We start from the raw sequence: 47619 nt of genomic DNA, 5'->3' as shown, positions 1-47619 counted from the left end.
AGCCGGGCCTCCCCCGCACTCCCGGGCGGGGGCAAGTGCGTACGACGGACCGTAGGACCGTCGTACGCGATAGCTTGCTCGGCCGCATGCCAGGCAGTGATCCGGCCCCAGGCCGCAGGAGGTATCGGAGGGCTCGAAGCGTGTCATCGGGGCGTCTGGGCCTTCGTACGGCGCACCTCGTGGAGGACTTCGGCGACGAAGTCGAGGGCCAGGACCGGGTGGTGGAGGGTGCGGGGCGTGTCGGCGGGGGTGCGCTGCACAGTCCGGGTGTCGTCGGGGCCGGGTTCAGCGCGGTGTAGGTGTCCGTACCGCAGGAGCACGGTGATCCAGGCCTCGGCTTCGGCGGGGGTGGATGGTGCGGTGCGCATCGTGAGTCTCCGGTTCATGGACGTGAGTCGGTGGGGTGCAGGTGGGCGGCCCGGCTGTCACCGTCGTCCGCCCACCCGTCCGAGTTCTTCGGTCAGGCGGTCTCGGTGGCCGAGTGCTGGCCGGTCTCTGCGCGGAGTTGTTGCATCAGGGCGGTCAACCGGTCGTTGGCCAGCGTCTTGCCCTGTCCGCGGATGGCGTCCGCGACGACCTCGCGGGTGACCTTGCCCGTGTCGGCGACCGCCTGGCGGGCGATCGACAGGAGGGTGTCCGTCTGCGGGACGGTGTCCGGGGCGCCGTTGTCCGAGGTCTCCGAGAAGCTGTCCGGGCCGGTGACCGAGCGGGCGGCCAGCCGTGGGCGGGTTACCGGGGCAGGTCTACTGACCGGCTGTCCGCCCAGGTCAGCAGTGTCACCACGGTGGGCGGGCCTCGGCTCCATGCCGCTCCCCAGGTCTCCGGACGGTTCCGCTCGGTCAGTCGATGTCGGTCGCGAGGGGCCGGAGGTGACCGCCGGTGGGCTGCTCTCCGACGGTGAGAGCGCGGCCGAGTGCTCGGAGGTGACAGGGGCTGGCCGCTGTCCGTCCGCCGCTCGCGGGGACATCAGCCGGTCAGCGGCGATCCGGTCGGTCCGGCCCTCGAGAGTGTCCGGGTGTCCGCGGTGAACGGCTTCGGTGACCCTCCGGGCTATGAGGATGTAGAGGTGGACGGCTCCGGCCAGGGCGAGCGGCGCGATGGTCGACAGGGCGCCGACGGTGACATCGCCGAGCCGTAGTCCGCCGCCTTCTGGACGCTGCTGGTTGAGACGTACGGCGTGTAGGGCGTTGGCCCAGATGCTGGCGGCCGTCGCCGTGCCGAACAGTGTCCACACGTACAGGCGGGCGGCGAAGGAGGCGGCGCGCAGGACCAGGAGCGCGCGTACGCCGTAGGCGATGAAGCCGTCGATCACCAGGGGGAAGACGAAGGTGAGGGGTGCTCGGACGTGGATGGCAGTGGCCATCTGTTGCAGGGCGTCGTACGAGAGCGCGCATCCGGCGCCGCCGAGGGCGACGATTGCGGCTCGGTCCCAGCCAGTGATCCGCGCCGGAGCCGACACGCTGGGGTTCACGCGGCCGTCCCGAGGTCGTCGCGTGCGGGTGTCTCGGCTGCGGGTGCCTTGAACACCTTCGTAGGGCTCTTGGGCCTCTTCCCCTTGCTGGCCCTCTTCTGGTCGACGGCCCGGTTGCGGATCTCCCGGCGGGTGCGGCGGTAGAGCTTCTCGGCGTGCTCCTCGGTGACCTTGAGCAGCCAGGCGAGCCGCTCGGCCGGAACCCCGGCCTGGTAGGCGGCGCGGACGACGGCATCGCGTTCGGTCTGCGTGAGGTGGATGTCGCGGCCGGCCAGCACGGCGTTCACGCGGGCGTAGTCGAAACGGCTTTGGAGGTTGCGGTGCAGGGGGTCACGTTCCTCTTCGGTCATGCCTCCCCGGATGCCGTCGCGGTCTCCGTTTTCGAGGGCGGCGTCCAGGCAGGTGGACCGGACGGGGCACTGCGCGCACAGGGCCTTGGCAGCTCGGATGAGGTCCATCTCGTCCGGCTCGGGGAAGAAGATGTCGGGATCGACCTGGTGATGGGGCGTCGAGCGGCAGGCGGCGCTGTCGTGCCAAGTGAGGTCGCCGAGGGCGCGCGGCATGTGGTTCTCGGTGCTGTGCATGGTGGGGGTCTCCGGTGGCCTTGGGCGCGTTTGGGCGTGCGCGTCCCAGGGTTGGTGCGTGAACGAGGGGGAACCGGTGGCAGTCGGTCGCGGCAGAGGTCAGGCGGCAACGATGCGGCGACGCTCGGCTGCCAGGGCTCGTCTGCGGTCAGGGCCGTCGAGGATGACCTTGTCGCTCATCTCGGTCAGCCGGGAGGCAATGCGGTCGCCGACGTGCTGGCGCAGGTCCACCATGCCGAGATTGGTGGTGATCAGCGTCGGGAGCATCTCGTTGTAGCGGCGGTTGATGAGCCGCATCGTGATCTCCTCGGTCCACTCGCTGTTCTTCGCAGCGCCGAGGTCGTCGATGATGAGCAGCGGGCAGCGTGCCAAGTCCATCAGTTCCCTCTCGCCGTCGTGGCCAGGGCGGGGCCGCAGCTCGGCGTACAGGTCGGCGGCCGTGGTCGCCTTCCAGCGCAGCCGGACTCCGGCGAGGAGCAGGGACCGGATCGCGCCGTAAGCCTGGTGGGTCTTGCCCGTGCCGGTGGTGCCCACGATCAGCAGCGAGCGGCCCTGCGCGATGCCTGGGGCACCCTCGGGCCCGGGACGGCCGGCCTCGGCGATCTCCCTGGCCCAGGCAGCGACCGCTGGATGGTCGGCGACCGCGGCCCGGTATCGAGCCGGGATGCGGTCCTGCGCTGCTTGGAGGGCGGGGTTGGGCTCGGCCACGTCGGTGAGCGAAGCGGCCGGATCGATGCCCCGGGCGGTCAGGATGTTGGCCAAGCGGCGGGCGATGCCGCCGACGGGCTGGACGTCATGGTCGCGCATCACAGCTCCTCGGCGTAGGCGGCGGCAGGGTCGGCGGGATTGGCCCAGGCCCGGTGACCGGGCACGTTAGGCCGCGATTCCGTCCGCGCCAAACCGGCGGAGGTGGCGTTCATGGCCTCGTGGACCAGACTCGGCAAGGTGCTCGGGTGCAGTCCCTTCGCCCGGTGGCGAGCCAGCCCGGCCCGGATGTGGTCCGGATCGATGCCCTCGGCGAGGAGCTTGGCTGTCTCTCGGCCAAGGTGACCGAGCACGCCGCTGGGCGGCCGGTGGGCGCAGGAGGCGGCGTACTCGGCCATGAGCTGCTGGGTCGAGACAGCCTCCGGTGCGGGGCCGCTGGCGGCCTCCGAAGGAGAAGTAGTTCCTAGATCCAGGTTCCTAGGTCCTAGATCCGGACCATGAGGGCTCACCGAGGGCTCACTGAGTCCTCCACGAGCACTCTGCGAGGGCTCACGGAGAACGCTCTGAGCTGCGGCTTCGTGATGGATGGGAGGCTCGTGCGCGATGCGTGAACCCTCACGGAGTCCTCCGCGCGGCTCCACGGAGGACTCCGTGACGTCTCCGTGAGTTCGTGGCGTGGCCGAGGTGGAATGTTCGACGTCGTGGTGCGGGCAGGCCGGGAATCGAACACCGCTCGGCCGGTTGATCTTCTGGTGCTGGCGCCAGGTGACGATGTGCAGGTACCGCTTTCCGTCACCCCCTTCGTAGCGGCAGATCAGACGGGCGTTAGCGAGTTGGGTCAGGTCGTCCTCGACGTCCACGGGACCGTGTCCCGGGCGCAGCGACCACAGCAGGCCAGTGATCACGGCGGGCTGGTCACGAAAGCGACCGTGGTCGTCGGCCTGGGTGAGGAGGCCGAAGAACGTCCGCTCGGCGGCGAGGGAGACGGCGGCGAGCGACTCGGATGAGAAGGCCTCGGGCTTGATCGTTCGTATCCGGGCCACGGGTCAACGGCCCCCGTCCGATGACGCGAAGCCACACGCGGTGGGATGCATCGACCCGGTGGCCAAGTCGAGGTCATGCACCTCATCCCAGTTCACCTCGGGAAAGGCTCGGATCACCCAGCGGCCGGCGACAACTCGCCGAGTCCGGTTGAGAAGTACGGGCTGCCCTTGCTCGTCATACGCGTGGGTGTAGGGACTCGGCCAGGTCTGGCTGGGCTGGTGCTGCGAGACGCGGATGATGCGGGCACCGGGCACCATCTCCGCCAGGAGGAGAGCCAGGCGTGGTTGGCGGAAGCCGTCAGCGGGATCAACGGCCGTGGCGGGCCGGGCTGCGATCGCCCTTCCGCCTTGGGACGCGGGCATGCGAGAATTCCTCACTCGTAGGTGGGGTGGGACGGCCGTTCTCGTCGAAAAGGCCAGCCGACTCGCCCCGGTTATGAATCCGCACCCTCAGGGGTGGCGGGCTCGGCGCTCAGGAGCCGCTAACTCCTGGGCGCCGTTCTCATTTCCTGCTGGAAATGGCAGAGTTGACGCTGGGCTTGGTTCCGTTTCCCTCCGTTGGCGGAGCGCCGCTAGGCGATGCCGGCGTTGGACCAGCAACATATGCAGTAGCTGGTGAACACTCCAGCGGACAGCGGACATCGACGGACGCTGACGCCAACTCGACATATACCGCTGAGTTGGAGCAGCTCACGACGGAAGGCCGCGCCGAGCACAGCCCTCCGGATCGAATCCTCCGGATGCGGATTCTGCCGTCCGTTCAACGCAGCCAAGACATGCCACGCTCCTCACATAACGGCCACTCACAAATCTTCGTTCTGGGCAGGGCATGGCAGAGGTACGCCTTTCGCGCCGTCCAAGTTCGAAGCCGCACACGCTCCAGCGCACGAGGGTCGGGGTCCCCCGACGCCGCTCCCATTCCGGGCGCCCTCCGCGCGCGGGATACCGCGCTTGCGTTCCGGCGACCCCGTCTCGGCCGGGAGCCTTGACGGGATCGAAGACGAGGACCGAGACGGCGTGCAGCGCCACTCGCCCTTCGCTAAGCTGAAGCTATTCCCGGCTAGAGAAAAAGTCAACATGCTGGATCGACTCCAGCTTGCATAAAAAGCGAGGTCAGATGCCCGCCCGCCACTTCGACCGGAGCCGTCTGCGTACGGTCCGGCGAGCCGCCGAGATCTACCAGGCCGCCGTGGGCGAGGCTCTGGGTGTCTCCGACTCCGCGGTCGCGAGCTGGGAGAGCGGTGCGCAGACTCCTGATCCGGAGAAACTGCCCGCCTTGGCCCGCGCTCTCGGCCGGGACCTGAACGACCTGTTCCCGCGGTCCGGGCCCCCCGATCTGACCGATCTGCGCTGCGATGTCGGCTATTACCAGTACGAGACAGCCGCGCTGATCGGAACCCGAAGCGCCGGCCCAGTGGCGGCGGCCGAACGTGGCGAGCGACGCCTGAAGGACAGGTATGTACCCGCGTTGGCGTCGGCGTACGGGGTCAGCGAGGAGGAGCTGCGGCAAGCTGAGGCCAGATCGATCGCCAAGGCGCAGGGCCTGCGTGTCGACGAACCAGAACTGTCGGGAGAGACGGCGGGCACGGTTCTTGACGGCCCTCCTGAATCGCTGGCCGAGAAGGTCACTCTGCTCCTGGACAACTCGTACCCCAGCCCTCCTGGGCCTCCCTCTGACGCGGAAATGACCGATGCGGTGAACGCCCATGCCGGAGCCCAGATCATCACCGAGCAGGAGTTCCGGGACCTCCGTACCGGCGTCGCCGAATCCGCATCGCCCGCCGTGTTGGACGCGCTGGCGGCTGTCGTCGGTGTCTCACGGATGTATTTCGAACCGGATGACACCGTGGCGGCCCAGGTCTACGAGGGTCTTCAGCTCCTGGCGGCCGCCAAGAAGGGAGCCGTGGGCCGAGTGAGAGCTCGTGGCCTCGGCGCACAGGGGCTGTCGCCGAAAGCCATGGCGCTGGTCAACGAGTTGGTTGCAGAGCTGGAGGAGAAGGAGACGGGCACAGGCAAGTGACGCCTGTCCGGAAGCCAGCGCGCACTGCGGACGGGCTGTGTCGCTGGTGGGGACCTCGATGACGGTCCGGCTCGGCTACCTATCAGCCTGATCCAAGGCCGGACAGCGCCGGTACCGTCGCCGGGTGCCGCTCGTGGGCGCTGCGATGTGCTTGGAACCCGTTGGACGGAATCAGGTCTGGGGTCGGTCGATTTTGATGAACCGGACGACGACATCCGTGATGGGCCGGCCATTGCTGCCGGTAGGGATCTTCGCGATGGCGTGCACGACCTCTTGTCCCTTGATCACTTCCCCGATGATCGTGTGCTGGCCGTTGAGATGCGGTGCCGGCCTGAGGGTGATGAAGAACTGTGAGCCGACCGTGTCCGGAGCCGTGGTGGTCATGGCCACCATGTACGGCCGGTCGAAATTCACTGCCGGATCGATTTCGTCCGGGAACTCCCAGCCAGGTCCTCCGGTGCCGTCGGCCTGAGGATCGCCTCCCTGGATCATGAGGCCGGCGACCACCCGGTGGAAGATCGTTCCGCTGTAGAGCGGCCCGAAGCCCAGTTCACCCGTCCGCGGGTCTCGCCACGTCCAGGTCCCGCGGGCCAGGCCGCTGAAGCTCGCGACCGTCTCCGGCGCTGACTCCGGAAGCAACCTCACGACGATCTGCCCCAGCGTTGTATGCAACGTGGCGGTCAGCTCTTCCACCATGGACTTCCGTCCCGTCATCCGTGTCCCCGCACATGGAACTGCACAACTTCGCAGGTCAGCGTGAAGACACACCAGCCGTACGCTCAAACGGCAGACACCATCGAATGCGTCCGGCGTGGCTGGTGGTCCGTCGGAGTCGGCGGATGACGGCCCGCGCACCGTCATCGTCGTTCCGCTGGTGAAGTCTGACGGTCTACGACTCGTCAGCGAAGGTCACGATGCAGCCGTCGCACGGTGGAATGAGACGACGATGAAGGCGGCTTCGCCTGGTCTGGACGACCCTCCGTGAGCCGCTGGCCGCCGCAGGGGCTACGGCTGATCAGGCCCAGATCCTGGTTCCTGTACCCGCCCGGCGGCGATCACTGCACGGATCTCCTGGAGGGCATTGAGGCCGGTCAGCGGATCTCCGTCGACGACCAGCAGGTCGGCGCGGAAGCCGGAAGCAATACGGCCGGTCGAGCTGCTGAGTCCCAGCGCGTCGGCAGCGTGGACGGTTGCCATATCGATGATACTTTCGTTCGGCATACCCAGGTGCGCGTAGAACGCGAGGGCGGGTACGAGCGACCCGTCGAACCCGGTCCGCTGAACTCCTGCGTCGGTACCGGCGATGAGTTTGACTCCGGCTTCGGCCATCTCCCGGACCTGCCCGAAAAGGACCTTCGCCCGCTCCTCGCCGAAGACACGCGGCACCATCTGCCAGTGGGGGCTGACAGCCGGGCAGACGGCGATGTCCTGATCGATGATCTTTTTGAGCACGTTGCGACGCAGGCCGAAGCCGTCCTCCGTCATCCAGGAGCAGTGCTCGATGGTGTCCACGCCGGCGTCCACGACGGCCGTGATGCCGTCCACCCCGTGGGCGTGCGCGGCCACGGGCACGCCGGCCTGATGCGCCTCGTCCACGAGCGCGCGAAGCTCGTCCTCCGAGAACTGGCTCTGCCAGCTCTTCGGCCCGTCCTTGGTCAGGCCGCCGCCGGTCGCCATGACTTTGATCACGCCGGCACCCGCCGCCAGGTTGCTTCGCACCAGGTCGCGGACTGCTGCCTCGCCGGATACCTCGCCGCCGAGGAAGTAGCAGTGGCCTCCAGGCCTGGTCAACGGGGTGCCCGCGGACACGATCTGAGGACCGGGCGTGCCGCCGATGCCGATCTCCTCGTTCAGACGGAGCGCCAGGTGGTTACGGTCGCCCAGGTCCCGGACGGTCGTCACGCCGCTGCGGACGAGTTGCCCGGCTCGACGGCGCATCTCCGACAGGAGGTGCTCGTCATCCGAAGCGCGGAGAGCGGCCACCGGATCGCTGCTGCCGTCGAACACCAGATGAACGTGCGCGTCGATGAGCCCGGGGACGACCGTCGCGTCGGGAAACGCGAGGTGCGTCTCGTCCACGCCGGCGTGGACGTCGAACTGCGTACGGGGTCCGACCGCTGTGATCGTGGCGCCCTCAACGCGGATGGCGCCGTCCTGCAGGTACGTCCCGGAACCGGTCAAGATCCGTCCGGCCGTGATCAGCATGTCGTCTCGTCTCCTCGTTCTCCCATTGGTTACGCGGTCAGCCGAAGCACTTCCGCCACCGCGATCAACTGGCGGACGTCCTCATCCCGGTCGTCCCCCTTCGGTACCGCCAGGGCGACCGCCGGCCCCGGTGCCGGCACATCGTTCTTGATCATGTCGGCCGCGACGCGTAGGCACTCGGCCAGCTGAGTGGGTTCAAGGTCCAGCAGGTTCATGCCTTCTCCCCTGCCCACCACGTACGGGCTGATGTCGACCAGTCCGTCCCGGCATTCCACTATCCGGCGGTGGTACCGGCGGTGGACACCACGTGCCCGCCAGCGATCCCACAGTCCCAACGAAGCTGGGCGCAGGTGGTTCTGGGGATAGACCTCGATCAGCAGCTGCCACAAGGGGGCCAGCCGACGGTGATCGCGTCGCCGACGCAGCCAGAGCCGGGTAGCGGTGATCCTGGCGCGGGCCACCGAGTACGTGACGCCTGCGGCGAAGAGGAGGCTGGCTACGACCAGCAAGAGCGACGCATATGTGTTGACCCGATACGGCACAGAGCCACCGTTCCACCGGACCGTGACGAAGACCGCGCGGATCGCGCAGGCCGCAGCCATCCCACCCAAGCCGATCGCGGCCATCCACAAGCCCGTGGCGTGGGGACGGCGCGACATGCGGGCGTAGGCAGCGGACCACCATGCGGCGGCGCCAATCGCGTACATCAGGTACAGGCCGGCGACGGTGTAGAAGAGGAAGATCTGGGGGACCGTCATGTCCACCGTGACGTACGGCTTGCCGAGTTCGTCCCGCGGCACGGTCACAGCCGCCGCCGTAATCGCCACCGCAACCAGGACCATGACGACGGCTTCCCACCGAGCTCGACGACGCGCTGTCGATCCGTCCGCAGAGTAGAGGTAGAAGCACATCAGGAAGTACACCGCCAGCAACAGCAACAGGTTCTGGGCGAGCCTGGCCATCCCGTGCCCGGCAAGGGTGTCGATCCCGCTGGCGCCTCCCGGCATCGCCACTGGGTACGACAGCCCCATGCAGAGGAAGGCGCACGCCACCGACCGTGTGGGAGCGTCGTGCGGAGCACGGAACCACAGATAGAGCCGCCACGCGACCGCGACCGCGATGATCAACAGAAGGTACGCCACGACCTACAACCACCCTCGCCGGTCACTCAGAGCAGACTGAACCCGACGCACTCTCGGGTCCTCCGACAGCGGCGGAAGGGCATCCACCACCGAGGACCACTCCAGGATGATCGTGGCCGCCAGCTCGACCGAACACTCCTCCGCGTCCTCGTACGAGCAACGGGTAGCGACCCGCCGGATCAGCTTCGGGTCCAGCACAGGCATGAGGGCTGACCACTCCTCTACGAACTCGTCCGGAGCCCCCTCGACGGCCTCACGGCCTTCCTCCCACTCATCGACGAGGATGTGGAGGAGCTCGTGGAGGATGATCTGCCGCTGATGCAACGAGGTCGTTTCCTTCTGGTAGAAGATCACGTCCTGTTTCGGCATCTCGACCCACAGTCCCGAAGGTCCGGGCTTTTCCAGCGCGAAGGGGCGCAGGATCATCGGACGTCCACGCCGGTCGCCGAGCGCCCTGGCCAACTCATCCACGTCCAGCGGCGGGACGATACCGAGACTGCGCAACTCGTGCCGCAGTCGACGGTGGAGGCCACGCTCCACGGTGCGCTTCTCGGCCGTACGCCACCGACCCAGCCGCCGACGCCCCAACCGCCACCTAACGGGAACCGTTGATTCCGGTTCGTCAGGGGGGCATTTTCCCGGAGACATGTGCGCAATCCCTTCGTACCGGCTGAACGTCGCCCGCACTTGGAGCCGAGCGTCAGCCACCACGGGTCAAAGATGTTTCCGTCCCCGGTGCAACCGCATGAAGGTGACCGCATCAAGACCGGCACCGTCCAAGAGGAGCGGCCGCCCGACGCGATCGGATTGCGAGGAGATCCGAGACTCCCTCGGACCTCCTTGATCGCAAGCGCGAACAGAGATCAACCGATCGAAGCCCTTCGGGGAGCCCCCGGGAACCTCTTGGACCTTACGCGAGGCCCGTAAAGGATCAAGCGCCGGATGCCACCCTGCGTGACACAAAAGAGGGCTGGAACCACTCACACAAACACCAACAAATGACGCATTCCTTATGTCGATCAAGACTCTGAGCTGCCACTTGTCCTTGTGTTCATATTGGTCACCCCGTCCACCGAACGCACATTTCCGTTATCATTTCGAAACTATGAGCGTTAGGGCATTTCAGTCATATAGGCACTTAGTCGACGATAGAACACTCACCCAATCGAGGCAGTATTGAGCGTGCGGGTGATCACAGGTGCGCCACTTCCCCAAACTGCCGCGTCACCCTGCCCGACCGTGTGGGCAGACGGATCCAGCCAGGCACTCTGATACTCAGAGTTACATTGAGAGCACCATTCGAACACCTGCCATCAATCCGCCCCTGAGGGAAGCTCACATCTCGTTATCCGTTGGCGCTGCGATCGATGCCTATGCAGACATCGCTTGCGTTATCACATGCAAATGCAGTTGCCAAGCGCCAGTAATCGTGGACGGGGCGTCGGCGAGCAGCATCACCCCCCTCCTGGTCGAAGTAGTGGGACGCCGCCCGCTCGTGGGCGGGTGCCGGGCTCGGGTTCGTCCGCGATAGCGACGGCGTTGTCTGCCTCAACCTCGATCACCGGGTCGACGCTGAGGGGGAGGTCGCCGGTTGGGCTCGCACTGTCCTCGACCCGGTCGTCACCGAGAACGGCGCCACGGACAACAAACGGAGCTCCCGTGCTCCCCACGAGGTGCCCATGCGCCCTGCTAGGGCTGAGAGGAGCGATCAGTTCTCCAGGATCCCGTCCTCAACCTCCCGGCGGCGACGGCAGCCCGAAGCGCTCCACTCGCCGACGGGACAGCCGCATCGGCCAAGGCTGCTTCCCTCGACCTCCGGCTGCACGGCAGGATCAACCCATGAGACTTCTGGTCATGGGCGGGACTTGGTTCCTGGGCAAGCACGTCGTGGAGGGCGCACTGGCGCGAGGGTGGGAGGTCACCACCTTCAATCGCGGGCGCTCTGGCCGCGATGTGGACGGCGTGGAGGCAATTCACGGAGACCGTACGAGCCGGGTCGACCTGACGCGCCTTGCAGCGCAGGGGGCTTGGGATGCCGTCATCGACACGTCGAGTTCGGAACTGCCTCCGCGCGACGTCCTGGCGGCCGCGACCACGCTGCGGCCGGTCGCCCGCCGGTGGGTGCACATCTCGACCGTGTCCGTGTACGAGGGATGGCCCCACCAGCCGCTCACCGACGCCTCATTGCTGCTCGACTGCCCGTCGGACGCCGACGAGTCCTACGGTTACACCGGCCCGGACGGCTCGCCCACCCAGTACGGATTCCAAAAGGCCGGCGGGGAGCGCGCCGTGACCGAAGTGTTCGGCACCGCTGCGGTGTTGCTGCGCCCTGGGGTGATCCTGGGCCCGGGCGAGTATGTTGGCCGACTGCCCTGGTGGCTGGAGCGAGCCGAGCGCGGCGGCCGCATCCTCGCACCCGCCCCGGCCGAGCAGCGCATCCAACCGGTAGACGTTCGAGATGTAGCGAGGTTCGCCCTCGACCAGGCGGCGAGCTCCTCGGGAGGCGGCTTCAACGTCGCCCACCCCGAAGGCATCACCTTCCGCGGCTTCCTCGAAGCCTGCCTTACCGAGACGGGCGGTGCCGGGGCACCGGTATGGGTCGACCCGGCGGTGCTGATCGAGCAGGGTGTGAAGCAGTGGACGGAGCTCCCCCTGTGGCGTACTCACGCGGGCGTGTGGGCCGTTGACTCCAGCCGCGCAGTGGCTGCGGGGCTTCGGTGCCGGCCGCTTGCCGACACCATCCGGGAGACGTGGCGGTGGTGGGCCGGGGACGGGCGTCCCGTGGACCACCCGCGGTGGGCCGAACACGGGATCGCCCCGGAGAAGGAGGCGAAGATCCTGGCCTCGCTGTAGGTCAGCTCTCGATCGCGAGCAACCCGATGTGCGGGCCGATGCGGTGCGGCGGGGAGACGCGGTTGAAGTCCTCGATCCGCTCCCGCAGCTCCTTGGGGACCGGAGAGCCGTGGTACTCGGGCCGATTCAAGTGCCGTCCGATGCGGGCTGTCCGGACGACGATGCCCGTCTGCCGCTTCTCCACGGGGACCTCCCACACCAGCTGCAGTGCCTCTGCCGCGCCATCCACGTCACCCGTGATCAGGCGGGCGTGGGCGAGGTCGGCGGCCGCACCTGCCCGCACATGAGCCGACTGCTCCTCACTGGGCCGCTGCGCGATGAGCTCCAGGGCGCGCCGCGCGTCGGCTTCGGCCTGCGCGGCGTCGCCGATGACCAGGGCCGTTGTGCTGGTGGACATGGCCAAGCGTTCCAGCGAGAAGGCGAACTCACCGCCCACCCCGTCGTGCAAATCGTCCCGGATGCCCGGGCCTTCCTGCGAGGACAGCAAGATCGCTTGTCGGGCTGCGGCGACATCGCCGAGATGCGCATGGGCCCGGGCCTTGATCGCGTGGTGCCGTCGGTGCGCCATGTCCCCGAGACCTCCGTAGGACAGAGCGCGGGCGGACTTCGCCACCGCCTCGGTGGCGTCGCCCGTGTGGTACGCGATGTAAGCGAGAGTGCCGTCAGCGAAGGCTTGCAGCGGTGTGAAGCGGGTTGCCTCGCCGAACACGGCGGCCGTACGCGCCAGGCTCCGGGCACTCGGAAAGTACCCGAGGTCGAACGCGGCGACCGCGAGAAGAGCGGCGGCCTGCCCGTTCAGGATCATGAGCTGTTGCTGCTGGACGGGAACCTGTGTCCGGTCCCGTTGCCGCTCGATCGCCAGGCGCAGCCTGTCGACGCTCTCGTAGGCCTCGGCGGGCGGTATCAGGTGATACCTGCGGGCTACGGCCCCCACCTGGTCGCGTAGTTCGTCGATGGTGTTGTCGGAGATGGACGCCGAAGCTGTCGCGTCGGCGCCGCCAAGGGCTTCTTCTGCGGTCATTCGAACTCGTTCTTCCAGGTCTTTCGCGGGTGCCTGGGGATCTGTCTTCGGCGGCGGCCCAAAGAGCTGCTCAGCCGTGTAGCCGGGCCACATTGCCTCAAGAATCTGGCAGGCCTCGGGGACCGGCAGACCTTGTAACTGACCGCCCGTCCACCGTCGGAACTGCGTCTCGCCACATGTCGGACTGGCGCTGCCGTTCCCGAAGATCCGCGCACCGTGCTTGGCGAAGTCCTGTGCGAACCGGCGGTAGGTGACCTTGTCCCGGCCGCACAGCCATGCGAGCAGCGTCCTCGGCTCAGTCCTCATTCCGCCCCCAGTCTGCGAGACGCAAACGATCGGCCTACGAATCGATCCCTTCTCTGGAAAGGGATACCGCCATTGCTCCCGGGGACAACATCCCCCGCAAAGAAGCCACTTCAAAGCTACCCCGAGGCCACTTCAGTCGCCCGGGAGCGCCGAAGAAGCCATGTCGCAAGTCATGGCGGAGCGACCCGGGATGGGTGAACTCTGATCGCCTACTTCGCTGAGAGTGCTCGACCGAGCACAGAGGCCAGGGAGTCACCCGAATGCCCCCAAAACCTTCCGGGTTGGTCAGACCGCTTGAGGTACCACCGCCTCTGGTGCCCGTCCGATACCCCATGACGGCCGGCTTCGACATTGCGCTGCCTGCGGTCCCGGTGAGCGTCGAGCGGGCCCGACAGGTCGCACGTGCTTGGTGCCGCCAATGCCGCGTGCCGAACGAACTGGTCGACACCCTGCTGCTCCTCGTATCGGAGTTGTGCACGAACGCCGTTCTGCACGGCACATCCGAAACCGTCGGCGTGCGCGTCTGGATGCCGTCGGGCTTCGTGCTACGCATCGAGGTCGCTGACCACACCCCTTCCCCGGCACCTTCGGTGCAGCAACCGGACGCCGGCGCGGAGAACGGCCGCGGCCTGTTCTTGGTCGACGCCTTGGTGGCTGACGCAGGTGGCAGGTGGGGGTTCACCGCAGACGGCACCCGAGCGTGGTGCACGCTCGGCCTGCCCACGGAGGTCCCGTGCCCGGAGCCTGCCGCATTGGAACCTGATCGAGCCCCCTCGCTCCGAGACCCAGTGAAGCCCTACACCCATTTCTGATCCTCAAGGCCTCCCCCATGCCTGATTCCTTAGCGACTGGTGCCGTGTTCACACACTTCAACGCTCGCGGCGCCCCCGATGACATGCGTCTGATCGTCAGTCCCGTTGGTACGGATGCTGACCTTCGTCACGCCTTACAGGACCTGCAGCTGGGGCGTTACCACGCCGCCCGGGACCTCCTCAGAATGACGGGCCACAATTGGGGGCTCAGGACAAGCCGCAGCCAGTTGCTGGCCGCCGGCGCCAGCGAGCCGGGCGTGTTCAAACTCTGGCTGGACGAGGACCCGGCCAACCCGGACGCGACCATGATGTGGGCGCGGGTGCTCACCCGGGCGGCGCTCGACGCATACCGCCGGGGCAAGAGCGAGGACGTGGTGAGGCGCGCGGCTCAGTGGGCCGCGCAGGCATGCCAGAGAGCTGCCGATCTGCTGCCCGCGTGTCCGGTGCCCTGGATCGACAAGATCCTGCTCGCGCAACTTCCCTTCCCGTCCCACCTGCTCGATCCGTACGCGCGGACCCGCCCAGAGCCGTGGGACAAGTTGCCCCCGGCGGCCGGTGGCCTTGATCACGGAATGCATCACCGCGGTCCCTGGCCCCTGCTGTGGGAGGTCAACGCCCGCCATCCGGGCAATCGCGAGGGCTACCACCGTATGCGCCAGTACTTCCAGACCGTCTGTAGTCCTGGGGCCGCGATGGAGTTCTCGTGCTGGATGCTCCTGTCAAAGCCGCCCAGCGCGGACCTGTGGCTGCTTCCCGTGTACGCCCTCGTGGACAAGTACCGCGTGGAGCACGGGGAGGACGGCGTGACGGGCAGGGAGACTTTCTGGCAGACCGCGAACGCCGGAGGCCACGCCGTCAGGGCCTACGGCAGGTGGTTCGCCGAGATCCCGCCCGACGAGTACCCGTGGGTGTCGATGTCGGACCTCAGCCACCTCGCCCACGCCCTGGTCGCGAACGGCGCAACCGACATGGCCGCCGAGGTGCTGCGAGCGATGGGCCCCTACGTCACTGCCCAGCCCTGGCAGGACGTCAACACGGTCCTGGGCCGCTACACGAACTGGCAGGACTGGTTCCTGACCGCCCGCGCGTCCACCCTGCGCCGCTCGCCCGCCAAACGAGCAGCCCCATAAGCCACCCGCCTTGGCGTTCAACGCCTCCCGTCTGTCCCGTCCCCCTTCCCTGATTCGAAAGTGGATCTCTGGTGTCTCACAGCCGCAGCAGACCGACCTCCGACGACGCCTTCCTGGCCGAACTCGGGATCATGCCTGAGTTGTCCCGCCGTACGAGCCCGTTCCAGAACTTCGCGATCAGCTTCTCGGTGATCTGCATCCTCGCCGGCGGCATGAGCCTGTTCGGGCTCGGCATGGGCACCGGCGGGCCCGTGGTCATGCTCGGGACCTGGGTCACCGTCGGCTTCTTCACCCTCCTCGTCGGCATGTGCCTGGCCGACGTGGTCTCCGCCTACCCGACCAGCGGCGGGCCGTACTTCATGGCCAGCAAGCTCGGCGGCGCCCGCTGGGGCTGGGTGACCGGCTGCCTCAACCTCCTCGGCCTGCTCGGCGCCATCGCCGGAATCGACTACGGCGCAGCGACCTTCACCGGCGCCTTCCTCCAGATGAAGTGGAACCTCACTCCCACCACCGGCACCACCATGCTGATCTTCGCGGCCATCCTGCTCGTGCACGGGCTGCTGAACTCCGCCGGTGTCCGCGTGCTCAACGCGCTGAACTCGATATCAGTGTGGTGGCAGCTCGGCGGCGTCGCCGCCATCGTCGGCGCGCTCATGCTCGCCCCGGCCCAGCACCGTTCTCCGTCCTTCCTGCTCACCTTCCACAACGAGACCGGCTTCACCAGCCCGGCCTACGTAGTGCTGATCGGTTCCCTCGTGGCCGGCTACACGTTCTGCGGATACGACGCCTCCGCCCACATCGCCGAGGAGACCACCAACGCCCAGGTCTCCGCACCCCGCGGCATCGTCCGCTCCATCGGGGTGTCCTGGGTGGCCGGGTTCATCCTCCTCGCCGGCATGCTGCTCGCCGTCCAGGACTACGAGGGCACGCTGAACACCCAGACCGGGGCCGCACCCGCGCAGATCTTCCTCGATGTCCTCGGCCGGACGGGTGCCGAGATTCTGCTGGTGGTCGTGATCATCGCGATGCTGCTGTGCGGCAACGCCGAGGTCGGGGCATCGGCCCGCATGGTCTACGCGTTCTCGCGGAGCCGGGCGCTGCCGGGGTGGCAGAGCTGGCGGCGGGTCAACGAGCGGACGAAGACGCCGGTGCGCGCCGTGTGGTTCTCGGTGATCGTGCCGTTCGTCCTCGCCCTGCCCGCCCTGTGGTCGGTCGCCGCCTACGGGGCCATCACCGCGATCAACGCCGTCGGGATGATTCCCGCCTACGGCATCCCCGTCTACCTCGCCCTGCGCAAGGGCACCGCCTACCAGCCGGGGGCGTGGACCCTCGGCGCCTGGCGCAAGCCGATCTCGGTCATCGCCTGTGTCTACGTCGTGGTCATCACCGTGGTGTTCTGCCTGCCCCAGACCGCCAAGTCCTTCAACTACGCCGGCGTCACCCTCGCGATCGCGCTCCTGTTCGCCTGGGTCACCTGGCTGACCCGCGGCAGGACGGCCTACCAGCTCACCGCCGACCGCGCCGCCCAGCCCAGCGAATCCCTGCTGAACGAAAGCCTCTGACCTGTGATGACTACCGAGAGCATCCCTGCCGAAAGCGGCAAGCGCCTCACTCTGGACGACTTGGGGCCCCTCATACGACTCGGCACCGTCAGCACGGTGATGGTGGTCATCCCGGACATGCTGGGGCGCCTCAAGGGCAAGCGGGTGAGCGGCCTCGCTCTGCTCGAACGGCTCAGCGACGGCGACGGCACGCATGTGGCAGATGCCTGCTCCTACCTCCTGGCCACCAACGCCGACATGGACCCCCTGAGCGGCTTCGACCTGACCAGCTGGGACGACGGCTACCACGACATGCGCGTGGTGGCCGACTGGAGCACGTTGCGCGTGCTGCCCTACATGCCCGGCCTCGCCCTGGTGCACTGCGACGCCATGGACGACGACGGGGCGTTCATCGAAGTCGCCCCCCGCCAGATGCTGCGCCGGCAGCTGGAACGCCTCGCGGAACTCGGGGTCGAGGCGCGGCTCGGTCTGGAGAGCGAGTTCGTGCTCCACGGCGAGGACGGCCAGCCGGTCATGGACCGCAACATGGACTACGACCTCGACCACCCGCCCCGCGTGGCGGACTTCTTCGGCTACCTGGAACACGCGCTGCGGGATGCCGGAGTGCCGCCCGAAACCCTCAAGACCGAGGGCGGCAAGGGCCAGACCGAGATCACGTTCCGCTACGGCGACGTGATGAGGGCCTGCGACGACTACACGGTCTACAAGCACTGCGTGAAGCACCTCGCGCGGCGGTACGGGATGACGGCGTCGTTCATGGACTCGCCGGTCACCGGCGTGACCAGCGGCCTGCATCAGCACCTGTCGCTCTGGCGCGACGGTCAGCCGCTCTTCGCCTCCCGCTCACGCCGTGACCTGCCCACCGAGGCCCTGAGCCAGAGCATCGCCGGGCTGATCACCGCCATGCCGCACCTGGCGCCGCTGATCGCGCAGAGCACCAACTCCTACAAGCGGTTCGTGACGCCGCACTCGTTCGCTCCCCAGTTCATGAACTGGGGCACGGACAACCGCGGCTGCGCCATCCGGGTCACCGGCCACGGAGACGGCACCCATCTGGAGAACCGACTGCCCGGCGGCAGCGCCAACCCCTACCTGGCGGCCGCCGCCTCGCTCGCCGCCATCGCCCACGGCCTCGACGAGAAACTAACCCCGCCGCCCCCGTGCCTGGGCAACGCCTACACCGACGGCGAGTCCGCGCCCCTCCACGGCGACCTGTCCGACGCCCTCAGGGACTTCCAAAGCAACCGGCTCGCACACGAACTGCTCGGTACCGAGGTCGTCGTTCACTACAGCCGGGCGGCCCAGGCCGAGGTCGACAGGCAACGCAGCAAGGTCACCGACGTCGAACGCGAGCTCCTCAGCCTTGCGTGAGACCCCTGGTCCCCTACTCCCTGCCGCCGGGCACACCTCCTCGCCTGGCGGCAGGGAGGCACTCCACTCCACCCACAAGAAGACCTGCCCAGGAAGCCGATGACGAACGTTGCCGTACCGGCGGCCCCCCGCAGTGCGAGTCCGGATGCCGAGAACACTGACGTATCGCCGCCCCGCGGACTGTCGAGCCGCCAGTTACAGATCCTCAACTTCCTCCGCAAGGTCAGCGCTGAGCAGGGCTTTCCTCCCACGATTCGGGAGATCGCCAAGGCGGTCGGACTCCGTTCAGGATCATCCGTCTCCTACCAACTCGACCGGCTAGAGGCGCGGGGGCTGATCGACCGCGCCAACGGACGCTTCCGCGGACGAGTCCTCGCCGGCACTGCATCGCCCCAGGAACGAGCCACGGTGCAGGTCGTGGGCTGCCCCCTCCTGGACGACAGCAGCGACGAACACAGCGACGGGACAGACCTCGTTGTCGTCCTCAAGGTGCCGCTCGACCGCCACGCCAGGCGCGCCCTGCGCTCCGGCGCCCACCTGACCGTCCAGCAGCTCCCCGCAGCCGACAGCGATTCCACCTCTGTGGACGCGTCCCTCATAGGCCAGGTCATCGGCGTCACCCACCCCGTGAGCGGCACCTACCTGATCCCGACGGGAGGGTAGGCACCGATGGACTCGGCCCGGACAACGAGGGGCACCAGCCTCGGCGACGGGGTGGTCGCGGAAAGGCTGTACTGGCGTGGCAGGCCCGTGCCGTACATCACCCGGTGGACGGCGGAGTCCGTTCCCCAGCCGCGCGTTGTCCGCCACGTCACGCGAGCCGGCGAGGGGATCGGTTTCGAAGACGAAGACCCCCAAACCGATCGCCGCCACGGAATCCTGTCCATCCGGTCAGCTCTCGCCCCGGGCCGCGGGGAGCCAGATTTCCGCCTGGTCCATCCCCACCGGCAGCGGCGGGCGATGGCGCACAGCCTGTGCCAGGTGTGCAGCGGCCCGGCCAGCACCCGGGCGGACGGCCGCACCCTGTACCTGCTGGGCGGTGCGAGACCGATCGCCGAGGGCGAGACGACGGCCGCGCCCCCGGTGCATCCACCCTGCGCCATCGAAGCGACCGAGAGCTGCCCGCCGCTGGGACAGGGGTATGCCATCGCGCTGGTGGAGCGCGCCACGCTGTACGGCGTCGCCGGCGTCATCCACGACCCCGAGACGCTGGCGCCGCTTCCTCACGTCGGGGCGCGGCCCGGCGAGCTCACCCACGTCGACATCGCCGCACCCGCCAGCCGCTGGACGCTCGCCAGCTTCACCGTGGTCAGCCTCCACGGCGTAGCGACGGTCAGCCCCGAGGAGCTGATGGCCTCCGTCAGGCCGACATAGGCCTCCGCCCCACCTACATAGCCAGCTCCATCACCGCGAGTACGGAGCTGGCTCCCGATTTACGACGTCGTCCCGCCGAGACTCTCCTCAGGAGACACGCATGTCAGCCACTCCCGAATTCCGTACCCCACACAGCCTGTGCCGCTACACCCATCCCGCCATGAACGTGCTCGGCCTCACCCTGGTCGGCACTCTGATCTGGAACCGCCCAGCCCTCTTCGCGATCTTCGCCGTCGTCAGCGCCGCCGGGCTCATAACCGCCCTCGTCGTCGCCCGTGTCAGCCCCAGAACCTCCCGCGAGCCCAACTCCCCCGCCTGGACCTGGACCGCGATCACGATCGACTTCCTCGGCGTCGCAGGCGCCCTCGTCGCGCTCTACCCGCTCATCAGCGCGCCCGCTGTCGCCAGCCAACACGTGGTCTCCGGCCCGCACATGGCGACCGTCGCCTGCCTGGTCGGCGCGCTCCTCATCGCCAGCCTCTGGGTCTACGCACACATCCGCAGCGACTGCCCTGTGGCGGCACCTGCCGCCCCCCCAGTAACGCGAGCCCGGTACCGGTGTGCCCCCCACCGCCGACCGGCCCAATCCGCAACCGAACTCCTGTCCCCGAGCGGCTACTCAACTCCCGCTCGGCGACCGGGACAAGACTCCTCGGCCCCGGCCGTTGGCGACCACCACGGCCAACACGAGGGGGCTCAATCCGGCCAGCCACCTGCATGAAGGAGAGCTCATGTCCCACGGGCAAGACGTCAGTGACTGGTTCACGGACCCGCCGCCTCGCCGGGTGGGGGTTCATGCCCTGATCACCCGAGGCCCGAAGCTGCTCGGGGTCACCCGCCCGTACAGGCAGTCCATCTCCCAGTGGGGGCTGCCGGGCGGCTCGGTGGCCGCCAACGAACTCCGCCGTGCCGGACTGAGCCGGCACCTCGCCACGCGCCTGGGCCTCCAGGCGACAGCCGGCCGTCTGCTCGTGATCGACGACGTACCGGAGAAACCGGGGCAGCACCGGGAAGGCACCAACTACGTCTACCAGGTGGAGATCCCCGATGACGTCGAGCCGACCGTGACCGAGGTCGGCGGCTTCGGTGAAGCGAAGTGGATCGACCGCGACCAGCTGGGCCACTTCGCCGTCGCTCACTCCCTGCGGCGCATCCAGCAAAGCCTCCTGGCCGCTAAGACGGGACTGGTCGCCGAACTGTTCCTCGGCGACCCGCAATACGGCAGCCAAGCCGTCAGCGGTCCAGCCGCCTAGAGCTGGAATCGACGGGCGCCAGTGCCTCGCCAACTTCCGGCGATCGTGCTCGGCGCCACAAGCCGCCCGCGCACCGCGGCGGTTTCGCCACCAACTCCCGGCGCGGGCCTTCCATCACCGTGCTCCCCCACGGCACAGCGAATACCCGCACCGGGTCTCACCCCCTTCACCCCTCCGCCTCCCCGATCGGGAGGCGGAGGGTCCGACCTCACGGATGGCTTGGAGGCCAGCATGCAAGAGCTGACCAGGCCGGTAGAAGCCGACGCCGTCGACTCCACGGCCCTGCAAAACTTCGTTGCTCTGCGCGGACAACTCCGCGTCTCCTTCACGCCGCGGTGCAACATCGCGTGCTGGTTCTGCCACAACGAGGGGGACGTCCCGCCCCCGTTGACGAAGGCGGACCGCTCCCTGCAACCGCGCCCCCGAGCACTGGATCCGGACGGCTACCTGACCTTGATCCGCGCCCTGATGGCCGCAGGACTCAAGCGCGTGTACTTCACCGGTGGAGAGCCACTGACGTCCTCCATGGCCCGGCCGGTTCTGGAAGGCCTGCCGGAGCAGGCCCCGGATGCCTCGTACACCCTGATCACCAACGGGACCCGCATCCGCACCCACCAGGCGTGGCTCGCGCGAACCCGCCTGGACAAGGTGAAGGTGTCGCTGCACTACTTCTCCGACGAGAGCCTGCGCGCCATCGCCGGCACCCGCATCACCATCGACACCGTCCTCGACGGCATCGAGGCGGCCCGGGAGACCTTCCCTCAGGTCGAGCTGAACACGCTCCTCCAACAGGAGAATGCGCACGAGGTGGCGCACATCCTCGACTTCGCTCTGGAACGGCGCCTGCCCGTGCAGTTCATCGAGCTAGTGGGCACCGACTTCAACGAGGCCCGAGCCTCCTCAGCTGTCTCGGCCGACGCCATCCTGGCCTACCTGCGCACGCTGACCTCGGACGAGCACGTCGAAATCGCCGGGGTCGGCCAGGGCCGGCGCGTCTTCCGCATCGACGGCGTCGAGATCGACGTCATCCATCGCGACCTCGGCCGCCACCACGTCGGCCAGTGCGGCACCTGCCCGCTGCGCAGCCAGTGCGTTGAGGGTTTCTGGGCCCTGCGCGTGGACCACAACGGCGGCGTACAGCCCTGCCTGCTGCGCGACGACCTGCGCCTGAACGTGGCCGATCTCCTCTCCGACCCGGACCGGCTGGCCGCGGCCGTCACCGGGCACGTCGCGTCATTCACCGAGGGGACGCTATGACCCGCACGCCGCCTCCGTACCAGCCCTTCTACTACGAGACCGAGCCGTACCCGGTCGTCGTCCTGGAAGGCATCTCCGGCATCGGCAAGTCGACCCTGGCCGGCCTTCTCGCCAAGCGGCTGAATGCCTCTCGCATCCACACGCTGACCGAGCCGCACACCCGATGGTCCTCCACCGTCAACGCCGACCTGCGCTCGCTCCCCCAGTTCGCGTTCTACCTGTCCGGCGCTCTGCACACCTCCGACCGGATACGCCAGGCCTGCGCTCACGGCCCGGTCGTGGCAGACCGCTACCTGTCGTCCGTCATCGCCTGCCACGCCGCCGTCCACCGCGTGCCCGTCGACGCCGTCACCGCTCTCCTGGAGCCTTTCCGCTACTACCTGACAGCGCCCACCCGCACCTACTACCTGCGCTGCTCGGAGGACGAACTGCGCGAGCGGCTGGCCGTCAAGGCGGACGTGAAAAGCGACGACACCGACCTGCTCAACGTGCCCGATCGGCTCCCGCGGCTGCTCGCCAACTTCGCCCGGGTGGCTGAGGGAGACGACACCGCGGTCTGGCTCGACACCGACGACAAGTCGCCGGCGGAGCTGGCCGACTGGGTCATCGCCGACTTGGAGCGCAGCCTTGCTTAACCCGATCGACCCGGCCGCCGTCATCCGTGACGGCGGCGCCGTCGGGCAATACCCCGGCCAGATCCACGAGGGCGTCGGGTGGTGGCTGGGCGCCTGCCTCGTGGTCACCGCCAAGGCCTCTCGCCTCGCTGTGGCCCACGACGGACACCCGGTCAGCACCGAATTCGCTGACCGCCTGTGCCAAGGCGCGATCAACGCCCAGCACTACGCCTGCACCGTCCGCTACCTCGGATGGCAGCCCGAGGAGAAGCTCCTGGCCGAACTGAGGACCATTGAGGCCCCGGGTGCATGGCTGTCCTCGGAGACCGCCGGTGACGTCACCGCCGTACGGATCCGCCTGTACACCGCGCAGGGCGCACTCCTGGACAACACCAACGGGCTCGCGGCCATCCGCAGCCTCATCGACCAGGACCGTGTACCCCGTCCCGTGAACTCCGGGGCCAAAGGCGCGATCGAGCCGTGGCCCCCCGGTCCGGCCACCGGAGGCCGCTCGTGATCGACGCAGCGCAGATCATCGACTCGGGCACCAACATCCTGTTCGTGACGTTCGACTCACTGCGTCACGACGTCGCCCACACCACGGTGGAGAACGGCCGTACTCCCCGCCTCGCCAGGCTGCTGCCCGGCGGGCAGTGGGAACGACGCCAGACACCCGGGACGTTCACCCTGCCCGCGCACATGGCGTTCTTCTCCGGCTTCCTGCCCAAGCTGCCACGGCCGGAGCAGCCGAGCCGCCTGTGGGAATGCCGTCCGCCGACCTTCAAGGAGGTTCCCCCCGAGACGTTCATATTCGACGCCCCGAACCTGCTCGATGGCCTCGCCGTGCATGGGTACCGCACGGTGTGCGTGGGCGGAGTCACCTACTTCTCCGCGGGGACGCCGCTCGGCTCGGTGCTGCCGACCATGTTCCATGAGGCGCACTGGCGGCCCGAGTTCGGCTCTCCCGAGCCCGACTCCACCCGCCACCAGGCGGACCAAGCCCTCGGCATCGCCGACCGGTACGACGGCCGGCAGCCGCTGTTCCTGTTCGTCAACGTCTCCGCCACACACGTCCCCCACGGTCACTATCTGGACAGCAGCACCGACAGCACCGCCTCGCAGGCCGCAGCGCTCGCCTACGCCGACGCTCACGTGGGCCGACTGCTCGACGGTCTGTCCGCCTACGGGCAGTGGCTGGTCATCATGTGCGCCGACCACGGGGACGCCTACGGCGACGACGGATACCACGGCCGTGGTATCGCCCACCCAGTGGTGTTCAATGTGCCTTTCGCCGCCTGGGTACATGCCGGCCGTTAGGCTCATCCGGCATGAGCACCGAAGTGATGCGAGACGCCTCCGTAGTTGTGGCTCGCGACGCACAGGGTCTGGTAGCCCTGCTGAGCGCCGACTTCCCCAACCACGGGGGCGAGTTCCTCTTTCTCCCCGGTGGCCGCCGTGAGCCCGGCGAAGACCCGCTTGAGTGCGCCCGCCGCGAACTCCGCGAGGAGGCAGGAGTCACCGCAGAAAGGTGGCGCCCACTCGGCGCGTACGCGATCACTCTCGGCTCTACGGCGCGGGTCCATCTGTTCGAGGCCCGTGAACTCACGCTCGGCGCGCAAGAGCTCACCGAGACGGAGCAGGACTTCAAGCTCATGTGGTGGCCGATGGACGACGCGGTGCAGGCCGCTCACGAGGGGCGTTTCCTCCTGCCCGCCGGACCACTGGCTCTCTTTCTGGCCAACCACGCGACCTAATTCCTTTCCAACAGCCCCCGGGCGTCAGGTCGAGTCACCAGGGTGTTCGAGCAGTGAGGGCTGTCACCGCCTACTTCGAGCTGGGCCCGTGATGCCTCTGGCTAGGGCATGTGGGCCGTCCTCCTGCTTGTGGTGGTGGCGGTCGTGTGGGCGTCGAGCGGACGTCTTCACGCGACCTGGTCAACAAGACCTACTCAGAGAACGGCGGCGCTCGGCGTCTTCGCGGCCGCCACCACCACAGCAGAATCCCGCAGCACCTCGGCGCTGCCCCACCCACACGCCCCCACACCAGTACAGGCCGCCACCCCCGAAAAGGGATTCCTTCCGGGGCGCCGGTACGCAGTTCTTGCCACGGTCCCGCATATGACGCTGGCTGCACATCACGCTGTGGATCTACGCCGGGAATCGCTGGACCGAGTGCTGGAGTGTGCGGAGCGGTCGCTCCAGGTGCGTCTCGCACCGGAAACCGTGGTCCGCAAGCGCTGGACCGTCGGGCTATGCCGGCTGCCAAGTTGGCGGTCACGACGGGAATGTGGCTACGGGAGTTCACCTGTCTGCTGGATATGGCGTTGCCCGGTCGGTTGCGGGACGGTACGGCGGTGCCGGTGACGTTGCAGGCGATCGCGAAGTTCGGTTTCCCGCGGATCGGATGGTGCAGCAGATGGCGTTGCGCTCACTGGCGCTGTACCGCCGTACGTAGCGCTCGGCGGCGGTTGCCCGCAGCGGGCCGGTGCTGCGGCGGCGGGCGGACCTGTTCGTGGTGGACGACGCCGATGTGCAGGGGATGCGGCTACCGGGGCAGGTGCGCTGGCAGCGGCGATGCCGGCGGGTCTCAGGAACACGATCAGCGAGGATCACATCCGGCCCTCTCAAGAGAGTTCCCAGGGCGCCGGGCCCGCGCCGCAGGCTCCCCAGCGGAGTCCCGCCGGATAGCCAGATGGCACACGCCCAGCCCTGTCGCCGACTGGACTGAGGCGTCGGCGGAGTCGCACTCAAACTCCTTGCTCACCTCGGGACGAGCTGCGCAACCAGAGCTGCCCTCAGCGACCACGACGCAACTCCTTGGCCACCCATGACGAGAACGCTATTCTCACAGACTGCAATCGCTGCTGCCAAATCGGCTCAATCGGGCTCCGCCGTATGGATGGCGTGGAGGAGAAACGACGTGAGACACACGAGCACAGCCAGAAGCGGGATTGGCCACCTCAAGACGGTGCTGCTGTCCGCCACCGCACTTGTTCTTCTGTCCGCGCAGGCAGCGCCGGCGGCCACGTCCGCCCCGTCGGCCGTAACCAAGGGCAGCGTACGACTGCCCGCGGCCGCTGACATCAGCGAGCTCCCCGTCCCGCCGACAGCTCCCTCTGCGGCCCCCGGTTCGTGCACGACCACGGTGAACCCGCACCGGACCGGGTGCGTCTCAGCCGCCTGGGGTGCGTTGGGGTCGCCGGGCTTCTTCTCGGACCCCCGCTACGTGCTGCTCGGAGTGAACTTCGCCGGCGCCCCTCCCGCGCCGGATCCGGCGAATGTCTACAGCGGGCCCCAGGTGTTACTGGTCAGAACCGATGGCACCACCTTTTCCAACGGGGACGGCTGGAAGTGCCTGACCTGCGGTGTGCCGGCCGCCAACCGGCAGGACATCGACACCGCCAGCTACACCTATCCGCCGCCGTACGCGTTTCCCGGCGACCGCCGGGTGCTGGTCGGCAACGGGGTCCTGGACTGCGGCAGGTACCAGGTGACCGACCCTCGTTGCACGCCGGACCGCATGCACATCTCCCCGATCGAGCTGGGCGGCCGGCCGCTCGGCGGAACCATCGGCGGTGGCCAGACCCGTGAGTGGCGGCTCAATCCGGACGGGGTACACCTGGGCTGGAACACCGCCGTCGTGGACAACGGCGCCTACGACGAGTTCGGCTCCGTAGGTCGACTGGAGTTCGACAGGGCCGCCGGACGCTACAACCTCACGCACGTCACCTTGCTGTACAATGACGCCCCGCAGTACCAGCCCTACGTCGTGGAGCGCGGAAACCGGCTGAGGTTCAACCCGGCGGGGATGATCGGGGAGTTCCGGGGCTGGACCAGTGACGGGAAGGCGGCTCTGGGCGTGCAGTCGTACGAGTCGGACAGCGTAGACGCGTGGGCAACCTCGCTGGCCACGGGCCGGTCACGCCCGCTGACCCGGCACGCCGAGTACACGGATCCCATGTTCATGTCCCCCGACGGCCGGTGGCTGATCGCCGAAGAGGTGGTGGGATCCGGCCGCCTCGACTTCATCTCCGGGATGGAGGGCATCCCGCCGATCACGGACCAGCTGCCCACCACCGGCCATATCTCGGGCATCCGCAACAACGGAGAGCGCCGGTTCTTCCTCCCCTACCTCGTCCACGCGGCCGACGGCCGCGGCGTCCCGATCACCCCGGGGGCTGATCCCGCCTGGAACGCCGGTGCCGACCCGGTGTGGCTGGCGGACAGCACCGCGGTGGTGTGGCCGGAGAACCTGGTGACCTCGCCCGCGTGCGGCGGCGCCAACCCCCTGCCCTGCCCGGTGTCCACCGAGCCCGGCGGCCGCCACAGCCGGGTCATGATCGCCCGGTTCCCCGAACTCCACCCGAGTCGGGCCACCCCGCCGGCCCCGATCTCCGACTCCGTCCCCTGGGGCACCCCGTACACGGCGGGCCAGGCGTTCCCGACCCGCGCACACCTGCCCGCAGGCAGCTACACGTTGCCGGGCAAGTCCCACGGAACAGCCGACGTGGTGATCACCGCAGACGCCTCGAACGCGCTGATCACGAAGATCCAGGTCAGTTACCGCGACTTCAGCGACAACGGCACGGACGTCGTCAACGGCACGGAAAGCGCCGAGCGGGGCAGCGACACCACGATCAGCTCCGTGACCTGGCACGAGAACCTGGGACTGTCCGGACGGCACACCGGCACCAAGGTGACCGGACCCGACGGGTTCGCTCTGTCACCACGTGCACTGGGTAACTACTTCGACGCCACCGGCACCATGACGACCACAATGGACGAACAGACGTGGACCCAGCCGGGCAACGGCGACTGACACCACGGTTCTGTCGGTGGAGTGCGGGTGGCCGATCCGGTCGACCGGCTGCCCGCGCACCGCGGCCCGACTCGCCGAATGACACCTTTTGCCGGGCTTGCTCCTGCTCCATGGCAGCCTCTTCCAAGGGCGTCCACGACCTCGTCGCCGATGCGCATCCCGGCTGCGTCATGGCGGGCAAGGGCAGTCGTGGAGCCCACGCCGGCCAGGGACAAGTCCGCCTGTCCCCGGCGGGCGACGTCGGCGATCAGGCCTTCGAGCCATGCGATGAAGACGTCAGCGTTCCTCCACACCCAGAAGCGGCCACAGACAGTAGGCCACGGGTCGCACTCGCCGGGTGTCTCCCGCCACCGGCTGCTGGTGCGGAGCCGCCAGATCGCCCCCTCGAACTGATCCCGCAGCCACTCGGGGTACGGCCCGTACTCACCTCTCGGCACAGGTGACACCCCGGCAGCTGTCGGCGCTACCGCTACCGCCATACGGCCGCCGGCCGGCCGGCGAGCGACAGGATCGGGTCCCGTCCAGGTGCCGCTTCACGGCCACCGGAGTGGTACGCGCGAAAGGCCCAGCGCGCACTCGACCGCGTCTACCGCCTCATCAACCCTCCGAGCCGACCCCTTCGCCCCCTGCCTGCTCCGCGCCACCGTACGAGGTGCCTCCGAGGGCCCACGGCCCCTTACCCCCGTCCGCCCCTCTCGCCCAGCACCCCGCGTCCCACACCCGGCGCCGCCGAACAGCCGCGCCGCCGCAGGAGAGAGACGCCATGAACGTTGCTGTGACCGGACTCGACGCCCCCTGGACGGAGATGGGGCGTCCACCTGGTCGGCGTAATTCATTGATTCCGCGGCGTCGGCGGCAGGTGTCGGGCTGGGCGACCTCACACCCGTCACGCGTTGCGCTGGCTCGTTGTCTGATCGTTCGTGGCGTGCCGCGGGCCGTAGTCGGCCGCAAGGACTCACTTGCGCCCGCCACCTCCCGCACATAACATTACGATCGTAATTTAACTGTTGGCCCCGGGGTGGCGCCCTTGCGCTTGGGGAGGCGGATTCCGAGGTGATCGGAATGAGTCCGAAGACATGGGCGTCACCTGTCGCGGCGGCTGATCCGCCTCGGGTGAACTCGCGCACCAGGTGACGTCTACGTCAACGACGTGGTCGGTAGCGCCAGCTCAGTACATCGGGCGCGGGTGAACAGAACTCCGCCTCGCAGTCCCGGCACGTCGGTGTGTTGTGCCAGCAGACCCGCTAGATATCACGCACCCCATCAGCAGGAGAAGCACACCATGACCACGTATCTGGCAGACAAAGCCGAGGACCTCACCGTCGAGGGCCCCTCCGCGCGCTTCACCTATCGGCGGATGGGTCCGCAGGGCGGCGTCCCGCTGATCCTGCTGAACCGGCTCCGGGGGACTATCGACTGGTGGGACCCGGAGTTCCTGGACTACCTGGCCGCCGACCACGACGTGATCCTGTTCGACAACGTCGGCGTCGGCTACACCGACGGTGAACCGCGCGACTCCCTCGAAGGGTTCGCCGAGGGGGCCGTCGAGTTCATCGAGGCGCTCGGCCTTGCGCACGTGGACCTGCTGGGCTGGTCCCTGGGCGGCATCGTGGCCCAACGTGTGGCGGTGCGGCGCCCCGAACTGGTCCGCAAGCTCATCGTGGCCGGCAGCGGCCCGGCCGGCTGGGTGCCCGGCGCACCGCCCATGAGTGAGAAGGTCCTGGGCATCATGTCCAAGCCCGACTGCGGCGACCAGGACGACATGATGCACCTGTTCTATCCGGACACCGACGCGGCCCGCGCTGCAGGGCGGGACCACTTCAGCCACGTCTCCACCCGGCTCGCAGCCAGGGGCCCCGGCATCTCCGAGCCGGCGGCGAACGGCCAGCTCGCCGCGGTGGGCATGCTTCTTGCCGTCCCCTTCGACGAGATGCGGGCGGGGCTGGAGGCCATCAAGCAACCTGTTCTGTACGCCAACGGCCTGCACGACGTATTGATCCCCGCCCATAACTCCTACATCGCGGTCCAGCACCTCGACAACGCCACCCTCGTGCTCTACACCGGCGCCGGCCACGCCTTCCTCTTCCAGTACGCCAAGGCCTTCACCAAGCAGGTCGCCGACTTCCTCTCCGCCTGACCCCCTCGACCCCACGGCCGCCCCCGCATGATGGGGGGACGACCGTGGGGTCGCACCATTGTGCGAGCGCCGCCTCACACAACTGTGAGGCGGCGCTCGCACAATGGCTGAACGTCAACACCACGAGACCTGGAAGGCAGTCGGGTCCCGATCGAGAACTTCGCAGAGATGGCCGGTGCGCTCACCACGGGTCGCCCCAGTCTCGTCCTACGACTTCCCATACGGCGGGTGTCCCGGGCCCTGCTCCCGGGGTGCGGCAACCCCTGCAGTTCATCAATGCAGGTACATGTGCGACAGCTCCCGTGCCGCGCAGTCACTGGAGAGCCACCAGTCCCTCCGCTGCGGGCTGCCCGTAGAGGGCAGTAACGGAGGACTGGAGGGCGACGCTGTCCTGCTTTCCGCGACTGCGTCCATCGCTTGCACGTTACTGCCTTCGGACAGCCTGGTGCTGAGCCACTAGGGTCAGATCTCGCTACTGAGCAGGCTCAGTCATGAGAGGCGGGCGGTGTCGGCAGTTCGGTGTGGCGCTCCGGTCGCCAGCTCGTGGTGGTACCCGTCGCAAGGGTGGTCACGCCGCCATCGGGCCACTCGATCTGTGCTGTAGTCCCGGTGGGCACCGTCGTGTGCACCTCCATGCCCAAGGCGTGCAGTTCCCAGCGGATCGCCACGCGGCCGTACGGTGACTCGTGGGCGGCGCCGGCCCAGGTGATGCCGCCGCCCGGTCGTGGGCGGAAGAGGATGTCGCGGTAGCCGGGTGAGGCGGCGGTCAGCCCGGCGACCGTGGTGTGCAGCCACTGGGCGACCGCGCCGAGGGCGTAGTGGTTGAAGGAGGTCATGTCGCCCGGGTTGACGGTGCCGTCGGGCAGCATGCTGTCCCAGCGTTCCCAGATGGTGGTGGCGTCGTGCTTCAGCGCGTACAGCCAGGAGGGGCACTCTTGCTGGAGGAGCAGGGTGTAGGCGGTGTCGACGTGCTGGGTGGCGCTGAGTGCGGGTGTCACCAGCGGTGTGCCGATGAAACCCGTCTGGATGGTGTGCCTGCCTTCGGCGACCAGTTCGGCCAGGCGGTCTCCCGCGATCGTTCTGGCGGCCGGATCCGGGAGCAGGTCGAACTGGAGGGCGACGGCGTAGGCGGTCTGGGTGTCGCTGGTCATCCGACCGGACGGCAGTACATAGGTATCGAGGAAGGCCTGGCGTACCCGGTACGCGAGCTTCTCGTAATGGTGGCGGTCCTCGTCGAGGCCGAGGACGCCCGCGATCCACGCCGTGTGCCGCGCGGACCAGGCGTAGTAGGCGGTGGCGATGAGATGGCGGTCGGTGCGGCCGGCCCCGGGGTCTTCGGGGGGCGCGGCGGGGTCGAGCCAGTCGCCGAGCTGGTAGCCGTCGTTCCACAGGCCGGATGGGCCCGCGAGTTCGGTGATGAGGTCGACCCAGCGGCGTGCGCTGTCGTACTGGGCGGCCAGCAGGCCGGTGTCTCCGGAGTCCTGATAGAGCGCCCACGGGGTCAGCGTCACGACGTCGCCCCAGCCGGCGCCGGGTCTGGCCGGAGTCCACTGGGGGCCACCGGGGATGGCCGGTACGTACCAGGGCACGGTCCCGTCGTCGTGCTGCTCGACGGCGACGTCGCGCAGCCAGGATGCGAGCATGCCGTGGCAGTCGTACAGGAAGGCGGCGGTGGGCGCGAAGACCTGGATGTCGCCGGTCCAGCCAAGCCGTTCGTCGCGTTGCGGGCAGTCGGTGGGCAGGTCGACGAAGTTGCCGCGCAGGCTCCACACCACGTTCTCGTGCAGCCGGTTCACCTGGTCATCGGAGCACTCGAACCAGCCGGTCCGGGCCATGTCGGTGTGGTGGACGCGGGCGGTGATGTCGTGGTGAGGATCGGCGCCGCGCCAGCCGGTGATCTCCGCGTAGCGGAAGCCGTGGACGGTGAACCGCGGTTCCCAGGTCTCGCGGCCCTCGCCGCGCAGGACGTACCGGTCGGTGGAGAGGGCGTCGCGCAGGGGACGCACGCACAGCTCGCCGTCCTGGAGCACCTCGGCGTGCCGGATGACGACCGTGTGTCCGGCCGGACCGGTCACGGTGATACGGACCCTGCCGACGAGGTTCTGTCCGAAGTCCACCAGGAGACGGTCGGCGTCGAGGGCGGTCACCCGGGCCGGGGCCATCTCCTCGGTACAGCACACCGGCGGCCCGGTGGGGGCGACCAGTGTCGCCGGATCGCGGGGAACGATGTCGACCGGTGACCAGCCGCTGTCGTCGAATCCGGGGCTGGACCATCCGGGCTGTTCCTCGCGGCCGTCGTAGGTTTCGCCGTCGAGCAGGCCGCTGGAAACGATCGGTCCGTGGGCAGCTCGCCAGGAGGTGTCGGTGCCGATGGTGGTGCGGGTTCCGTCGCGGTGGACGATCTCGAGCTGGGCGATGAGGGCGAGCCGGTCGCCGTAGAGGTGGGAGTGGCCGCCGTGGAAGCCCAGCCGTCCGCGGTACCAGCCGTCGGCCAGCCACGCGCCGATTGTGTTGTCGCCGTCGCGCAGGTGTTCCGTGACGTCGTGGGTCTGGTAGCGCAGTCGGTGGTCGTAGCTGGTCCAGCCGGGCGCGAGGGTGTGGTCGCCGACACGCCGGCCGTTGATCTCGATCTCGTACAGCCCGTGGGCGGTGACGTAGAGCCGCGCGCGCTCCACTTGCGCCCCGACGGGGAACTCCTTGCGCAGCATCGGCGGGCGCCGGTCGTTGTCCGGCCACTGCGGCGAGATCGCGTGCGCGGTCCAGTCAGCAGGTTCCAGCAGACCCGTCTCCAGGTGCAGGGCCGGGCTCCAGTCGCTGGTCGTGCCGTCGGCGCCGCGGACCCGGACGCGTACCGCGGAGCGTTCCCGTGACGCCAGTGGCCGGTACGGCCAGTCGACGAGCACGGAGTCCTCGCCGGCCGCCCAGTCGGTACGGTGCGCGCCATCGGCGCCGGTGACCTCCAGCTGGTATGCCTGCTGCGTCCAGCCTGGCGGTGCTGTCGTCTTCCAGGAGATCCGGGGCGCCGGCTCACCGATACCGAGCGGCTCCCGGTGGTGTTCCGCGGTGGGCTCGGCCACGACGGGTGTCGGCTCGTGGCTCATCCCTTCACCGCCCCGGCGGTCAGGCCCTTGATGATGCGCTGGTTGATCAGCAGGTACAGGACCAGGGCGCCGACCACGTTGATGCTGATCGCGGCGAACAGGGGGCCGTAGGCCGTCTCGCCGTACTGCCCGGTGAAGTTGAGCAGCCCGACCTGGATGGTGCGCAGGTCGTCGTTGGTGGTGAACGTCAGTGAGATGAGCAGGTCGTTCCAGACGAAGAAGAACTGCACCAGCCCCACCGTGAAGACGGCGTTGCGGACCATGGGGAAGGCGATGCGCCAGAAGGCTGTGAGGATGCTCGCCCCGTCGAGCGTGGCGGCTTCGAACACCTCGCGTGGGATCGAGCGGAAGTAGGTGGCCATCATGAAGACGGTCAGCGGGAGGCCGGCAGCGGTGTAGGTGAGGATCAGCGGCCACAGTGTCCCGGACAGTCCGGCCTGGAAGTACACCCGGAACAGGGGAAGCAGGATCATCTGGCTGGGCACCATGATGCCGACGAGGAAGGCGAGCAGGACCTGGTGGCGCCCGCGCCAGACCATCACCTCCAGGGCGAAGCCCGCGGCGACGCCGAGCAGGACGATGAGGGCGAGCGAGGGCACGGTGGCCAGGAGGCTGTTGCGGATGTACAGGGCGACATGCCCGGTTGTCCATGCCTCGGTGTAGTTGTGGAAGCCCCAGTTCTTCGGAAGCGACCATGCGGGGTCGTTGACGAACTCGGACTGGGTCTTGAAGGAGCTCAGCAGCAACCACAGCAGGGGCGCCACCTCGATCACCAGCAGGAGGGCGACGAGGGCGTTCCGTACCAGACGCCGGGCGGGCCGGCCCTTTCGCCGGGGTGCCGTCGGGGGGTGGGTGAGGAGTTTCCGCGGCGGTGCCGTCAGGGTGTCGGTCATGGGGAGCTCAGCCCTTGGTCAGGTCGCGTCGCGAGAAGCGGAAGATGATGAGGGAGACGCCCAGGCAGACGACGGTGAGCAGCGACGCGATGGTGCTGCCGTAGCCGTAGTCGCCGTAGGAGAACGCGGTGCGGAACATGTACAGCGTCAGGGGTGTGGTGTCGCTGCCGGGTCCGCCGTTGGTCAGGGCGAGGACCGAGTCGAACACCTTGAGGGTGCCGTTGATGCTGAACACGGCCGACGACAGCACCACCGGCCAGGACAGCGGCAGGACGATGTGCCGGATCAGCCGCCATCCCGTGGCGCCGTCCATCCGTGCGGACTCGATCGTCTCCTCGGGTATGTCGAGCAGTCCCGCGTAGATGAGAACGCCGTAGAAGCCCATGGAGCGCCACACGTCCATCACGACCAGGACGAGGAAGGATCCGCCGCTGCCGGCGAACCAGTCGCCGTGGTGGATGCCCAGCGCTTCGATGGCGGTGTTGGCCAGGCCGTTCTGCGGCGCGACGGCGAAGAGCTTCTGGAACATCAGGGCCACGGCGACCGTCGGAAGGATCACCGGGAAGAACACCAGCGTGCGGATGAGCGCGGACGACTTGCGCAGCACGAACACGTAGAGCAGGGCGAGCAGGTACCCGCAGAGCACCTGCCCGACGCTGACGACGATCCCGTACTTGAAGGTGAACCACAGTGCCGAATGCGCCTGCGGGTCGTGCCACAGCTTCTCGAAGTTGCCGAACCCGTCGAAGGTGAACCCCTCGATGACGTTCCCCTTGAAGAAGGTGTAGCCCAGGGACCAGCCCATCGGCACCAGCATCACCAGTGTGTACACGAGCAGTGCCGGGCCCAGCAGGATGGCAAGGGCGCGGCGGTCTCCCAGAACTGAACGCATGACGGCTCTTTCACGAAAGGTTCGGAACGGTTCGCGGGTGATGGCGGCCGGTCAGCCGTTGTCCAGGTCCGCCTGGACCTTCTTCATGAAGTCCTGCGCGGAGAGGGATCCGGTGACCAGCGGTGCGGCGTTCGTCTGGCTGGTCTCGGTCGCCTTCGTGTTGAACAGCGCCTCGAACCACAGGGTGCTGGTCGTGGTCTTCGAGATGGTGTCCTGCACCTGCTGGGTGAGCGGCGGCAGCGTGCCGGTGTCGCCCGTGGGCTTGAACCCGGAGATCGTCCCTTGGTCCTTCAGCGAGGCGGCGCCGTAGTTCTTGGCGGTGCAGGAGAGCCAGTCGCCGACCTTGGAGTCGTACGACTTCGCCGAGACGGCGACCGGGAGACCGACGTTGGCAGGGATCTGGTCCGCGGACCCCTTGCCGCCGGCGACGGTCGGGAACGGCATGAAGCCGATGTTGTCCGCGCCGACCTGGTTCTTGGTCTTGTCGTTGAAGTCGCCCAGCTCCCAGCTGCCCATGTAGAACATCGCGGCCTTGCCAGTGAGGAACTGCTGCACCCCGGTGTCGTAGTCGATCGATCCGACACCCTTGCCGAAGTAGCCGGCCTTGCCCAGGTCGGCGATGGCCTGCGCGGCCTTGACGTACTCGGGGTCGGTCAGCTTCGCCTTGCCGTCCGCCACGGCCTGCAGGGCGTCCGGGCCCAGTTCCCGGTAGAGGTAGCCGCTGACGAGACGGGTGAGGGGCCACCCCTCCTTACCCGCCGCGGAGAAGGGGGTCACTCCCGCGCCCTTCAGCTTCGCCGCGGCCGCGACCAGCTCGTCGTACGTCGTCGGAACGGCGATGTGATGGGCGGCGAAGATCTTCTTGTTGTACCAGATACCCTCGATGTTGAACTGGTAGGGCATCACGTTGAACTTGCCGTACAGGTTCTGCACCGTCTTGACTGCGGCCGGCTGGATGTCGTCCCACACCCCGAGGCTCTTGAGCGTCTTTTCGAGGTCGAGGACCTGGCCGGCCTTGTCCAGCGTCTTGGTCAGCGCCGGAGTACCGCCCGCCGCGAACTGCACGGGCAGCGCGTCCTGCCCGGCGAGAAGCTGAACCTTCTGGTCGACATTGCTGATCGGCAGCGTCTGGATCTTCAGCGGCAGAGCCGCGTTCGGCGTCTTGCACGCGCCGGTGCTCAGGGACTTGAGCTCCTGCTGCACGATGTGGTTGTCGTCGTTGATGGTGAGGGAGTAGTCCTTGGCGCCGCTGCTCGACGCGTTCGTGCCGCCGCAGCCACTCAGTACGAGGCCGGCGGCGGTGGCGGTCGCCAGGGTGACGAGAGTGCGGGGCTTGAGGGTGTGGTGCACGGGGTTGCTCCTCGCAGTGCACAGCGCGTTGAAGCGCTTCAATGTTGCCCCGGAACCTACGGCCCACTTCACGGCCATGTCAAGGATGATTCGGTGATATTTCCGAACCGCAATGTGCGCACTACGACAAGAATCAGGGCACGCCAGGGGAACCGACCCCAGCCGGAGAGGCGGGCGGGGACTTCGTGGTCAGCGCGGCGCGCTGGCGCGGATGATCAGCTCCGGCTCCAGTACGACGGTGGCGTGACGATGCCGTTCGCCCGAGGCCACCTCGTCCATCAGCAGCCGCATCGCCTCCTGGCCCATGGCTCGCCCGGGCAGGTCCACCGCGGTCAGGGGCACCGCCGCGGAACCGGCCGTGCGGTTGTTCTCGCACCCGACGACCGCGACCTGGTCGGGTACGCCGATACCGGCCACTGTGTGCAGTTCGTGGATGATGCCGTTGGCCAGCTCGTCCGCGACGACGACGAGGCCGTCGGGCAGGTCGCCGGGCTTCCGGCCGGCGAGCTCCTTCCCGACCATGTGCCCGTGCGCCGTGGTCAGACCGGCGCTGTCGATCTCCTCCAGCGTCACGCCGGCACCGGCCTCCTCGACCGCCGCGCGCACCCCCCTGCGCCGTTCAAGCACGGGCTGGTAGTCGTCGTGCGCGACCACGTACGCCAGCCTGGTACGCCCGGTGTCGATGAGGTGGCGTGCCGCGAGATACCCCACGTGCTCGTTGTTCACCAGCACCGAGCAGCATGTGCCCGGTTTCGGTGAGAAGTTGAGCAGCACGATCTGCCGTCCGTGCGAGCGCATCCTGGCGATGCCGGCGGTGGAGTCCTCCATCGGAGCCAGCAGAACGCCGGTCACCCTGGCTTGGTCGAAAAGGTCCAGGTACTCGTCCTGGAGTCCCATGTCGCACGTCGTGTTCGCGAGCAGCAGGTTGAGGTCGGCCGCCCGGGCCGCCTCCTGTGCGCCGTGCGCCATGTCGATGAACAGCGAGTTCTCGATATCCGCGAGGACCATCCCGACGCTGTTGTTCGACCCGGACGCCAGCGATCGGGCCGCGTCGTTGCGCACGAAACCCAGCCGGGCGATGGCTTCGCGCACGCGCTGCGCCGTCACCGGGCTGACCTTGGCCGGATGGTTCAGGACGTTCGACACCGTGCCGAGCGAGACGCCCGCCGCCTTCGCGACATCCTGCATGCTCGGACCGGCGTGCCCGTTTGCCCGTGGACCTGCGGCTGCCACGACGCTCCTCGACTTCCGGTCTTGATCGGCCTGGACGCGAACTGACGGGGCCAGGCTGGTGTGGACAGCCGCAGGATACACGCTTCCGTTAAAGCGCTCCAACGTCTACAGCGGTCCCGCCCGTCGACGCGCCCCATGGTGGCACGAATGCCGAGGTCGCGGTGGTTCACCGGCGTTGCGCACGCGAGTCGCCGCACGCCCCCGGGCCGTCCACAGTTCGACTGGGCTTTCCAGAGAAGGTGCGACCAGGCGTGGGGGCTCGGCCTGCGCGATGCATGCGCAGACTCTTGACGGGCGGCGCGGAGGGTGTCAGCCTCGGCATCGCCAATGGGGTTGAAGCGCATCAATCCCGTCCTCCGTGTCTTGCATCCCCACCCAGCGATGACGTTTCCGGTGCCACGCCCGGCCGTGGCTCGACCGGATCGGCGCTGCCCTTCTGCTTCGGAGTAAGTGGCGAGCTCACGCCCGCCCTGCGTTCCCTGCCCTTCTCTCACCGTCGAGGGAGTCACGAATCCATGCACAGGAACAGACGATCATGGGCGAAGGCCGCCGCAATCGGCGCGGTGGCCGCCCTGGTGCCCTTCACAGCACCGGTTGTGTCCGCCCACGCCGTCACCTACAGCGGCGGCGTCATGTGGCAGCCGCCGAGCGGAGCACCGTCCTACGGCTCGATCTATGCGCACTCGATCAGGCTTCAGCACAGCACCGACGCCAACGGCACGCTCCTCGCGTCCTTCGAGCAGTACTCCAGCAACGGCATGCCGGTGTACCGCAGCACCGACTCAGGGCATACCTGGACGCAGATCTCCACGATCCAGGACCAGGCCAACTCGTGGAACAACATCCAGCTCGAACCGACGCTCTACGAGCTTCCGCAGGCGATCGGCTCGTTCCCGGCCGGCACGATCATCGCGGCGGGCGACTCCATCCCCACCGACAACTCCGCGACCAAGATCGACATGTATGCCAGCACCGATCACGGAGTGACCTGGAGCTTCGTCAGCTCGATCGCCACCGGCGGCGCGGCCGTCGCTACGAATGGGTACACCCCCGTCTGGGAGCCGTACTTTCTCGTGGCGAACAACAAGCTCATCGCCTATATCTCGGACCAGCGGGACCCCGCGCACGGCCAGAAGCTCGGCCACTTCACGACGACCGACGGCGTCAACTGGTCGTCCGAGGTCGACGATGTCACGTACGCGGACTACAACGCGCGCCCGGGCATGGCGATCGTCACCCGCCTCGGCAACGGGAACTACATCCTCACCTACGAGTACTGCAACGCGCCGAGTGGCGGCTGTCCCGTCTACTACAAGATCGCGTCCGATCCGGAGGCCTTCGGCTCGGTCACGGGAGTACGGCTCGTCACCACGGACAACATTCGCCCGGCCGGTAATCCGTACGTCACCTGGCTCCCGACCGGCGGCCCGAACGGAACGATCGTCGTCCAGGCCTACAGCGACCAGCAGCTGTACAAGAGCACGGACAACGGGGCGACCTGGGTGCGCATGTTCTCCAACACCATCGCCGGCTACAGCCGCGGCCTGCTCCCCCTGGCCGACGGCAAGAGCCTGCTGGTCACCCGAGGCGGCAGCCTGTCCAACCACGGCAGCCAGAACGTGGTGACCTACGGCATCGACGACTACGGCGGCGGCATCTCGACAGGTGCCGGCTACAAGGTCCAGAACAACCTCAGTTCCCAGGTGCTGGGCGTGCCCAACGGCAACAACGGGGCTCCGGTCGTCCAGGCGCCGGACAACGGAACGGGCGACCACAACTGGCGGTTCCTGCTCCAGAGCAACGGGTACTACCGCATCCTGAACACCTTCAACGGCAAGTACCTCGCTGTTCCGGGCGGATCCCTGTCTTCCGGCGCGGGCGTCATCCAGTGGACGGCGACGGGCGGTGCGGAGCAGGACTGGTCGGTCGAACCGTCACCGGCCGGCGGATACACCCTCACCAATCGGCGAAGCGACCTGGCGCTGACCATGGCGACCGACGCGAACGGCCAGACCTCTACCAACGAGCAGGTCACCCAGGCACCGCTCACGTCCTCGGCGAACCAGCGGTGGAACCTCGTCCAGACGGCGGCGCCCGACTTCACCGGCGGACAGTTCGTGATGACCAACGTCAACAGCGGAAAGTACGCGGAGGTGATCGGAAGCGGTGACGGAACGCAGGCAGACCAGTACCGCGATGTGAACCATCCGGACCAGTACTGGACCTTCACACAGACCGGCTCCTACTACACGATCACGAACACGTTCACCGGAGACCTCCTCGACTCGGCGGGGGCCACCACCAGCGGTAGCGCGGTCGTCCAGAAGCCGGCATCCGGCGGAACGTCCCAACAGTGGTCTCTCATCGACACCGGCGACGGTAAATACCAGGTGGTCAACCGCGTCAGCGGACTGGCGCTGTCGGTGGTCGGCGCATCGACCGGCGACGGAGCCCTGCTGGACCAGGAGTCCACCTCGACCGCAGACGCACAGCGCTGGACGATCACCAAGATCAACTAGCCTCGCCCTTCCGTAGACGGACAGTCGACCACGGCGTCCCAGGGCTGACCACCCATCGATGATCTCCGCCGCTTGCACGAGCCGACAGGCGACGTCCTCCTGCCCCGCACGCTCCCTCTCCGTTCCGTGGGCCCGTCTCCCGAGGGCGGAGGCGTAGACGGACCGTACCGGGCGGCGGTCTCCCCCGAGAGCCGATGGCTGACCGTCGGTTGCTCGGTCGAACCCGCATCAGTGACACAAGGAGTCCGCATGACCAGATATCGCCCCGCAAGGCCACGCCCTGGAATCCGCAGACGGCGCATCCATGCCGCCCTCGCCACGATCGTGGCCGCCCTCATGGCCTTCCTGAGTCTGGCCACCGCCGGTCCGGCACAGGCCCTCAGCGGTGACATCCGTATGCACGACCCTTCCGTCATCAAGGTCGGCAGCTGTTACTACGGGTTCTCCACCGGGTTCGAGCACGACTCGCTCAACCCGAGCGGGTCCATCACCGAACGCAGGACGTGCGACAGCACCCCGGCCACCGGCTGGACCAAGATCGGCAACGTCTGGGAGTCGACCCCGTCCTGGATCACCACCAAGCTCGGCTCGACCCCGCCGAACATCTGGGCCCCCGACATCAAGTACTTCAACGGCGTCTACCACCTGTACTACGCAGGCTCGCTCTGGGGCACGTCGTACGCCGTGATGGGCCTGGCCACGGCCACGAACATCGAGGGCCCCTGGACCGACCAGGGCATGGTCACGGACGTCAACTACCCGATCGACCCCAACGTCGACTGGGGGCCGGACGGCCGGCTGTACATCTCCTGGGGTTCCTGGACCGGCAGCGGCACCTACATGCACGTCCTGGACGGGACCACGGGCAAGCTCTCCACCACCGACAACAACCTCTGGCACATCGCCATCGGCATCGAGAACCCGACCATCATCCTCAACGGCGGCTACTACTACCTCTTCGGCTCGAAGGGGAACTGCTGCAACGGGGTCAACAGCACCTACTACACCGTGGTCGGCAAGTCCACCAGCATCACAGGACCGTACCTCGACCAGAACGGCACCGACATGGCCTCCGGCGGCGGGACCAGCATCCTCACCGGTGCCTACCCGAGAGTGGCCGCAGGCGGTGCGGACGCCTATGACGACGGCTCGTCGAAGTTCCTCGCCTACCACTACTACGACGGCAACAACTCCGGGCAGGAGACCCTCGACATCCGCCAGGTCACCTTCTCCGGTGGCTGGCCCATCCTCGCCGGCCCCCTGGGAGCGGCGAACAACCACCTGCTGAACCGCAACAGCGCCAAGTGCGCGGACGTCTGGTACCTGAGCACGGCCGACGGCGCGGCCGTGAACTCGGGCAACTGCAACTCAGGGGCCAACCAGCAGTGGGTGTCGACGGCCGTCGGCACCAACTACGAGCTGGTCAACGTCAACAGCGGTAAGTGCCTCCAAATCTCCGGTGCCTCCACCGCCGACGGTGCGGTCGCCGTCCAGTCGACGTGCACCGGGGCCGCAGAGCAGCTATGGACGAAGACGGCGGTGATCGGCGGCTACGTCACCCTCGCCAACGTCAACAGCGGCAAGTGCCTTGAGGTCGCCGGAGCTTCGACCGCCAACGGGGCGGCTCTGGACCAGTCGAGCTGCAACGCCGGGACGAATCAGCAGTGGCTTGTCGTCTGACATGCCAGGCAGCATGTCACCGGCGTCAGCAGGCGCGCGGTGTCGTCGGCGGGCTTGGCCGGACCGCATACGGCTGTCGCTCGACAGGAGGACCTCAAGCGATATGACAGCACCAATATCGCCAGCCCGTTGAACTGCGCTGGCCGGGCCCTCGCGTGGATCTGCCGTCGCACCCGCAGACGGGCCGGCGGCAATCCGCGCATCGCTACAGGCTTCCGCAAGCCGACAGCGCTCCGTGTTGTTGAAAGCTGCTGTACATGGTGAGTGCCACCACCACGACCGATGGTGATGTCGGTGGAACGGTCGACAATGCCGGTCATGGCAGATCGCAGTGCGGTGCTCCGGATCGTCACCTCGGCAGCGCGGGAGTCCCTGAAGCCGCTCGGCCTGGTCCAGCGCGGGCGGTCGCGGCTGTGGATCGATGATCACGAGTGGTGGCTCGGGGTCGTGGAATTCACTCCGCCGCGGACCGCCGGCAGCGGTCTGTACGTCGGTACGATGTGGCTGTGGCACGACGTGGACCACCTGGCCTTCCACTCAGACGCATTCCGGACCGGCCCCGAGCCGTTTCGCACCGAGGACCAGTTCACGCCGCTGGCACTCGAACTCGGCCGGCAGGCGGCTGCGAACGTGACCGCGCTGAGGGAGATGTTCCCGGCTCTGCCGGACGTAGCCCGGTACCTGACGTCCAGGCCGGTGCGACGGGGATTCCTCTGGGACAGCTTCGACGCCGGGATCGCAGCCGCTCTGGCCGGAGAACCGGCCACGGCCCGCGAGCATTTCGAGCGAGTCCTTCGAGAGGACCCGCTGGCCCCGTGGATGGTCCAAGCCCACGAGAAGGCACGCGAGCTTCACGCCATCGCTCCGGATCGCGACGCCGTGACTGCCTGGGTCACCCGGGCCGTCGACTCATGCCGGAACAAGCTGGGCCTGGATCCCGTGACGCTCGCGATCAGCTGAACGGACCCGCTCGTTGAGCGACAAAGCTGCAGTCAGGCCAGCAGGCCTCGCTTCCATAGCAGGCCGAAGCCAACCCGGCCGCACATTTGGCGCTTGATCATTTTGATCCGGTTGACGTGGCCTTCCACGACGCAAGACACCGCCGCGGTCACGGTCGTCACCGCAGAGGGGCGACAGGGGGCCTGACCTTGGTCTCCGTGGCAACGAACGCGGTCAGCAGGGTCGCGCACACCAAGAACACGCCGCCGGCTGCCAACGGCCCCAGCCCTCGTGAGGCTGCTGCCCTCATCTCTCTGATGTCGTGTCGGCGCCGGCGAGGGCGGCGTCGATCAGCGACTCTGCGATGGATCTCGCACACGCACCGGTGTGCCTACTGTTGAGCACGGTACCGCGTGCCGCCGCACCGTCGTAGAGCAGCGCGAGTTGTTCACCAAGGATCTCCGGAGCGGCGATGCCGGCCTGTCGTGCGATCTCCGAGAGGCGGCGGGCGAACTCCCTCTTGTGCGCCGCGGCCAGTTGATGGGCGGGGCGCCCGGGGTCGGGCACCTCGACACTCACGTTCAGGAACGGGCAGCCCCGGACGGGAGCGACACTCTGCGGCGGCTTCCAGTCGAAGACAGCGAGGAGTTGCTCGCGCGGGCTCCGGGACGGTTGATCGGACCCTGGGAGGGCGGGGAGGAGACCGCCCCTCAAGGTGCTCAAGTACGCCACGACGAGGTCGTCCTTGCTGGAGAAGTGCGTGTAGAGAGTGCGTTTCGACACGGCGGCGGCGGTTGACAGCTGCTCCATCCCGGTCGCGTTGATCCCTTGCGCCGTGAACAGCTCGGTCGCCGCTTTGAGGATCCGCTCCCGGGCACCACGACGCCGACGCGCGGAGTGAAGTTCGTCCATATCCCCGAGGATACCGATCGGTTTACAGGGGTCGTCGGTATCAACTACGGTGAAGCCTTGAGTAAACCGATCGGTTTATGCATACACGTCCGGCGTCGCGCCGCACGTGTATGCGTAACCCGCCGGCGCAGCATCCCGTTCAGGCTGCGCCCGGCACCGCATGTTCGCCCCTCCTGGTCGTCGCCCTGGCCGAAACCTCACCGCCCCCACCCGACCATCCATGTGATATCGGCACGAAGGAGAACTTATGCGCTACACGACATTCGGACGACGGACCGGACTCCGCGTCTCCGAGTACGCACTCGGTACGGGCAACTTCGGCACCGGCTGGGGAGCCGGCGCCGAGCCCGACGAATCGCGCCGGATGTTCGACAGGTTCGCCGAGGCCGGCGGCACGTTTCTCGATACCGCGGACAGCTACCAGTTCGGCGAGTCGGAAGAGCTGGTCGGGAAGTTCATCGCCGCCGACCGGGATCACTTCGTCCTGGCGACCAAGTTCACCAACGGAGCCACACCGCAGCGCGGCATCTCCAGCACGGGCAACAGCCGCAAGAACATGGTCACTTCGCTGGAGGCGAGCCTGAGGCGCCTCGGCACCGACTACATCGACCTATACTGGGTTCACTTCCCCGACGACCTCACGCCGATGGAGGAGATCCTGCGCGGACTGGACGACCTGGTCTCGTCCGGCAAGATCCTCCACGCCGCCCTTTCCAACTTCCCCGCATGGCGGGTCTCCCGCGCCGCTACCCTCGCGGACCTGAAGAACTGGGCACCGGTCGCGGGCATCCAGATCGAGTACAGCCTCGTCGAGAGGACCGCCGACCGGGAACTGCTGCCGATGGCCGAGAGTCTGGGACTGGGCGCCGCCCTGTGGTCACCGCTCGGCGGCGGGCTGCTGACCGGCAAGTACCGCCGCAGCGCCGAGGGGCGGCTGACCGACTTCAAGACTCTCATCCACACCGAGAGCACCGCGCAGAAGACCGCGGTCGTCGACACCGTCCTGGCCATCGCCGAGGAGACCGGCACGACACCGGCACAGGTGGCAGTGGCCTGGCTACGTGAGCGTGCCGCCCAAGCCTCGACTTCATTCATTCCTATCATCGGCCCGCGTAACCTCACGCAGCTCGACGACTACCTGGACGCCCTGGACGTACAGCTCAGCCCCAAGCAGTTCGCACTCCTGTCCGACGTCAGTGCGATCCCCCTCGGGGTGCCGCACGAGGCGACCGCCGGCGTCCGTGACAATGTCCAAGGCGGTGACGCGTCGCGCGTCAACCAGCCGAGCGTGCCCACGGCCTGAGCCACGGATCGAGCCGCCGGCCGTATGCCGTCCACACCACTTCCGTCCTGGACCATACGGGCGGTCCAGGACGGTCCCGTCAGTGCCGGCGGGCGACTCCGTTGTCGCGCAGCCACTGCAACAACTCGGCCCGACCCGGTAGGCCGTGGAAGTCGGCGCCTACTGAGCCGAGCGGCCGTTCAGGAGGCTGAGGGCGCTGAACCAGAGTATGCCCGGGTTGATACGTTCCGGATGGAGGCTCAGCATCGCGTCGAAGAACTCCGTGGGGGCGGGTGATCCCCACAACAGCCGGTCCGCGTCGTCGAGGTAACGGCGCGTACGACCGATCTCGCCGGGGTCGTCCGCGCGGGCGGGGTCCTTGTGGCCGGCCACCACGAACTCCGCTCCGAGCGCCTCCACTTGGCCGAGTGCGCGACGCCACGCGTCACGGCCTCCACCTGCGGAGTCCGCGAGCGCCAGGTGTACGCCGTTGTAGACGACGTCGCCGGCTACGGCCAGCTTCAGGCTCGGCACCCAGAGCACGGTCGTGTCGTCGCCGTCGCTGTGCCCGACCTCTACCGGAGTGAGTGCGTGTCCCTCCAGGTTCAGCCCCTCTTCTCCGACGACCCGCACGTCGATGGGGACCGTCGGGATCTGGCCCGGGAACAGCACGTCCCAGAAGGGCCCACGGGACTCCGGAGTGGCCAGTCCTGCCATGTGGGCCTTGGTCCCGGCCGTGGCACGGACCGCTGCGTCGGGGAACCGTTCGAGCAGGACCGGAGCGCCGAGCCAGTGGTCACCGTGGCCGTGCGTGATGTAGATCTCGGTGAGGTTCCTGCCCGTTTTCTCCACCCAGGCGAGCACCCGACGGGCAGTGTGAGTGGTGAAGGGCGGGTCGACGAGAACGGCATCGTGTTCGCCGTAGACCAGGGTCGTGGAGATGGGCGACCACACCATGGGGTCGCCGTTGGGAAGGTTCAGGCTGCCGCTGCTCTGCGCGATCGCGGGTGTCACGAACACCTCGTACCGCAATGCGGTCATGATTCTCTCCTCGTACTGGAGCCCGCAGCGGAGACTGGAGGGCGGAGATCGCTTTCAGTGCGCCGCCCCGGGCCGCAGCGTGACCGCTGCGGCCCGGCGCCGTCAGAACATCGTGTTGTCGTTGGCGGCGGTCTCCGGTACGTCCTGCGAGGCGTCCCAGTGCTCGACGATCTTCCCGTTCCTGACCCGGAAGAGGTCGATGACCGCCCGACCGCGATCGCCCGGGGCGTCGATGTAGTGGCTGTGGACGGCCACCAGGTCGCCCTCGGCGATGACCCGCTTCGGCGTGACGCTCAGCTGCGGGAACTGCTCGAAGTACGCGGTCAGTCCGGCCCGTACGCCCGCCGCACCCTCGGAGATGTTCGGATTGTGCTCGTGGTACTCGGGGCCCACGTACGTGTCGATGGCGGCCAGGTCCTTGCGGACCAGGAGCCGGTCGACGTAGTCGGTGACGATCCTCTTGTTGTACGCCGTGAACCACCGTTGCCCCGGCGCCTCGGCGCGCGGCCGGCTGAGCGTGGAGAACATGTCGTTGCCGCTGGCCGTGCTCGCCGGCACCTCCTGGAGGATGTCCCAGTGCTCGGCGATCTTCCCGTCCTGGAAACGGAAGATGTCGATGACGGCGAGCCCGGGAGTGCCGGGGGTGAGCACACCGCTGGAGTGGAGGAGTACCAGGTCGCCCTCGGAGATGACTCGCTCCTCGTCGTACGTGGCCTCCGGGAACCGCTGTCGCCAGGCGGCGCCGAAGGCCTTCATGGCCTCGGGGCCGTCAGGGGCCAGCGGGTTGTGCTGGATGTAGTCCGGCCGCACGAAATCATCGATGACGGACGTGTCGCCGCCTTCGAACGCGGCCCTGAGGACCCGGACGGCGATCTGTGCCTTGCCGGTCCCCTCCACCGTCAGCACGATCTTCCCGGTGGTACGGCCGGTCTCACCGAGGGCATGGGCCTTGGCCGCCTCGGCGAGCGGGAAGGTGGCCTCGATGTGGGCGCGCAGAGCACCGGTCTCGACGAGGCCTACGACAGCGTTCATGCCGGCCTGATCGGCCTCGACGAGGAGGGACTCGAAGCGGATGCCCCGCTCGGCGATCTTGGCCAGTTCGTCGGGGTCGATGGGCACCGGCAGGATCGAGACGAGGGTGCCGCCCGGGCGCAGGACGGCAACGGATCGGGCGCGGGCGGCGGTGTCCAACGAGATCGGGTCGAGGACCACGTCGATGTCCGTGAGAGCCTCGGCGAAATCGACCGCGTGGTAGTCGATGACCTCGTCCGCTCCGAGGGAGCGCAGGAAGTCGTGCTTGGCGGCACTGGCGGTGCCGATCACGTACGCACCGCGGGACTTGGCGATCTGGACCGCGAGGTGACCGACGCCGCCGGCCGCCGCGTGGATGAGGACCCTCTGCCCAGGCTGGACATCGGCAGTGTCCATCAGTGCCTGATAGGCAGTGAGGGCCGCGAGCGGGAGAGCCCCTGCCTGCACATGGTCGATACCAGCGGGCTTGTGCGCGAAGGATCGAGCGGGAGCGGTCACGTACTCGGCGTGCGAACCGACCCCGTAGGGGTAGGGCAGCATGCCGAAGACCTCGTCTCCCGGCTTGAAGAGGGTGACCCCGGTGCCGACGGCCTCCACGACTCCGGAGACGTCCCAGCCCAGGACGAGTGGCAGGCGGTCGATGGTCAGCGGCCGGGCGCGGTTCCACCAGTCGGTCGGGTTGACGCCGGCCGCGCGTACGGCGACCAGAATCTCGCTCAGACCTGGCACGGGCCGGGGAAGCTCAACCTCCTTGAGCACCTCGGGAGAACCGTGGGTCTCCTGGCGGATGGCACGCATCGTGGCGGTGGAGTTATTCGTCATGTGTCCAGCGTCGCCGCGTATCTGCCGTCACCACCATGGCATGAATGCCAACTTTTAACGGGATCAGGCCACCAGGTGGGCACCGGCTCCGACCGCCCCGTCACTTGGGCAGAGCTTGACCCGGCGCCGAGTGAGATCCGGGGCGCGGCGGGCTGTGCCGGGTTTGGGCGCCCCCCCGCCCCCCCCCCCCCCCCCCCCCGACCCAGGCGGCCAGTTTGAGGTTGAACTACCCCCAAGGTGTGTGC

The 47619-nt window shown here is 68.0% G+C and carries 38 protein-coding genes and 2 pseudogenes; 21 read left to right on the top strand and 19 right to left on the bottom strand.

Annotated features, from left to right (window positions below):
* Positions 1-143: 143 nt before the first annotated feature.
* The 5 genes from ACFWPS_RS43970 to ACFWPS_RS43950 form a co-directional block, all read right to left on the bottom strand.
* Positions 144-368, bottom strand: a complete 225-nt coding sequence (locus ACFWPS_RS43970) for a hypothetical protein (protein WP_383717048.1) — start codon at positions 366-368, stop codon at positions 144-146.
* A 92-nt stretch (positions 369-460) separates the two neighbouring features.
* A complete protein-coding gene (locus ACFWPS_RS43965; RefSeq protein ID WP_383717045.1) occupies positions 461-1471 on the bottom strand; it encodes a DUF2637 domain-containing protein in 1011 nt (336 codons plus the stop codon).
* A complete protein-coding gene (locus tag ACFWPS_RS43960) occupies positions 1468-2055 on the bottom strand; it encodes a WhiB family transcriptional regulator (protein WP_383717043.1) in 588 nt (195 codons plus the stop codon). The genes ACFWPS_RS43965 and ACFWPS_RS43960 overlap by 4 nt, the downstream gene beginning before the upstream one ends.
* A gap of 99 nt (positions 2056-2154) precedes the next feature.
* Positions 2155-2862 (bottom strand): ATP-binding protein, encoded by a 708-nt coding sequence (locus tag ACFWPS_RS43955; protein ID WP_383717041.1) that lies wholly within the window; start codon positions 2860-2862, stop codon positions 2155-2157.
* Positions 2862-3803 (bottom strand): hypothetical protein, encoded by a 942-nt coding sequence (locus ACFWPS_RS43950; RefSeq protein ID WP_383717038.1) that lies wholly within the window; start codon positions 3801-3803, stop codon positions 2862-2864. Before ACFWPS_RS43950 ends, ACFWPS_RS43955 begins: the two co-directional genes overlap by 1 nt.
* 1117 nt (positions 3804-4920) lie before the next feature.
* On the opposite strand from ACFWPS_RS43950, the gene ACFWPS_RS43945 reads away from it, so the two are divergent.
* Positions 4921-5823 carry a helix-turn-helix transcriptional regulator gene (locus tag ACFWPS_RS43945; RefSeq protein WP_383717036.1) on the top strand — a complete coding sequence of 301 codons (903 nt, stop codon included), beginning with the start codon at positions 4921-4923 and terminating at the stop codon, positions 5821-5823.
* 171 nt (positions 5824-5994) lie between these two features.
* Here ACFWPS_RS43945 and ACFWPS_RS43940 read toward each other — a convergent pair whose 3' ends face one another.
* From ACFWPS_RS43940 to ACFWPS_RS43925, 4 genes are all read right to left on the bottom strand, one after another.
* The gene (locus ACFWPS_RS43940) at positions 5995-6519 is read right to left on the bottom strand and encodes a peptidylprolyl isomerase (protein WP_383717033.1); all 525 of its coding nucleotides are present in this window, start codon (positions 6517-6519) and stop codon (positions 5995-5997) included.
* Positions 6520-6828: 309 nt separating this feature from the next.
* Positions 6829-8028 carry an amidohydrolase family protein gene (locus tag ACFWPS_RS43935; protein ID WP_383717031.1) on the bottom strand — a complete coding sequence of 400 codons (1200 nt, stop codon included), beginning with the start codon at positions 8026-8028 and terminating at the stop codon, positions 6829-6831.
* A gap of 29 nt (positions 8029-8057) precedes the next feature.
* Positions 8058-9170 carry an MAB_1171c family putative transporter gene (locus ACFWPS_RS43930; RefSeq protein ID WP_383717028.1) on the bottom strand — a complete coding sequence of 371 codons (1113 nt, stop codon included), beginning with the start codon at positions 9168-9170 and terminating at the stop codon, positions 8058-8060.
* 3 nt (positions 9171-9173) lie between these two features.
* A complete protein-coding gene (locus ACFWPS_RS43925; protein WP_383717025.1) occupies positions 9174-9710 on the bottom strand; it encodes a hypothetical protein in 537 nt (178 codons plus the stop codon).
* Between the two features lie 1299 nt (positions 9711-11009).
* On the opposite strand from ACFWPS_RS43925, the gene ACFWPS_RS43920 reads away from it, so the two are divergent.
* Entirely contained in the window at positions 11010-12023 is a 1014-nt protein-coding gene (locus tag ACFWPS_RS43920) for an NAD-dependent epimerase/dehydratase family protein (protein WP_383717022.1), read from the top strand.
* Between the two features lies 1 nt (position 12024).
* Here the strand turns inward: ACFWPS_RS43920 and ACFWPS_RS43915 are convergent, their stop codons facing one another.
* Positions 12025-13137 (bottom strand): DNA-binding protein, encoded by a 1113-nt coding sequence (locus tag ACFWPS_RS43915; protein ID WP_383717019.1) that lies wholly within the window; start codon positions 13135-13137, stop codon positions 12025-12027.
* A 545-nt stretch (positions 13138-13682) separates the two neighbouring features.
* Here ACFWPS_RS43915 and ACFWPS_RS43910 point away from each other — a divergent pair.
* The 15 genes from ACFWPS_RS43910 to ACFWPS_RS43840 all read left to right on the top strand — a co-directional run bounded on the left by ACFWPS_RS43910 (position 13683) and on the right by ACFWPS_RS43840 (position 29678).
* Positions 13683-14162: an ATP-binding protein gene (locus tag ACFWPS_RS43910; protein ID WP_383717017.1), complete on the top strand. Its 480-nt coding sequence runs from the start codon at positions 13683-13685 to the stop codon at positions 14160-14162.
* Positions 14163-14347: 185 nt separating this feature from the next.
* Positions 14348-15292, top strand: coding sequence for a hypothetical protein (locus ACFWPS_RS43905; RefSeq protein ID WP_383717014.1), 945 nt, complete (start codon positions 14348-14350; stop codon positions 15290-15292).
* Between the two features lie 131 nt (positions 15293-15423).
* Complete coding sequence (locus ACFWPS_RS43900) at positions 15424-16854, top strand: amino acid permease (protein WP_383717050.1); 1431 nt, start codon at positions 15424-15426, stop codon at positions 16852-16854.
* A 6-nt stretch (positions 16855-16860) separates the two neighbouring features.
* On the top strand, positions 16861-18225 hold the full coding sequence (locus ACFWPS_RS43895; RefSeq protein WP_383717011.1) for a glutamine synthetase family protein: 1365 nt from the start codon (positions 16861-16863) through the stop codon (positions 18223-18225).
* A gap of 99 nt (positions 18226-18324) precedes the next feature.
* Positions 18325-18888 (top strand): MarR family transcriptional regulator, encoded by a 564-nt coding sequence (locus ACFWPS_RS43890; RefSeq protein ID WP_383717008.1) that lies wholly within the window; start codon positions 18325-18327, stop codon positions 18886-18888.
* A gap of 297 nt (positions 18889-19185) precedes the next feature.
* The gene (locus ACFWPS_RS43885; RefSeq protein WP_383717005.1) at positions 19186-19599 is read left to right on the top strand and encodes a hypothetical protein; all 414 of its coding nucleotides are present in this window, start codon (positions 19186-19188) and stop codon (positions 19597-19599) included.
* A gap of 100 nt (positions 19600-19699) precedes the next feature.
* Positions 19700-20320 carry a hypothetical protein gene (locus ACFWPS_RS43880; RefSeq protein WP_383717002.1) on the top strand — a complete coding sequence of 207 codons (621 nt, stop codon included), beginning with the start codon at positions 19700-19702 and terminating at the stop codon, positions 20318-20320.
* A 10-nt stretch (positions 20321-20330) separates the two neighbouring features.
* Positions 20331-20852, top strand: a complete 522-nt coding sequence (locus ACFWPS_RS43875) for an NUDIX domain-containing protein (protein ID WP_383716999.1) — start codon at positions 20331-20333, stop codon at positions 20850-20852.
* Positions 20853-21083: 231 nt separating this feature from the next.
* Complete coding sequence (locus ACFWPS_RS43870) at positions 21084-22109, top strand: radical SAM protein (RefSeq protein WP_383716996.1); 1026 nt, start codon at positions 21084-21086, stop codon at positions 22107-22109.
* Complete coding sequence (locus tag ACFWPS_RS43865) at positions 22106-22744, top strand: dTMP kinase (RefSeq protein WP_383716993.1); 639 nt, start codon at positions 22106-22108, stop codon at positions 22742-22744. Before ACFWPS_RS43870 ends, ACFWPS_RS43865 begins: the two co-directional genes overlap by 4 nt.
* Positions 22737-23240, top strand: a complete 504-nt coding sequence (locus ACFWPS_RS43860; protein ID WP_383716991.1) for a hypothetical protein — start codon at positions 22737-22739, stop codon at positions 23238-23240. The genes ACFWPS_RS43865 and ACFWPS_RS43860 overlap by 8 nt, the downstream gene beginning before the upstream one ends.
* Positions 23237-24040, top strand: a complete 804-nt coding sequence (locus ACFWPS_RS43855; protein ID WP_383716989.1) for an STM4013/SEN3800 family hydrolase — start codon at positions 23237-23239, stop codon at positions 24038-24040. Before ACFWPS_RS43860 ends, ACFWPS_RS43855 begins: the two co-directional genes overlap by 4 nt.
* Positions 24041-24051: 11 nt before the next feature.
* Positions 24052-24477, top strand: a complete 426-nt coding sequence (locus tag ACFWPS_RS43850) for an NUDIX domain-containing protein (protein WP_383716987.1) — start codon at positions 24052-24054, stop codon at positions 24475-24477.
* 1165 nt (positions 24478-25642) lie between these two features.
* The gene (locus ACFWPS_RS43845) at positions 25643-27541 is read left to right on the top strand and encodes a hypothetical protein (RefSeq protein ID WP_383716985.1); all 1899 of its coding nucleotides are present in this window, start codon (positions 25643-25645) and stop codon (positions 27539-27541) included.
* Positions 27542-28823: 1282 nt separating this feature from the next.
* Entirely contained in the window at positions 28824-29678 is an 855-nt protein-coding gene (locus ACFWPS_RS43840; protein WP_383716982.1) for an alpha/beta fold hydrolase, read from the top strand.
* A 485-nt stretch (positions 29679-30163) separates the two neighbouring features.
* Here the strand turns inward: ACFWPS_RS43840 and ACFWPS_RS43835 are convergent, their stop codons facing one another.
* The 5 genes from ACFWPS_RS43835 to ACFWPS_RS43815 all read right to left on the bottom strand — a co-directional run bounded on the left by ACFWPS_RS43835 (position 30164) and on the right by ACFWPS_RS43815 (position 37102).
* Positions 30164-32779 (bottom strand): family 78 glycoside hydrolase catalytic domain, encoded by a 2616-nt coding sequence (locus ACFWPS_RS43835; RefSeq protein WP_383716979.1) that lies wholly within the window; start codon positions 32777-32779, stop codon positions 30164-30166.
* Positions 32776-33672 carry a carbohydrate ABC transporter permease gene (locus ACFWPS_RS43830; protein ID WP_383716976.1) on the bottom strand — a complete coding sequence of 299 codons (897 nt, stop codon included), beginning with the start codon at positions 33670-33672 and terminating at the stop codon, positions 32776-32778. The genes ACFWPS_RS43835 and ACFWPS_RS43830 overlap by 4 nt, the downstream gene beginning before the upstream one ends.
* Positions 33673-33679: 7 nt before the next feature.
* Positions 33680-34564, bottom strand: a complete 885-nt coding sequence (locus ACFWPS_RS43825) for a carbohydrate ABC transporter permease (protein ID WP_383716974.1) — start codon at positions 34562-34564, stop codon at positions 33680-33682.
* Positions 34565-34615: 51 nt separating this feature from the next.
* Positions 34616-35914 (bottom strand): ABC transporter substrate-binding protein, encoded by a 1299-nt coding sequence (locus ACFWPS_RS43820; RefSeq protein WP_383716970.1) that lies wholly within the window; start codon positions 35912-35914, stop codon positions 34616-34618.
* Between the two features lie 189 nt (positions 35915-36103).
* Positions 36104-37102: a LacI family DNA-binding transcriptional regulator gene (locus tag ACFWPS_RS43815; RefSeq protein WP_383716968.1), complete on the bottom strand. Its 999-nt coding sequence runs from the start codon at positions 37100-37102 to the stop codon at positions 36104-36106.
* Positions 37103-37662: 560 nt separating this feature from the next.
* Here ACFWPS_RS43815 and ACFWPS_RS43810 point away from each other — a divergent pair.
* From ACFWPS_RS43810 to ACFWPS_RS43800, 3 genes are all read left to right on the top strand, one after another.
* Positions 37663-39666, top strand: coding sequence for an RICIN domain-containing protein (locus tag ACFWPS_RS43810; protein WP_383716966.1), 2004 nt, complete (start codon positions 37663-37665; stop codon positions 39664-39666).
* 249 nt (positions 39667-39915) lie between these two features.
* Complete coding sequence (locus ACFWPS_RS43805; RefSeq protein WP_383716964.1) at positions 39916-41346, top strand: family 43 glycosylhydrolase; 1431 nt, start codon at positions 39916-39918, stop codon at positions 41344-41346.
* Positions 41347-41664: 318 nt separating this feature from the next.
* Positions 41665-42306, top strand: coding sequence for a hypothetical protein (locus ACFWPS_RS43800; RefSeq protein WP_383716961.1), 642 nt, complete (start codon positions 41665-41667; stop codon positions 42304-42306).
* A 285-nt stretch (positions 42307-42591) separates the two neighbouring features.
* On the opposite strand, the gene ACFWPS_RS43795 is transcribed toward ACFWPS_RS43800, so the two are convergent.
* Positions 42592-43197: a TetR/AcrR family transcriptional regulator gene (locus ACFWPS_RS43795; protein WP_383716959.1), complete on the bottom strand. Its 606-nt coding sequence runs from the start codon at positions 43195-43197 to the stop codon at positions 42592-42594.
* A 247-nt stretch (positions 43198-43444) separates the two neighbouring features.
* On the opposite strand from ACFWPS_RS43795, the gene ACFWPS_RS43790 reads away from it, so the two are divergent.
* Entirely contained in the window at positions 43445-44500 is a 1056-nt protein-coding gene (locus tag ACFWPS_RS43790; protein ID WP_383716956.1) for an aldo/keto reductase, read from the top strand.
* Positions 44501-44659: 159 nt separating this feature from the next.
* Here the strand turns inward: ACFWPS_RS43790 and ACFWPS_RS43785 are convergent, their stop codons facing one another.
* The 3 genes and pseudogenes from ACFWPS_RS43785 to ACFWPS_RS43775 form a co-directional block, all read right to left on the bottom strand.
* Positions 44660-45520 carry an MBL fold metallo-hydrolase gene (locus ACFWPS_RS43785; RefSeq protein ID WP_383716953.1) on the bottom strand — a complete coding sequence of 287 codons (861 nt, stop codon included), beginning with the start codon at positions 45518-45520 and terminating at the stop codon, positions 44660-44662.
* A 102-nt stretch (positions 45521-45622) separates the two neighbouring features.
* Positions 45623-46381, bottom strand: a pseudogene (locus ACFWPS_RS43780) (nuclear transport factor 2 family protein); the annotation flags it as partial.
* 30 nt (positions 46382-46411) lie between these two features.
* Positions 46412-47350 (bottom strand): annotated as a pseudogene (locus tag ACFWPS_RS43775) (NADP-dependent oxidoreductase); the annotation flags it as partial.
* Between the last annotated feature and the right edge of the window lie 269 nt (positions 47351-47619).

The sequence above is a fragment of the Streptomyces sp. NPDC058457 genome (genome assembly GCF_042720695.1).
In the GTDB taxonomy this organism is placed as follows: Bacteria; Actinomycetota; Actinomycetes; order Streptomycetales; family Streptomycetaceae; genus Streptomyces.
Note: the sequence above shows the minus strand (reverse complement) of the source record. Positions and strands in the feature narration are given on the sequence as shown.

Excerpts from the sequence above, each read along its gene's own strand:
- ACFWPS_RS43945 (WP_383717036.1), top strand. The coding sequence starts at position 4,921 with ATGCCCGCCCGCCACTTCGACCGGAGCCGTCTGCGTACGGTCCGGCGA.
- ACFWPS_RS43790 (WP_383716956.1), top strand. The coding sequence starts at position 43,445 with ATGCGCTACACGACATTCGGACGACGGACCGGACTCCGCGTCTCCGAG.
- ACFWPS_RS43840 (WP_383716982.1), top strand. The coding sequence starts at position 28,824 with ATGACCACGTATCTGGCAGACAAAGCCGAGGACCTCACCGTCGAGGGC.
- ACFWPS_RS43935 (WP_383717031.1), bottom strand. The coding sequence starts at position 8,028 with ATGCTGATCACGGCCGGACGGATCTTGACCGGTTCCGGGACGTACCTG.
- ACFWPS_RS43940 (WP_383717033.1), bottom strand. The coding sequence starts at position 6,519 with ATGGTGGAAGAGCTGACCGCCACGTTGCATACAACGCTGGGGCAGATC.
- ACFWPS_RS43785 (WP_383716953.1), bottom strand. The coding sequence starts at position 45,520 with ATGACCGCATTGCGGTACGAGGTGTTCGTGACACCCGCGATCGCGCAG.
- ACFWPS_RS43920 (WP_383717022.1), top strand. The coding sequence starts at position 11,010 with ATGAGACTTCTGGTCATGGGCGGGACTTGGTTCCTGGGCAAGCACGTC.
- ACFWPS_RS43800 (WP_383716961.1), top strand. The coding sequence starts at position 41,665 with ATGGCAGATCGCAGTGCGGTGCTCCGGATCGTCACCTCGGCAGCGCGG.
- ACFWPS_RS43875 (WP_383716999.1), top strand. The coding sequence starts at position 20,331 with ATGTCCCACGGGCAAGACGTCAGTGACTGGTTCACGGACCCGCCGCCT.
- ACFWPS_RS43825 (WP_383716974.1), bottom strand. The coding sequence starts at position 34,564 with ATGCGTTCAGTTCTGGGAGACCGCCGCGCCCTTGCCATCCTGCTGGGC.
- ACFWPS_RS43910 (WP_383717017.1), top strand. The coding sequence starts at position 13,683 with ATGACGGCCGGCTTCGACATTGCGCTGCCTGCGGTCCCGGTGAGCGTC.
- ACFWPS_RS43880 (WP_383717002.1), top strand. The coding sequence starts at position 19,700 with ATGTCAGCCACTCCCGAATTCCGTACCCCACACAGCCTGTGCCGCTAC.
- ACFWPS_RS43805 (WP_383716964.1), top strand. The coding sequence starts at position 39,916 with ATGACCAGATATCGCCCCGCAAGGCCACGCCCTGGAATCCGCAGACGG.
- ACFWPS_RS43895 (WP_383717011.1), top strand. The coding sequence starts at position 16,861 with ATGACTACCGAGAGCATCCCTGCCGAAAGCGGCAAGCGCCTCACTCTG.
- ACFWPS_RS43960 (WP_383717043.1), bottom strand. The coding sequence starts at position 2,055 with ATGCACAGCACCGAGAACCACATGCCGCGCGCCCTCGGCGACCTCACT.
- ACFWPS_RS43865 (WP_383716993.1), top strand. The coding sequence starts at position 22,106 with ATGACCCGCACGCCGCCTCCGTACCAGCCCTTCTACTACGAGACCGAG.
- ACFWPS_RS43870 (WP_383716996.1), top strand. The coding sequence starts at position 21,084 with ATGCAAGAGCTGACCAGGCCGGTAGAAGCCGACGCCGTCGACTCCACG.
- ACFWPS_RS43900 (WP_383717050.1), top strand. The coding sequence starts at position 15,424 with ATGCCTGAGTTGTCCCGCCGTACGAGCCCGTTCCAGAACTTCGCGATC.
- ACFWPS_RS43890 (WP_383717008.1), top strand. The coding sequence starts at position 18,325 with ATGACGAACGTTGCCGTACCGGCGGCCCCCCGCAGTGCGAGTCCGGAT.
- ACFWPS_RS43915 (WP_383717019.1), bottom strand. The coding sequence starts at position 13,137 with ATGTGGCCCGGCTACACGGCTGAGCAGCTCTTTGGGCCGCCGCCGAAG.
- ACFWPS_RS43830 (WP_383716976.1), bottom strand. The coding sequence starts at position 33,672 with ATGACCGACACCCTGACGGCACCGCCGCGGAAACTCCTCACCCACCCC.
- ACFWPS_RS43835 (WP_383716979.1), bottom strand. The coding sequence starts at position 32,779 with ATGAGCCACGAGCCGACACCCGTCGTGGCCGAGCCCACCGCGGAACAC.
- ACFWPS_RS43905 (WP_383717014.1), top strand. The coding sequence starts at position 14,348 with ATGACGGGCCACAATTGGGGGCTCAGGACAAGCCGCAGCCAGTTGCTG.
- ACFWPS_RS43955 (WP_383717041.1), bottom strand. The coding sequence starts at position 2,862 with ATGCGCGACCATGACGTCCAGCCCGTCGGCGGCATCGCCCGCCGCTTG.
- ACFWPS_RS43815 (WP_383716968.1), bottom strand. The coding sequence starts at position 37,102 with ATGCAGGATGTCGCGAAGGCGGCGGGCGTCTCGCTCGGCACGGTGTCG.
- ACFWPS_RS43970 (WP_383717048.1), bottom strand. The coding sequence starts at position 368 with ATGCGCACCGCACCATCCACCCCCGCCGAAGCCGAGGCCTGGATCACC.
- ACFWPS_RS43885 (WP_383717005.1), top strand. The coding sequence starts at position 19,186 with ATGGCGCACAGCCTGTGCCAGGTGTGCAGCGGCCCGGCCAGCACCCGG.
- ACFWPS_RS43810 (WP_383716966.1), top strand. The coding sequence starts at position 37,663 with ATGCACAGGAACAGACGATCATGGGCGAAGGCCGCCGCAATCGGCGCG.
- ACFWPS_RS43850 (WP_383716987.1), top strand. The coding sequence starts at position 24,052 with ATGAGCACCGAAGTGATGCGAGACGCCTCCGTAGTTGTGGCTCGCGAC.
- ACFWPS_RS43795 (WP_383716959.1), bottom strand. The coding sequence starts at position 43,197 with ATGGACGAACTTCACTCCGCGCGTCGGCGTCGTGGTGCCCGGGAGCGG.